At 50.1% G+C, this 56,460-nt stretch carries 57 protein-coding genes (2 of these 57 running past the window's edge); 36 read left to right on the forward strand and 21 right to left on the reverse strand.

The window, feature by feature from the left end; genetic code table 11:
- From HQ865_RS25520 to HQ865_RS25555, 8 genes are all read right to left on the reverse strand, one after another.
- Positions 1-1,732, reverse strand: the 5' portion of a protein-coding gene (locus tag HQ865_RS25520) for an adenosylcobalamin-dependent ribonucleoside-diphosphate reductase (RefSeq protein WP_173417613.1). Its footprint begins 803 nt before the window's first position; 1,732 of the gene's 2,535 nt are visible here — the first part of the coding sequence; the start codon lies at positions 1,730-1,732; its stop codon lies beyond the left edge, outside the window.
- A 109-nt stretch (positions 1,733-1,841) separates the two neighbouring features.
- Positions 1,842-2,609 (reverse strand): ABC transporter permease subunit, encoded by a 768-nt coding sequence (locus HQ865_RS25525; protein WP_173417614.1) that lies wholly within the window; start codon positions 2,607-2,609, stop codon positions 1,842-1,844.
- Positions 2,606-3,334 carry an ABC transporter ATP-binding protein gene (locus tag HQ865_RS25530; RefSeq protein WP_173417615.1) on the reverse strand — a complete coding sequence of 243 codons (729 nt, stop codon included), beginning with the start codon at positions 3,332-3,334 and terminating at the stop codon, positions 2,606-2,608. The genes HQ865_RS25525 and HQ865_RS25530 overlap by 4 nt, the downstream gene beginning before the upstream one ends.
- A complete protein-coding gene (gene nosD / locus HQ865_RS25535; RefSeq protein WP_173417616.1) occupies positions 3,331-4,569 on the reverse strand; it encodes a nitrous oxide reductase family maturation protein NosD in 1,239 nt (412 codons plus the stop codon). Before nosD ends, HQ865_RS25530 begins: the two co-directional genes overlap by 4 nt.
- Positions 4,569-4,994 carry a nitrous oxide reductase accessory protein NosL gene (locus HQ865_RS25540; protein WP_173417617.1) on the reverse strand — a complete coding sequence of 142 codons (426 nt, stop codon included), beginning with the start codon at positions 4,992-4,994 and terminating at the stop codon, positions 4,569-4,571. The genes nosD and HQ865_RS25540 overlap by 1 nt, the downstream gene beginning before the upstream one ends.
- On the reverse strand, positions 4,991-5,569 hold the full coding sequence (locus HQ865_RS25545) for a hypothetical protein (RefSeq protein ID WP_173417618.1): 579 nt from the start codon (positions 5,567-5,569) through the stop codon (positions 4,991-4,993). The genes HQ865_RS25540 and HQ865_RS25545 overlap by 4 nt, the downstream gene beginning before the upstream one ends.
- 59 nt (positions 5,570-5,628) lie before the next feature.
- Complete coding sequence (gene nosZ, locus HQ865_RS25550; protein ID WP_237073638.1) at positions 5,629-7,599, reverse strand: Sec-dependent nitrous-oxide reductase; 1,971 nt, start codon at positions 7,597-7,599, stop codon at positions 5,629-5,631.
- A 40-nt stretch (positions 7,600-7,639) separates the two neighbouring features.
- Positions 7,640-8,143 carry a c-type cytochrome gene (locus HQ865_RS25555; protein ID WP_237073640.1) on the reverse strand — a complete coding sequence of 168 codons (504 nt, stop codon included), beginning with the start codon at positions 8,141-8,143 and terminating at the stop codon, positions 7,640-7,642.
- Positions 8,144-8,410: 267 nt separating this feature from the next.
- Between HQ865_RS25555 and HQ865_RS25560 the strand changes: the two genes are divergently transcribed.
- The 5 genes from HQ865_RS25560 to HQ865_RS25580 all read left to right on the forward strand — a co-directional run bounded on the left by HQ865_RS25560 (position 8,411) and on the right by HQ865_RS25580 (position 12,751).
- On the forward strand, positions 8,411-8,875 hold the full coding sequence (locus tag HQ865_RS25560; protein WP_173417620.1) for a hypothetical protein: 465 nt from the start codon (positions 8,411-8,413) through the stop codon (positions 8,873-8,875).
- Between the two features lie 340 nt (positions 8,876-9,215).
- The gene (locus tag HQ865_RS25565; protein ID WP_237073642.1) at positions 9,216-9,566 is read left to right on the forward strand and encodes an OmpW family outer membrane protein; all 351 of its coding nucleotides are present in this window, start codon (positions 9,216-9,218) and stop codon (positions 9,564-9,566) included.
- A gap of 161 nt (positions 9,567-9,727) precedes the next feature.
- Complete coding sequence (locus HQ865_RS25570) at positions 9,728-10,807, forward strand: efflux RND transporter periplasmic adaptor subunit (protein WP_173417621.1); 1,080 nt, start codon at positions 9,728-9,730, stop codon at positions 10,805-10,807.
- Positions 10,804-12,063 (forward strand): ABC transporter permease, encoded by a 1,260-nt coding sequence (locus HQ865_RS25575; protein ID WP_173417622.1) that lies wholly within the window; start codon positions 10,804-10,806, stop codon positions 12,061-12,063. The genes HQ865_RS25570 and HQ865_RS25575 overlap by 4 nt, the downstream gene beginning before the upstream one ends.
- A 1-nt stretch (position 12,064) precedes the next feature.
- Positions 12,065-12,751 (forward strand): ABC transporter ATP-binding protein, encoded by a 687-nt coding sequence (locus HQ865_RS25580; protein WP_173417623.1) that lies wholly within the window; start codon positions 12,065-12,067, stop codon positions 12,749-12,751.
- Here HQ865_RS25580 and HQ865_RS25585 read toward each other — a convergent pair.
- Complete coding sequence (locus HQ865_RS25585; RefSeq protein ID WP_173417624.1) at positions 12,743-13,612, reverse strand: universal stress protein; 870 nt, start codon at positions 13,610-13,612, stop codon at positions 12,743-12,745. The two genes, HQ865_RS25580 and HQ865_RS25585, sit on opposite strands and share 9 nt — an antisense overlap.
- A 133-nt stretch (positions 13,613-13,745) precedes the next feature.
- Between HQ865_RS25585 and HQ865_RS25590 the strand changes: the two genes are divergently transcribed.
- Positions 13,746-15,041: an NRAMP family divalent metal transporter gene (locus HQ865_RS25590; protein ID WP_173417625.1), complete on the forward strand. Its 1,296-nt coding sequence runs from the start codon at positions 13,746-13,748 to the stop codon at positions 15,039-15,041.
- 6 nt (positions 15,042-15,047) lie between these two features.
- Here HQ865_RS25590 and HQ865_RS25595 read toward each other — a convergent pair whose 3' ends face one another.
- A complete protein-coding gene (locus tag HQ865_RS25595) occupies positions 15,048-15,392 on the reverse strand; it encodes an RNA recognition motif domain-containing protein (RefSeq protein ID WP_173417626.1) in 345 nt (114 codons plus the stop codon).
- A gap of 147 nt (positions 15,393-15,539) precedes the next feature.
- Here HQ865_RS25595 and HQ865_RS26010 point away from each other — a divergent pair, with 147 nt between their 5' ends.
- Positions 15,540-15,704, forward strand: a complete 165-nt coding sequence (locus tag HQ865_RS26010) for a hypothetical protein (RefSeq protein WP_237073643.1) — start codon at positions 15,540-15,542, stop codon at positions 15,702-15,704.
- Positions 15,705-15,798: 94 nt separating this feature from the next.
- Complete coding sequence (locus tag HQ865_RS25600; RefSeq protein ID WP_237073645.1) at positions 15,799-16,413, forward strand: universal stress protein; 615 nt, start codon at positions 15,799-15,801, stop codon at positions 16,411-16,413.
- Positions 16,414-16,478: 65 nt separating this feature from the next.
- Here the strand turns inward: HQ865_RS25600 and HQ865_RS25605 are convergent, their stop codons facing one another.
- Entirely contained in the window at positions 16,479-17,363 is an 885-nt protein-coding gene (locus HQ865_RS25605) for a universal stress protein (protein ID WP_173417628.1), read from the reverse strand.
- 78 nt (positions 17,364-17,441) lie between these two features.
- Between HQ865_RS25605 and HQ865_RS25610 the strand changes: the two genes are divergently transcribed.
- Positions 17,442-17,978, forward strand: a complete 537-nt coding sequence (locus HQ865_RS25610) for a pyridoxamine 5'-phosphate oxidase family protein (protein WP_237073647.1) — start codon at positions 17,442-17,444, stop codon at positions 17,976-17,978.
- Between the two features lie 41 nt (positions 17,979-18,019).
- Positions 18,020-19,081 (forward strand): COX15/CtaA family protein, encoded by a 1,062-nt coding sequence (locus tag HQ865_RS25615; RefSeq protein ID WP_173417629.1) that lies wholly within the window; start codon positions 18,020-18,022, stop codon positions 19,079-19,081.
- On the opposite strand, the gene HQ865_RS26090 is transcribed toward HQ865_RS25615, so the two are convergent.
- Complete coding sequence (locus tag HQ865_RS26090) at positions 19,078-19,872, reverse strand: DUF6544 family protein (protein WP_317170042.1); 795 nt, start codon at positions 19,870-19,872, stop codon at positions 19,078-19,080. The two genes, HQ865_RS25615 and HQ865_RS26090, sit on opposite strands and share 4 nt — an antisense overlap.
- Positions 19,869-20,231: a 6-carboxytetrahydropterin synthase QueD gene (queD, locus tag HQ865_RS25625; protein WP_173417631.1), complete on the reverse strand. Its 363-nt coding sequence runs from the start codon at positions 20,229-20,231 to the stop codon at positions 19,869-19,871. The genes HQ865_RS26090 and queD overlap by 4 nt, the downstream gene beginning before the upstream one ends.
- Before the next feature lie 233 nt (positions 20,232-20,464).
- Here queD and HQ865_RS25630 point away from each other — a divergent pair, with 233 nt between their 5' ends.
- Genes HQ865_RS25630 through HQ865_RS25640 form a run of 3 tightly spaced genes read left to right on the forward strand, consistent with a single transcriptional unit; the run spans position 20,465 to position 22,629 of the window.
- Complete coding sequence (locus HQ865_RS25630) at positions 20,465-21,328, forward strand: universal stress protein (protein ID WP_173417632.1); 864 nt, start codon at positions 20,465-20,467, stop codon at positions 21,326-21,328.
- A gap of 19 nt (positions 21,329-21,347) precedes the next feature.
- Entirely contained in the window at positions 21,348-21,773 is a 426-nt protein-coding gene (locus HQ865_RS25635; RefSeq protein WP_173417633.1) for a hypothetical protein, read from the forward strand.
- 4 nt (positions 21,774-21,777) lie between these two features.
- Positions 21,778-22,629, forward strand: a complete 852-nt coding sequence (locus HQ865_RS25640; RefSeq protein ID WP_173417634.1) for a universal stress protein — start codon at positions 21,778-21,780, stop codon at positions 22,627-22,629.
- A 70-nt stretch (positions 22,630-22,699) separates the two neighbouring features.
- Here the strand turns inward: HQ865_RS25640 and HQ865_RS25645 are convergent, their stop codons facing one another.
- Positions 22,700-24,481, reverse strand: coding sequence for a hypothetical protein (locus tag HQ865_RS25645; protein ID WP_173417635.1), 1,782 nt, complete (start codon positions 24,479-24,481; stop codon positions 22,700-22,702).
- 25 nt (positions 24,482-24,506) lie between these two features.
- Positions 24,507-25,487, reverse strand: coding sequence for a DUF542 domain-containing protein (locus tag HQ865_RS25650; RefSeq protein WP_173417636.1), 981 nt, complete (start codon positions 25,485-25,487; stop codon positions 24,507-24,509).
- A 361-nt stretch (positions 25,488-25,848) separates the two neighbouring features.
- Between HQ865_RS25650 and HQ865_RS25655 the strand changes: the two genes are divergently transcribed.
- From HQ865_RS25655 to hemH, 12 genes are all read left to right on the forward strand, one after another.
- A complete protein-coding gene (locus HQ865_RS25655; RefSeq protein ID WP_173417637.1) occupies positions 25,849-28,239 on the forward strand; it encodes a heavy metal translocating P-type ATPase in 2,391 nt (796 codons plus the stop codon).
- On the forward strand, positions 28,236-28,412 hold the full coding sequence (gene ccoS / locus HQ865_RS25660; RefSeq protein ID WP_173417638.1) for a cbb3-type cytochrome oxidase assembly protein CcoS: 177 nt from the start codon (positions 28,236-28,238) through the stop codon (positions 28,410-28,412). Before HQ865_RS25655 ends, ccoS begins: the two co-directional genes overlap by 4 nt.
- A 69-nt stretch (positions 28,413-28,481) precedes the next feature.
- Positions 28,482-30,611, forward strand: a complete 2,130-nt coding sequence (gene ccoN, locus HQ865_RS25665; RefSeq protein ID WP_173417639.1) for a cytochrome-c oxidase, cbb3-type subunit I — start codon at positions 28,482-28,484, stop codon at positions 30,609-30,611.
- A 4-nt stretch (positions 30,612-30,615) separates the two neighbouring features.
- Positions 30,616-30,807 carry a hypothetical protein gene (locus HQ865_RS25670; protein ID WP_173417640.1) on the forward strand — a complete coding sequence of 64 codons (192 nt, stop codon included), beginning with the start codon at positions 30,616-30,618 and terminating at the stop codon, positions 30,805-30,807.
- Positions 30,804-31,715, forward strand: a complete 912-nt coding sequence (locus tag HQ865_RS25675) for a cbb3-type cytochrome c oxidase N-terminal domain-containing protein (protein WP_173417641.1) — start codon at positions 30,804-30,806, stop codon at positions 31,713-31,715. Before HQ865_RS25670 ends, HQ865_RS25675 begins: the two co-directional genes overlap by 4 nt.
- A 7-nt stretch (positions 31,716-31,722) precedes the next feature.
- Positions 31,723-33,093, forward strand: coding sequence for a cytochrome c oxidase accessory protein CcoG (gene ccoG / locus HQ865_RS25680; RefSeq protein WP_173417642.1), 1,371 nt, complete (start codon positions 31,723-31,725; stop codon positions 33,091-33,093).
- Positions 33,094-33,096: 3 nt separating this feature from the next.
- Complete coding sequence (locus tag HQ865_RS25685; RefSeq protein ID WP_173417643.1) at positions 33,097-33,519, forward strand: FixH family protein; 423 nt, start codon at positions 33,097-33,099, stop codon at positions 33,517-33,519.
- The gene (locus HQ865_RS25690) at positions 33,516-34,205 is read left to right on the forward strand and encodes a sulfite exporter TauE/SafE family protein (RefSeq protein ID WP_173417644.1); all 690 of its coding nucleotides are present in this window, start codon (positions 33,516-33,518) and stop codon (positions 34,203-34,205) included. Before HQ865_RS25685 ends, HQ865_RS25690 begins: the two co-directional genes overlap by 4 nt.
- A gap of 20 nt (positions 34,206-34,225) precedes the next feature.
- A complete protein-coding gene (locus HQ865_RS25695; protein ID WP_173417645.1) occupies positions 34,226-34,939 on the forward strand; it encodes a YoaK family protein in 714 nt (237 codons plus the stop codon).
- 81 nt (positions 34,940-35,020) lie between these two features.
- A complete protein-coding gene (locus HQ865_RS25700) occupies positions 35,021-35,365 on the forward strand; it encodes a hypothetical protein (RefSeq protein WP_173417646.1) in 345 nt (114 codons plus the stop codon).
- A 12-nt stretch (positions 35,366-35,377) separates the two neighbouring features.
- Positions 35,378-36,412: an alcohol dehydrogenase AdhP gene (gene adhP, locus HQ865_RS25705; RefSeq protein ID WP_173417647.1), complete on the forward strand. Its 1,035-nt coding sequence runs from the start codon at positions 35,378-35,380 to the stop codon at positions 36,410-36,412.
- Positions 36,413-36,423: 11 nt separating this feature from the next.
- Positions 36,424-37,467, forward strand: a complete 1,044-nt coding sequence (gene hemH / locus HQ865_RS25710) for a ferrochelatase (RefSeq protein WP_173417648.1) — start codon at positions 36,424-36,426, stop codon at positions 37,465-37,467.
- Between the two features lie 2 nt (positions 37,468-37,469).
- Here hemH and hemN read toward each other — a convergent pair whose 3' ends face one another.
- From hemN to HQ865_RS25730, 4 genes are all read right to left on the reverse strand, one after another.
- Positions 37,470-38,837, reverse strand: a complete 1,368-nt coding sequence (gene hemN / locus HQ865_RS25715) for an oxygen-independent coproporphyrinogen III oxidase (protein WP_173417649.1) — start codon at positions 38,835-38,837, stop codon at positions 37,470-37,472.
- A gap of 2 nt (positions 38,838-38,839) precedes the next feature.
- Complete coding sequence (locus HQ865_RS25720) at positions 38,840-39,880, reverse strand: 2-hydroxyacid dehydrogenase (protein ID WP_173417650.1); 1,041 nt, start codon at positions 39,878-39,880, stop codon at positions 38,840-38,842.
- Positions 39,881-39,959: 79 nt separating this feature from the next.
- Positions 39,960-41,012 (reverse strand): response regulator, encoded by a 1,053-nt coding sequence (locus HQ865_RS25725; protein WP_173417651.1) that lies wholly within the window; start codon positions 41,010-41,012, stop codon positions 39,960-39,962.
- Positions 41,009-42,196, reverse strand: coding sequence for a PAS domain-containing sensor histidine kinase (locus tag HQ865_RS25730; RefSeq protein ID WP_173417652.1), 1,188 nt, complete (start codon positions 42,194-42,196; stop codon positions 41,009-41,011). Before HQ865_RS25730 ends, HQ865_RS25725 begins: the two co-directional genes overlap by 4 nt.
- Before the next feature lie 226 nt (positions 42,197-42,422).
- Between HQ865_RS25730 and HQ865_RS25735 the strand changes: the two genes are divergently transcribed.
- The 8 genes from HQ865_RS25735 to HQ865_RS25770 all read left to right on the forward strand — a co-directional run bounded on the left by HQ865_RS25735 (position 42,423) and on the right by HQ865_RS25770 (position 51,466).
- Entirely contained in the window at positions 42,423-43,250 is an 828-nt protein-coding gene (locus tag HQ865_RS25735; protein ID WP_173417653.1) for a hypothetical protein, read from the forward strand.
- Positions 43,250-43,981 carry an LOG family protein gene (locus HQ865_RS25740; RefSeq protein ID WP_173417654.1) on the forward strand — a complete coding sequence of 244 codons (732 nt, stop codon included), beginning with the start codon at positions 43,250-43,252 and terminating at the stop codon, positions 43,979-43,981. Before HQ865_RS25735 ends, HQ865_RS25740 begins: the two co-directional genes overlap by 1 nt.
- A 95-nt stretch (positions 43,982-44,076) precedes the next feature.
- The gene (locus tag HQ865_RS25745; RefSeq protein WP_173417655.1) at positions 44,077-45,360 is read left to right on the forward strand and encodes an acetyl-CoA hydrolase/transferase family protein; all 1,284 of its coding nucleotides are present in this window, start codon (positions 44,077-44,079) and stop codon (positions 45,358-45,360) included.
- A gap of 24 nt (positions 45,361-45,384) precedes the next feature.
- Entirely contained in the window at positions 45,385-46,488 is a 1,104-nt protein-coding gene (locus HQ865_RS25750; RefSeq protein ID WP_173417656.1) for a sensor histidine kinase, read from the forward strand.
- 132 nt (positions 46,489-46,620) lie between these two features.
- A complete protein-coding gene (locus HQ865_RS25755) occupies positions 46,621-47,037 on the forward strand; it encodes a hypothetical protein (protein WP_173417657.1) in 417 nt (138 codons plus the stop codon).
- Positions 47,038-47,194: 157 nt separating this feature from the next.
- Positions 47,195-48,634: a L,D-transpeptidase family protein gene (locus HQ865_RS25760; protein WP_173417658.1), complete on the forward strand. Its 1,440-nt coding sequence runs from the start codon at positions 47,195-47,197 to the stop codon at positions 48,632-48,634.
- A gap of 187 nt (positions 48,635-48,821) precedes the next feature.
- Complete coding sequence (locus tag HQ865_RS26015) at positions 48,822-49,040, forward strand: hypothetical protein (RefSeq protein ID WP_237073654.1); 219 nt, start codon at positions 48,822-48,824, stop codon at positions 49,038-49,040.
- A gap of 92 nt (positions 49,041-49,132) precedes the next feature.
- Positions 49,133-51,466, forward strand: a complete 2,334-nt coding sequence (locus HQ865_RS25770) for a TonB-dependent receptor (RefSeq protein WP_173417660.1) — start codon at positions 49,133-49,135, stop codon at positions 51,464-51,466.
- A gap of 403 nt (positions 51,467-51,869) precedes the next feature.
- Here the strand turns inward: HQ865_RS25770 and HQ865_RS25775 are convergent, their stop codons facing one another.
- Entirely contained in the window at positions 51,870-52,427 is a 558-nt protein-coding gene (locus tag HQ865_RS25775) for a universal stress protein (RefSeq protein WP_173417661.1), read from the reverse strand.
- Positions 52,428-52,677: 250 nt separating this feature from the next.
- Here HQ865_RS25775 and HQ865_RS25780 point away from each other — a divergent pair, with 250 nt between their 5' ends.
- Positions 52,678-53,103 (forward strand): pyridoxamine 5'-phosphate oxidase family protein, encoded by a 426-nt coding sequence (locus tag HQ865_RS25780; protein WP_237073656.1) that lies wholly within the window; start codon positions 52,678-52,680, stop codon positions 53,101-53,103.
- A gap of 74 nt (positions 53,104-53,177) precedes the next feature.
- Here HQ865_RS25780 and HQ865_RS25785 read toward each other — a convergent pair whose 3' ends face one another.
- Positions 53,178-54,521: a L,D-transpeptidase scaffold domain-containing protein gene (locus HQ865_RS25785; RefSeq protein ID WP_173417663.1), complete on the reverse strand. Its 1,344-nt coding sequence runs from the start codon at positions 54,519-54,521 to the stop codon at positions 53,178-53,180.
- 170 nt (positions 54,522-54,691) lie between these two features.
- Between HQ865_RS25785 and HQ865_RS25790 the strand changes: the two genes are divergently transcribed.
- The gene (locus HQ865_RS25790; RefSeq protein WP_173417664.1) at positions 54,692-55,072 is read left to right on the forward strand and encodes a hypothetical protein; all 381 of its coding nucleotides are present in this window, start codon (positions 54,692-54,694) and stop codon (positions 55,070-55,072) included.
- A 16-nt stretch (positions 55,073-55,088) separates the two neighbouring features.
- Positions 55,089-56,460: the 5' portion of an MBL fold metallo-hydrolase RNA specificity domain-containing protein gene (locus HQ865_RS25795; protein WP_173417665.1), read on the forward strand. 38 nt of this gene lie beyond the right edge of the window; 1,372 of the gene's 1,410 nt are visible here — the first part of the coding sequence; the start codon lies at positions 55,089-55,091; its stop codon lies beyond the right edge, outside the window.

A 56,460-nucleotide genomic window follows, 5' to 3' on the forward strand; every position in this document is an offset into this window, starting at 1 on the left:
GCGACAGGGCTACCAAGCTATCCAGCTCCTGCTGGGAATAATGCTTATCCGTATCATAGCCGTTAACTGTCATCCATTGCCGGAAGCGGTGATGAAAGACTACGTATTCTTCCCAGGAATCGCCAATAGCGTCGACAAAATCCACGCGGGCATCCAAATCGCCCGGATTGACCTTCCGCCGCCGTTTGTAAACCGCCATGAACACCGGTTCGATACCGGAGCTGGTTTGAGACATCAGGCTGGTCGTGCCCGTAGGAGCGATGGTCAGCAAAGCGATATTCCGGCGGCCATGCTCCAGCATTTCGAAATAAAGCTCCGGGTCAGCATCTTTCAGGCGCAGGATAAATGGATTTTCCTTCTCCCGCCCGCTATCGAAAATAGGGAACGCCCCCCTGCACTTGGCCATAACGACGGAAGCCCGGTAAGCTTCAAGCGCCACGGTCCTGTGTACTTCGACAGCAAAAGCCGTTCCTTCCTCACTGCCGTAACGCAATCCCAAAGCGGCCAGCATATCACCTTCGGCTGTAATGCCTATACCTGTACGACGGCCTTCCGTCGCTTTTTTCCGGATATTCAGCCATAGGTTCTTTTCGGTGCGCTTTAGTTCAGCATCCTCCGGATCATGAGCGATCTTTTGCAGAATAGCGTCGACTTTTTCCAGTTCCAGGTCAATGATGTCATCCATTAACCGCTGGGCGGCTTGGATATGTTTGCGGAAAAGTTCCCAGTCAAAACGCGCAACCGGAGTAAAAGGACGGTCAACATAGCTGAACAGATTGATCGCCAGCAGGCGGCAGGAGTCATAAGGACAAAGCGGGATCTCGCCGCAGGGATTGGTCGATACCGTTCCGAAACCCAGGTCTGCATAGCAATCGGGCACGGATTCACGAATGATCGTATCCCAGAACAAAACGCCCGGTTCGGCGGACTGCCAGGCATTGTGGATGATCTTTTCCCAAAGCTGCACCGGGTCAATAGCCTGTTGGTATAGCGGCTGGCCGCTGTCGACCGGGTATTGCTGACGGTAGGGCAGCCCCACTTTAATGGCCTGCATAAAATCATTATCGATACGGACGGAAATATTGGCTCCGGTAACCTTGCCCTGGTCCAGTTTCGCATCGATAAAATCCCCGGCGTCCGGGTGTCGGATAGCGATGGATAACATCAGCGCGCCGCGCCGCCCATCCTGAGCAACCTCCCGGGTGGAGTTGGAGAAGCGTTCCATAAATGGCACGATTCCGGTCGAAGTCAGGGCGGAATTCTTCACCGGAGAGCCCTTTGGCCTGATATTAGACAGGTCATGGCCGACTCCGCCACGTCTTTTCATTAACTGCACCTGCTCCTGGTCGGTTTTCATAATCCCACCGTAAGAATCGGCATCACCGCTGTGACCAATCACGAAGCAATTGGAAAGGGAAGCGATCTGATATGGGTTGCCGATACCCGTCATCGGGCTTCCCTGAGGAATGAGGTACCTGAAATCCCGGATTAACTCATAGATTTCACCGGCGGTCAGCGGTGCGGGATAGTTTTGTTCGATCCGTGCGATCTCGCCGGCGATACGGCGGTGCATGTCATCGGGCGAACTTTCAAAGAGATTACCGAACGAATCTTTGAGGGCATATTTACTTACCCATACCCTGGCCGCCAGCTCATCTCCGTTAAAATAGGCGAGCGATCTTTCGTAAGCTTCTTCGGCAGAATAGGTTTGCGTTTGTTCAGCAGTTTCCATGGTCAGTTGAAATTAGGTATATCAGTTTTTTAGCTTTGGTATCAAGCAGAAAAAGCCGCCCGGTTCGGGCGGCCGTTTTTGTTTATCAGCACCAGCGGGTCATTTATAATTAAAGGTCTTTTTTGTTAAATCTCCGGATGGCATACATTAAGGGTAAAATCACCCACAGGCTCAAACAGGCAATGCTATATAGGCTGCCCACCACAGAACCCATGAATTCTTTAAACAGTGCCCCTGAATAACCCATCATCACTGCTACGTCCAGCTGGAGCAGCACCAGGATACGACCCAAATCGACCGGATTCAGGGAGATTATGCCCAGCAATGGTTTATCGATCGGATAATCGCTGAACGAATAAATAAAGGATAACAGCAATCCGTCAAATAAAAGGGTGAAGAACAAAGCCGTAATGATGGCCGCACCAATCCCTTTGGTCTTGTCTTTAAAGACCACGAAGATCAGCAGGGCCAGGGCCGTAAAAATAAGGGTAAGGAATAAGCCGCTCAGCAGTAACGTGAGTGATGCCAGACTATAATTTAAAAAGATGACCGGTAAGCCGACCCCCAGCAGATAGGCCAGCGATAAGGATAAAGCAACTCCTGTGAACTCGGCAACCAGCATAACACGCCGTTTGATCGGATGCGCCAGCAGCAATTCGGTAAATTCCACAGAATTGAACAGGTAGATCGTTGCGAACAAAACGCTGATAATCGGCACGAACAGCAAAGTGATATTGAGCAAACTCAACAGACCTTTAGATGAATTGCCGCTCATGCTCAACACGCTCACTGACAGAACAGCCAGGATCAGCGTATAAACTAGGATCGTTTTGTTACGAAGCAGGTCAAGCAGTACATATTTAATGATCGTTTTCATACGCCGAAGTGTTGGTTGATAAAATCTTTTTGCATGAGGGTTGCGATCACTTTATTCAGCTTTTGCTCCCCGGTGGCCACCTTGAGTTCCTCCACATCCTTGTAAAAGACGAGCTTGCCGTCCTGCAGGTAAACAACATGGCTGGTAATCTCGTCCAGGTCACTTAATACGTGCGAAGTGATCAGGATCAGTTTGCCTTTATTCCGCTCCTTGACGATCTTATCCTTCAGCAGTTCACTCGCCAAAGGGTCAAGCCCCGCGGTTGGTTCATCCAGGATCAGGATATCCGGCCTGAATAAAAAAGCGAGACAGGCGCTTACCTTCTGACGCGTACCGCCGGAAAGGCTGCGCATCGTTTTATGCTGTATCGCTGGCAAGCCGAAGCTTTCCATTAATTCTTCATCATGATCGCGATGGTCGCTGCGGATTTCCTTCAGCATATTGATCACCTGTTTGATGGTCATATTTTCCGGGTAGCGCCCGATCTGTGGCATATAGCCGATGCGGGACCGGTAGGCAAAATCGGTTTTTACCTGTGCGTCATTAATGGCAATCGACCCGCTTTCCGGTATAACCAGACCGAGGATGGATTTGATCAGCGTCGTTTTACCGGATCCATTCGGCCCCAGGAGCGATACAGTATTGCCGCGCTCCAATTGCAGGCTGAGATTATCCAGCGCTTTGAACCGGCCAAATGATTTACTGAGGTTAGTTATCGTGATCATAATTTTATTTTTTTCATAAGCGGCTCCTCGTCCTTTAGTTTATCGGGAATGACCGTTGGCATCACTTTTTCCACCTGATCCATGATATCGCTCAGCAGGCTGTGATAAAGGATCATCGCAGATGGGATTTTCTCCGTGATTACGGAATATACACTTACCGGATAATAAGGCACATCGCCCACATTGTTGCGGTTCAGGTCATAGCCATCATATTTATCCCAGTAGTTCCGGTTAAAAGTATTGAGCATCATGGTGCCGTTGGTGGCTACATCGAAGGAGTTACCGATAAAATTATTACCGGTAAAATCACCGCCGCTGCAACTGGCCTGTACACGCGCTGCCCAGCCGTTATCCTGAAAAAGGTTGCGTTTTACTTCAATGCGGGTCGTGCTTTCCATATGCAAGCCGACCGTGTTTTTGACGAAACGATTGTGTTCGATATAGCTGTCGGTGATCTCTTTCAATAGCAAACCGTAGGAGGAATCTCCCCAGTTATGGAGAAACAGGTTATCCCGCATGACCACCCCTTTGGAATACATGACGGCTACGCCGGCACCATTATCCTGAAATATGTTTTGGGTATAGGTATCGCGGTGAGAGAACATAAAATGCAGCCCGTACCTTGAATTGCCGAAAGAGCGGTTTTGGCTAATATGGGAATCCGTCACAAACTCAAAATAGATTCCGTCACGTTGCCCATATACCGTGTTTTTCTCGATGGTCAGGTGGTCAGACTTCCAGGCATGGATGCCATTGCCGCCGTTTACCTCGTCGCTGACATCACAGTGGATCAGGTTATTGATAACCCGGCATTGGGAAGCATTCTGAAGGTAAACGCCAAAAGTATTATTTAATAGCCGGTTATTGAAAATGGCAATATTTTTTGCGCCTACGATCTTGATCCCCGCCATATCTGTCATGCTGGCTTTGCCGACATGCTGCAGCTGCAGGCCGCTGATCGACACACCGTCAGCCTTTACCAGGAGTAACTGGTATTTATTTTCTCCGTCAATCTGAGGGTAGCCTGTGCCGATCAGGGCCAGTTTTTTATCAATAATAAGCTCATGTTCCCGGTAAAGCCCGGCTTGAATTATTAAGGTGTCTCCTGGCACAGCCTTTGAAATGGCCCGGTGAAGGCTGTTTGCTCCCGGCACTACGCGAATCTCCGTACAATTGCCTTCCCCAGCGGAAAGCAGCAGTATCCATATCCAAAATATACCGGCAGCGTATTTCATTATTCAAGGTTTGACAAGGTGAGCAATTTGGTTTCCGTTCCAGCATTAGCAGCAGCGGTCTTATTCATATAAGCGGCGAGATTTCCATTCATCGGCGAGTGCAGTTTCTCATTACGGATAAAGACCGCCTGGCGGGCATCTAAAAATTGTCCGCCGGGATGATCAAAATCAGCCACGTAGATTTTCATGCCGGGATCGTTGACATGTTCCTCCTTTAGGTAATTCAGCAGGCAGCCAAAATCATCAAATTTATAGGCACGGCCCTTACTGGTCAACAGTTCTGCGGTGAATCTTTTATCCACAATGGTCATGCGGCAATGCGTGCAGTTGTCATGTCCGTAATTTACCGGCTCAAAGCCGGGCTTGCAGCCTGGCAGCAATAAAACCATCATGGCGGCCCTGCATAGATTTAATAGCTTTTTCATGGGGTTACACTTTTTTTCCATTCGTAAATAGTAGCTGCTACCAAGATAACACCTGCGCAGATGTAACACCAGCCGGCAATGTCAGGCTGCGACAGCACCTCGAAATTCAACAGCTTTTTATAGCCGAACAGTGGGGGTTGATAAGACATCCCCGGAACCTTGATCGGCGCCGCCGGGTCCAGATTGTGGCCGTAATTGTATTCCCATTTATAAAAATCATAAAAGGAAAAGATGGCGATAAAGGTGAATGCCCCGGCCCACAAATAGTAACCAACTTTTTTATTCAGGAAAAGGACCACCATGCCTAACATCATGAAGATCAGCAGCGTAGTCGGCAGAAACACAAACTCCGGAAAATCCCGTTTGTGAATCGTGCTCATACCGATATAATGATTCAAGCCGTTGATAATATCGACATCACCTTTTACGTCATTGATCCAGATCTTCATGGATAAACCGCCTGGGTATTGTGGGGCGCGCAGATCGATTTGCCACATCGGAAATAACCACAGCGACACTAACAGTACGATCACGGCAATGATGCTTATTTTTCCGGATTTAGTTAACTTTTTCATTTTCTGGCCTATAAAAAAGGCAATGCCGCAATGCAGCATTGCTTTCTATCTGTGTTAAATTATTTTGCAGCAGTTTCCGGTGCGATAACGCCTGAACCAAATTTCAGCGGTACGTTGGCACCTTTAGGCGATACCCTTAAATAACCGGACATTTCCTGATGCAGTGCAGAGCAGAAGTCGGTACAATAGAAAGGATAAATACCTTGTTTAACCGGGCTGAATTTGATGCTTTGTGTTTCACCCGGCATGATCAGTAAGTCTACCGAAGGAGAATTCTTGATCGCAAAGCCGTGCGGGATATCCCAATCCTGCTCCAGGTTGGTTACATGGAAATAAACCTCATCACCTACAAATACGCCCTCGATATTATCCGGTGTTAAGTGTGACCGAATGGCGGTCATGTAAACATCTACCCGGTTCCCAGTGCGGACTACCTTGGTCTTTTTCTCACCCATCGATACGAACTCGTTATGGTTTTTATTGATGTCAAAATATTTGACCTGTTTATCCTTAATCATGCTCGCAGGCAAACCCTGGCCATAATGCGGCTCGCCGGTAGTAGGAAAATCCAGTAACAGTTGCATTTTATCTCCCGTAATGTCATATAACTGGGCAGACTGGCACAGCTCCGGACCTGTCGGCAGATAACGGTCTTTGGTGATCTTATCATAAGCCACCAGGTACTTGCCGGATGGCTCGCGGGTGTCACCACCAGGAATCATGATGTGACCCACAGAATAATAGGTCGGTGCACGGTCCAGTACCTGCAGGTCGCTGAGCCGCCATTTTACTACCTCTGAGGAAAGGAACATTGAAGTATAGGCATTGCCTTTACCGTCAAATTCAGTATGCAGCGGGCCTAAACCTGGTTTTTTGACTTCGCCATGCAACGCAGCTTCGTATTTGATCACCGGTATTCCGTAAAAGTCGCCTTCAAAACTTTTGTTTTTAATCGCAGTCTGGATCTTATCAAACGAGAACACCGGGATCAGGGCAGCCAGTTTACCACTGCCAACAATATACTCACCGGTAGGATCAACATCTGCGCCATGCGGAGATTTAGGACAAGGGATCATATAGATCATGTCCGGGCAATCCTTAGGATCTAATGTCAGCACATCTTTTTCCATGACGGTCGAGGCTTTCTGGGTATTTTCATCAAAAGTATTATGGGCGTAAGAAGCCGGCACGATGTGGCCTTTACCACTCTTCGCATATTCTTCGGCTTTTTTCCAGTTCACCGCTACAATAAAGTCTTTATCTTTTTGGGAAGCATTCACTTCCAGCATGGTATAGGCTTGCTCTGTATTGTAGCACGAAAAGAAGAACCAATCATGTGAAGGTCCTTTACCCGCGTGGCTCAGATCCAGGTTCATACCCGGAAGAACGATCTGAAAAGCGATCTTCATATGGCCGCTGTTCTTATCTACACTGATAAAGGAAGCTGTACTTTTAAAGTTCTTTTTAAAGGAACTGATCGGCACATCGGCGTCCCCCAATGGTACGGAGAAACGGGTACCGGCGACAACGTATTCAGTATTTTCAGTAGTGAACGGTGAGGAATGGTTACCGGCACTGTTCGGAATCTGGAGGATTTCCTGGGTACGGAAATTGGTCAGGTCGATCCTGGCTACCCTCGGCGTATTATTTGCATTGGCAAATAACCAGCGACCATCCTGCTTACCGTTAGTCTGCGATAATTCCAGGTGGTGCTGGTCATCCCAGTCCACCTTGCCATTGGTCGTGTTCAGCATAGCTTTGGTTTCCTCGCTGTAACCATAACCGTTCTCAGGAAATACCGAAAATACGGGAATAGTCTTAATTAACCTGCCGGAAGGCAGACCGTAAACGGTCACATTCCCGCTAAAACCACCGGAAACAAAATTATAGAACTCGTCATATTTGCCGGGTGCCACGTAGACTCTGGAAGCCGCATCGCCCGACACTACAGAATCGGCTGTTTTCATTTTACAGCTTTGCAGGGATGCCACCGCGGCAACCGCACAAAGCGTTATCAAGGCTCTTTTCATGATATGCATTGTATTGTTAAATTATTAGGTGAAAGGGTTGCTATTTTTTTCCATCGTTGTTACGCATGAACTCCAGGATATGACGGGCATCGTCATCCGTCAAATGCTGGTTCGGCATGCGGACCATACATTTTTCCAGCAGGGCTTGTGCATTTGGGTCCTTGTCGATCATCTCGTCTGTATTAGTCACGAAATTCATGATCCATTCTGGCTTGCGCCTGTCGGTTACCCCTTTCCAGCCTGGTCCAACCAATTTTTCATCAGTCAGTTTGTGGCAGCTGCTGCACTTTACATCGAATATGGACTTGCCCTGGCTCACCATGTTCTGATCGAGCGGAGACGTCAGTTTAACATCCGTGAATTTTCCCAGGCCTTTTTCATTGGCCGTGGATGCCGCAGCCGGCTTGTCGGCTGCCGGTGCCGCCGGGGCGCCGCTGCCGGTTTCATCAGCTGATGCCCCGTTTCCCGGTCCGCAGCTGAACATGAATAGCGATGTGATCACCGCTATTACTACTGTTGTCAAAGTGAGCTTTCTGTTCATCATTGTCGTTTTATGAATTGTTATTGGTAAAGGCTTCACCTTTTAAGCGGTATCACGCAGCTCATTGCAGAACACGGCGCCTAGCGATCAAGACCCATAAATTATTTAAGACAAAAGTGTCCGTAATTGATCGGTGGGGACATGACGCAACTCAGTTTTAAACATGATCCTTGTCACTTTCCGGGAAAAATGTTTGGAATAATTTTGTGGCAGTTCGGAAACTGTATCAACAAATAGGTGGCGGCCTTCTCCGCATTAGAATGGTAGCATATGAAAAGATTATTATTCACATTAGCATTTGGTAGCTTGCTGACCGGCTGTGGGGATCATCACCAAACGGCGCAAAAGATCATCGACAGCCCGGTGATCGGTACGAAAGAAAAAATGGGTGAGAATCAACCATTAGCCCTGGATTACGGGCAAAAATGGAAGATTGACCAGGCTACGCAAAATAATCTGGTCAACCTGCAAAATACGGTCAGGGCCTTTGATGCTTCGGAAGGTAAGACCATCGAAGATTACCAGGAGGTCCGGCTCGACCTTGCGGACGGTATTACCAAGATGGTGACGGAATGCCGGATGACCGGCCCGGCCCATGAGGCCCTGCACCATTGGCTAAAAACGTTTATGAATGACGTGGCGGCACTAAAGCAGGCGAAAACGCTCACTGAAGCGTCGGACCGGTATAAGACCGCAAAGGATCAGCTGGCACTGCATACTTCCTATTTTGAATAGCAAATGTTATACAAACCTGTCAATAATTGGAAACGACCCCGCCGGATGTTCGTAGCGGTTCCGTTCATTTCCTGCAATTCTTTTTTTTCAACCGCTTCTGGATTTGCAGCAGAAAAGCTTCGCGCATCTCATCGATATAAACCGTCGGATTTGGTCGTCCATAAATCCGGTCATAAGTGTCGCAAAAGATCTCCAGAAAAATGTTAAAACATTTCTCCATAGTTTTTAAAGTACTTCTTTAATTCTTCCTGCCAAAAGCTAGTTGCTTGCCAGCTATAGACAAGTTCGACAACGCACATTGGGCTTGCTTACATTCTGAATCCATTGTACGACCACTTTTTTGCTAACCGGTCATTTGCGTAGTCTCTTTCAAAGGCCCCTGGATCAATTAGATGCCAGCGCCAATTATACGATCTTTTACAGCCCGGATAAGGGAACGACCGTTCAGCGAATCAAATACCAGGATAAATTCGCTTTCGTAGCACAAGTCGATGCTGATATCGATATCAGCAAAAAAGTGTTTCTCAATATTGACCTGAAAAAGATTTTCCTGAATACGACAGCGACCGCGGATGCACCGAACCTTACCCCAGCCAGCGACCCGGAATTAGCCCCTGTCCTACAAAATATTAATGCTGATGTAAAGATCAGGCTCTGGCTGATCGGTATTGATATCGACAGACATTTTTAGTGTGTTGATGTGATGAAAACCCGCCCATTGGCAGCTTTTTTATGAACCGGCAACGACAAATGTGATCAGTGTCACCTTTTTTGCTGACCGGCGTCGTTCCCCAGTGTAAGCGCAATCCAGACCTTTACCGCTGATAGGAAGATGTCCTTATATACTCAATTATGCGCAGAATGTTCCCGTATCTACTTTTACTAAGCCTATTTGCCTGCAAGGACCGGCAGGAAAGGATCCATCCGGTCCTTTCTTCCATCTCCGAATCCGTTTATGCTTCCGGTATTTTAAAAAGTGGAGAACAATACCAGGCTTTTGCTACGGTCAGCGGCGTGATCCGGAAACGGTTCCTGGAAGTCGGCGATACGGTCAGTAAAGGTGCAGCGATACTATTAATCAGCCGGGAAACACAACAGTTAAATAAGGAAAATGCAAAATTGAACGCTGTCTATAACTCGGCAGCAGCAAATCAGGGAAAATTGGAATCCGCCGGTCAGGAAATGGAAACGGCGCACAACAAAATGCTGAACGATTCTGTCCTGCTGGTTCGTCAGCGATTGCTGTGGCAGCAGGATATTGGCACCAAAGTGCAGCTGGAGGATCGGGAATTGGCGGCCAAACAAAGCCGGACAGCATGGTATGCAGCAACTGTCAATGTGAAAGATCTTAAACGACAGATCAATTTCACTGCCGCCCAAAGCAGGAATAACCTGAAGCTGACCCAACAGGTAGAAAAGGAGTTTATCCTGCGGAGCGGTGTTGATGGAAAGGTCTACGCGCTTTACAAGGAGAACGGCGAATCGGTCAATCCCCAAACGCCACTGGCCTTGCTTGGACATGATGCCGGGTTCCTTTTGGAAATGCAGGTTGACGAATATGATATCGCCCGTGTTGCCTTTGGGCAACGGGTCCTGGTGACAATGGATAGCTACAAGGGGATGGTATTTGAGGCCCGGGTGATGAAAATTTACCCGGCCATGAACGACCGCAGTAAGACATTTTTAGTAGAGGCAGCCTTCATCAGGCCACCCGCAAAATTGTTCCCCAATGCGACGCTCGAAGCGAATATTATTATCCGCACCAAAAAGAATGCGCTGCTTATTCCCCGGACCTGTTTGGTCAACGATTCTACTGTTTTGATGGCCGATGATAAAACCCGAATCATCAAAACAGGCTTGAGTGATTACAATCAGGTGGAGGTATTATCCGGACTGGATCAGCATGATGAGCTCAAAAAACCATTGCCGTGAGCCTGAAACTGATCACCGAGATCGCCCGCTCCTTATTGCTGGCACGCTGGCGGCAGACCCTGGTTGCGGCCATCGGCGTGACCTTTAGCATTACCATGTTTATCGCCCTGCTCAGTTTTATGGGTGGACTCAATAAATTGCTGGACGGATTGGTCGTAAACCGGACACCGCACATCCGCTTATATAATGATGTGGAGGCGGCAAAACATCAGCCGGTGGAGTTGTCGCCGGAATTCCGGGGTTATCATCATTTTATCAGTTCAGTCAAACCGGTATCCAAACCGCTGGCAATCCATAACGCACTGCCTGTCATGCATGTATTGGAAAGTGATCCCGGGGTATTAGGCGTTTCGCCCCAGGTGAGCACTCAGGTGTTTTATAATGTCGGGGCCACTCAGTTGAACGGCCTGGTCAGCGGGATCGATGTACTGCAGGAGAACCGCCTGTTCTCTTTCGGTGATTATGTGACCGAAGGCCGGTTTATTGACTTGAAAAATACACCTAACAGCATTTTGCTGGGTAAAGGGGTCGCGATCAAAATGCTGGCGCACATCGGTGATGTCATCCACATCACCACGGTTACCGGTGAGCAGTTCCCGCTAAAGGTCGCCGGCATATACCAGACCGGCCTGCAGCAGGTCGATGATGAACAAAGCTATGTGTCCGTGGCAACAGCCCAAAAGATCATGGGGGAATCCAATAATTATATTACGGATATCGAAGTTAAGCTCAAAGACATCAACCAGGCACCCGGGTTGGCAGCGGCCTACCGGCAGCGCTTTGAAGTGGACGCCATTGATATTCAGACCGCCAATTCCGAATTCGAGACCGGAAACTTTATCCGGACCCTGATCTCTTATTCCGTTGGGGTCACCTTGCTGATCGTTGCCGGTTTTGGGATCTATAACATTTTAAATATGATGATCTATGAAAAGCTGGACACAATTGCCATCCTAAAAGCTGTCGGATTTTCGAGCAGGGATGTGAACCGCATTTTCAATGTCATTGCCTTAAGCATCGGATTATTCGGCGGGGTATTTGGTTTATTGCTGGGCTATGGCCTTTCAGCGATTATCGCCCATATTCCTTTTAATACGACCGCGCTGCCGACGATCAAAACCTATCCGATCGACTTCAACCCAAGGTTTTATCTGATCGGCGGGGTCTTCTCCATGGTTACCACTTACCTGGCCGGTTATTTCCCATCACGCAAAGCCAGCAGGGTCGATCCGGTCATTATCATCAGGGGGAAATAAAATGAACAATACACTTTTACAGGCCAGCGCTATTTCTAAATCCTTTCACGATCCGCAAACCATACAGATCCTGAAGGAGGTCAGTTTTTCACTGGACCGTGGGGAGTTCGTCTCCATTATCGGAAAATCCGGCTGCGGAAAATCAACACTGCTTTATATTCTTTCGACCATGGATACGGATTACGAAGGCGGGTTAAAGATCGAAGGCCGTGAAATGAAAGGACGCGACGAACAGGAACTGGCGGAAGTCCGTAATGAAAAGATTGGCTTCGTATTCCAGTTCCATTACCTGCTGAATGAATTTACTGTACTGCGAAACGTCATGCTGCCGGGGCTTAAACTGGGTAAATTATCCCCCCAGGAGGTGGAACACCGTGCTATAGAAAAACTGAAGATATTAGGTATCGCAGAAGAAGCCTTAAAAAGCCCTAACCAGCTTTCCGGCGGTCAAAAGCAAAGGGTGGCCATCGCCCGGGCACTCATTAACGACCCGGTGATCATCATGGGGGATGAGCCGACCGGGAACCTGGATAAAAAAAATACAGAGATTGTTTTTGATATTTTCCGGGAACTGGCCGAAAGCTATCATCAGACTTTGCTGGTGGTTACTCATGATAACGCCTTTGCTGAGCGTACGCACCGCATCATTACAATGGAAGACGGCATGATCCTTTCGCCCTTAGGCTAAGCAGGCAGGGATGACCAGCAGCGGGATGCCGCTGGTACCGGCTACTTTCTTTGTAGTACTGCCTTTAAATAACCTTTTGATCATTCCCAGGTTATGATGCACCATGGTCAGCAGATCCGCTTTTTCTTCAGTACAAAACCGTAATAGGACATTATCCACGTGATCCCCTTTAATTACCTTGCATTTGACATCGATGTTCCCGGCCATATGACTCAGATCGGACATCATTTGCTGCTCCTCTTTTGCCCAGGCACTGCCATGATCATCTTCATTAAGCACCGTTGTTACCAACAGTTCTGCCCCGGTTTTTACAGTAAGTTTTTTCAGTACCCGCAGGGCGGCAATATCCTGCTCCGGGAATTCCATGTCAGTGGCAAAAACTAGTTTTTTTAAATGCGGCATCGGGCTTTCCAGCGGGACCAGTAACAAGGGGTGCCGGGCGGTATCGATCAACGTGCGCATCTTGTTGCCAAAAAACAATTCAACAAAACCGCTCTCACTATGTGTTCCGGCGACAACCAACGAGATAGCCCCGGTATTATCCAGGTCTGTTAGAACTGTGGCAACATCGCCTGCAGTACTTGCCGTACTTATCCTGGACTTATTGGCTGCGAGTAGCGCAGGCCATTCTTCCTCCAATTGTTGCCGTAATAGTTGTAAGGTTCCGGTGCTTTCCTGCTCCAGCAGATTAAATTCTTCCGTCGGCCAGCCGATCGAATAAGCGCCCGGAAAGGAGGCAGGCTCCAGATAAACATTACATAATAAAAGGGTAGCCCCGGTTTGTGCGGCCAGTGCAGCGGCATAATGACAGGCGTGATTGCCGTGCGGGGAAAAATCAGTTAGGGCGATGATCGTTTTCATATAAACTACATTGATTTACAGGATAAAGGTTGCCAAATTAGCTTTGCCGGAGAATGACCACGATCATGTATTTTCCTGATCCCCATCCTGAATCCGGCTTAAAACCTGCCTTATTTTAGTGCCTGAAAAAATAATGATGAACAGTTTCCTGAAAACCAAAAACAGTTTGAAGGGATACCTGCGTATCCTGGGACCGGGTCTAATCACTGGCGCCGCTGACGATGACCCTTCAGGAATAGCGACCTATTCCCAGACCGGGGCACAGTTCGGCTATCGCCAGTTATGGACCGCCTTATATATGCTGCCATTTATGATCGCCGTCCAGGAGGCCTGTGCACGCATCGGCCTGGTAACCGGGAAAGGACTGGCCGCTGTAGTCCGGGATAATTACAGTAAAAAAATGTTGACGGCCGTTCTGCTGCTGGTGCTGACGGCTAATATTATCAATATAGGCGCCGACATTGGCGCCATGGCAGAAGCCGCACGGCTGATCATCCCGGTTCCCTTTTCTGCTCTAGCGGTCACCTTCGCTGTTATCACCTTGATCTTAGAGGTATTAACCACTTACCATACCTATGCCCGGTTCCTGAAATGGCTGGCTATATCCCTGCTGGCCTACCCGCTGACCTTATTTATTATCCATCAGCCTTGGCAGCAGATTTTAAAGGCTACGGTAACTCCCCACCTGGAATTCAGCTTTGCTTTTCTGTTTATTATTACCGGCGTGATCGGAACGACCATTTCACCTTATATGTTCTTTTGGGAAGCTTCACAGGAAGTGGAGGAAACCAGAGCGCGGTCAATAAAAGATAACTTAAAACCAACAGAAAGTAAACGCATTATTACGAGGATGCGGCTTGATAATGCCTCGGGAATGGTCATTTCTGAATTCGCGACCTGGAGCATCATCGTCGTGGCAGCGACAGTTCTGCACCAAAGCGGGGTTACCAATCTTCGTTCCGCGGCTGACGCGGCCCGGGCGCTTGAACCGCTTGTGCATAGTTTTCCCCATGCCGGTATTTTGGCGCGGTTGATTTTCGCCTTCGGTATTATTGGGCTGGGGCTGTTAGCGGTACCGGTACTTTCCGGCTCCGCGGCTTACGCAGTTTGCGAAGCTTTCCGGTGGACCTCAGGGCTCGATATGAAATGGTACCGGGCGAAAGCTTTCTATACTGTGATCTGCTTTGCTACCCTGATCGGACTCGGCATTAATTTCGTGGGGATCGACCCGGTAAAAGCCCTGGTATTCGCGGCGGTAATGAACGGGATCTCGGCGGTGCCCTTGCTGCTGCTGATCATCCGGATCGGTAGCAATGCCCGCATAATGGGAGATTTTAAAAATGGCCGGCTTTCCAATGCCCTGCTCTGGCTGACCTTTCTGGCGATGGGCGGCGCGGCCATTGCGCTGATCTATACTTTGCTTAAATAATGGGGATCAACGGGAAATACGTGGCCGCTTCTGTTTGATATCGACGGTAGCGGATCGCTTGTTTTTATTGCGCTGATCGACGGTTTTTACACAAGGCTGTGGTGGTGTTTTTTCAGTGGCATAATTGACCGTCAGTTCCCGGTCTCCCCAGACAGTCCCATTTAGTTCCCTGATTGCCGCTTGTGCGGATAGACTATCTTCTACTTCCAGAAAGGCAAAACCCTTACATTTCCTGGTTATCTTGTCAATAACGATCTTGATCGTAACTACCTTGCCGAATGGGTCGAAAAGCTGTACGATCTCCAGTTCCGAAGCCTCGGCAGGAAAACCGCTAACAAAGAGTTTGACCATGGTTAATAATTTAAGAATTCATGGAGCAAAATTATAAAAATTGCCGGTTTAAAACCTGACCAGCATCAAACGGCGTCATGACCGCCATCATGTTTTGAATTAAGGATTTGCCTTTATTTTACTTCCCGAAAATCAATTTAAAAAACCATGAAAAAGATCCTTGTCCTGACCGATCTCGGGCCGACAGCGGCCCATGCCGCCTCCGCTGCGTTGCCACTATGTTGTGCTTTGCATACCAACCTGCTCCTGCTGCATACCTGGACCCCGCAGCCTGTGCTGGAAGAATATCCCAATAACTTCCTGGGGAATTGATAACCTTATTTATGGTGAGCAATCTAAAGGGCAGCTGGAAGGTTTAAAAGAAAACCTGCAGGAAGAACTGGCGACTCTGCCAACACAGGAAAGGTTGCCTTCCGTAGAATGGCGCCATGAAGACGGATCGCTTGCAGATTGCGTGCGCTTGCAACTGCACCACAAAGACATAGAACTGGTGGTGATGGGAAGCCGTACAGGGAGCAAACTCGACCGCCTTCTTTTGGGCAGCGATACCCGGGCGGTGATCAATCACAGCAACCGCCCAGTATTGGTCTTTCCTGAACGTACTAAGATAAGCCCTTTAAAAAAGGTCACATTTGCCAGCGACCTGAATGATGGCGACCTGCGGGCGGTCCACTACCTCACCAGGATCGGGCGGCTGATCGGTTTTGAACTGGAAATCATCCACGTCGTTCTTTACGGTTCGCAGGAAGACGATGCAGCTTCTCGCCAGGAGGAATTTAAAAAGCAGGTTGACAAATTTCGATACCCAAACATCAATTACCATAATATTTATGGCCGGGATATTACTGAAAGGTTAAGCCGTCATTGCCAGGAGAATAACTCGGACCTGCTGGCGCTTTGCCATGATCAGCACAGTTTCTGGAACCGGCTTTTCAAAGGCAGCCAGAGTGTTAAACTCCTAAAAAAACAGGAGCTCCCCGTCCTGGTCATCCCGGCAAACCTTGAAACCGGCGGACTTTAAAAGAGTCGTAAAAAAAGCCGGCGACGAACAACTGGCTGCTTTGGATTGATGGCTGCCCCTAAAATTTACAGTGTAGCACCATATCCAGGAGGGAAAACCAGCAGCGGCAGGTCGATATGTTTGGCCAGCTGCTGCGTATGGCTTCCGGCAAATAGTCGGTGAAGCACGCCGTAATGCTGATGAACCATAGCCACCAGGTCCGTCTGACTATGTTCATAGATCCAGTCAAGTCCATGATCCACATCCATACTTTTAATATGGTGATAATGAATATCCGCGCAGCTTACACGGGCGCAGAGTTCCGACATAAATACATCGGCCCTGAATTTATCTTCCCCCTCTTCGAATTTCTCATCGGAAACATGGCAGATATCGATCTCTGCCTGAAAGACCTTAGCCAGGCCGGCTAATGAATGCAGTACGGGGATATCGCCTTTGTCCAAGCTGGTAGCGAACGCGATCCGCCGGATGGGACGGAAAATAAAATCCTGGGGAACCAGCAAGACCGGGTAAGTGGCCTTATTCACGACATCTTTGGTATGGCTGCCGATAAAAAAACGTTCCAGGTTACCGGCACCGGATAAACCCATAACGACCATGGCTACCGGCTGGCCCTCCATGATTTTTTCCAAAACTTCGGGCAATTCCCCGGCTTCGGATATACAGGTCAGCGGCGGACTGAATAGTTCCGGGAAGATCTGCCCGAGTTCATGCCGTTTTTCTGCCAGCTTTTCGGCTTCGGCCTTTAGCTGATCAGCTACTTCACGTTTTATAGTACCATCGTCGACAATTCGCCATGCCAATTGTGCGGCGCCGGTGGCATGCATGGGGCTTAGCCAGGAATGGCACAAGATAAGGCCATGATTTAGTTCTTGCGCTAAATGCAATGCGTACCGGCCGGCATTATGAGCGGCCGGGGAAAAGTCAGTGGGTATCAGGAGCTTTTTCATATGATTCCTCTTGATTTATTAGACGTAAATTTCGGGACCTTTCAAACCTTAAGCAATGATGACAGATAGCGAACAGACATGATGAAACTCACATTTCGTTCCGCTTCCGGTCATTTTTTTTGGGTACCCCGCAGCTTATGTTTGCCATTCAAATTCGAAACTATGCTGGGGGAACTCGATCAAACACAAATAGAGCAATTGCTCAGGGAACAGGTGACCGGCAGGATCGCCTGCCATGCCGAAGGCAGTACCTATATCGTACCGGTGAATTATGTTTTCGGCGGCTCCTACCTTTATGGACAATCTGCCGAAGGTCAGAAGATTCGGATGATGCGCAACAACCCGTCTGTCTGCTTCGAAGTAGATGAGATCCGTACGATCTTTGATTGGAAAAGCGTCATCATTCAGGGCCGCTTCGAAGAAATAATTGATGTCTCTGAAAAGGAACAGCTTCAGCAAGGTTTGATCCACCGGCTAATGCCCTTGTCCAGAAATCCAAGCGATCACCCGGCTCATGGGATTACTGAAAAGGATAGCGACGTAGGGACCAAAGTCCAGCTCATCGTCTACAAGGTCCATATTGAACAATTGTCCGGTCGTTTTGAACGACCGTGAGCATTATCGGCATTTTTACCTTATGCTGTGAACGAAAAAAAATGACCACTGAAATCACAAAAGCCAACCGTCAGGTCAGTCGCTGGCTGGCGCTGGGCATCGGGATGATTATTATCCAAATCTTATTAGGGGGCATAACGCGTCTTACGGGTTCAGGCCTATCCATTACCGAATGGCAACCTTTTTTAGGTGCTGTACCGCCACTCAGTCATGCCGAATGGGGAAAAAGTTTTGCTTTGTACCGCCAAATTGCCCAATTTAAGAAACTGAACGCTGACCTAACGCTGACCGGTTATCAACACTTGTATTTCTGGGAATGGCTGCACCGCGAATGGGCGCGCCTGATGGCCGTTGTATTTATCCTCCCCTTCGCTTGGCTGATTTACCGCAGAATGATTCGCAGGGAACTATTCTGGCCATTGGCGGGGTTATTCCTGATCGGGACGTTGCAGGCTTTCGCAGGCTGGCTAATGGTCAAAAGCGGTTTAAATGATACCGATATTCGGGTAAATCACATCCGGCTCGCAGTACATTTCCTGCTTGCGCTGACCTTACTGGCAGCCATGGTCTGGTTGTCCCTACGCCTGAGAATCAATTGCACCCAAACCTATAATTACGGTGGCTTGCAGGTGCTCACTATAATAATACTATTGCTGTTACTTAAACAAATGACTTACGGCGCTTTTATGGCAGGAACACACGCGGCCTTATTCGCACCCACCTGGCCAACGATAAACGGACATTTCTTTCCACCCGTCCAGCTCAGGCCCGGTCAGCTCATCATCCAATTCTGCAATGATCCATTGCTAATCCAGTTCGTTCACCGGCTTTATGCCTATCTCATCTTCTGCTGTATGATCTTTTGGTATGCGCTGGCAGGCAAATCGAGCCGGGACCATTTTTTAAATCGCTGGCGAAAATGGCCACTGCTGATTACTGTGGCTCAAATCATTTTGGGGATAGCCTCTTTGCTATCTAGCAGTTCGACGGAGCTGATCTGGTTTGCCTCGATCCACCAGTTGAATGCGATCTTACTGTTTATTTCCCTGCTCACTGCCTTGTATTTCAGCAGGCAGCGAAAGGGATTAGGTTATGCGGTCTAAAAAGTGTTAAACAGCAACCTGGTGAGCTCGCCCTTGAAATAAACATGCTCCCTGCCCGGCATCTTCCAGAGCGCCCGGAATACCGAAGGGAAACGGATATCGCCGCGAAACTTATATTTTTCAGCCGTAGCCACCCAGGGATAGTTCTGATAGGTGCCCCCCTCATTATAATACCGGTCAAGCGTTTCAAACCGCTCCACCAGGCCATCGGGATTAAAGTGAAATATACCTTTTGCCGTAACTCCCTGGAAACTGATGATCCCTTCCACGACCAGGGGAGCGATCTCCCGCCAGGTAATGTACCTGCAAAGCGCATAGGCAGGAATGATCATCATTTCAGCCAGCACGGTCACCAGTTCAGAACGGTCCATCAACGGCCCCGTTCTCTCCGTTAGGCGAAGTTTGTCCAGCAAGCGCACGAGCAGGCCGCCATGCCCATCCCGAAAAATATCGCGCGCCGTAAAAGGCAGAATGCCGAATAAGTGGGCTTCCATCAGAACCAACCTTGCCGGGGATGGTAGAAAATTGATCTGTCTGCAGCTTATTGGTCTCCAGCGACCACCGGGTCGCATTTTCAGTGCGGTTTCCTTCCAGATCATTTGGCAGCAAATCACCGTTTCTTTACCGACATAGCCGCTCTCCAAAACATAGCGCTGAAGGATGGGGGGGAGTTCGGTCAGTAGACGGTCCGCAGGACAGGATTTGCACAGGTTATATTTTTCGCATTCCTCTGCAAGTTCCTGCTCGTACTGTCGGCTAAGCGAATCCAGTAGGGCCGCTTTTATGATCATTTGTTCTCTCCTTCATAAATAACACCCGAGGTCGGCGTTTCCTTTAATTCGATCCGGCTTAATCCAGGTATCTCCGGCCGAATGGCCTGCCAGAACCAGCGTGCAACATTTTCCGCGGTCGGGTTTTTCAGCCCTTGGATCTCGTTGAGCATAACATGGTCCAGTTGTTCGACCAGCGGTTTAACAACGGCTTTCAATTCTTTGAAATCGATTACCCAGCCATCTTCTGTATTGACAGGTCCTGACACATAAATGGTCAAATGATAGGTATGGCCGTGAACCTGACGGCAGCGGTGCCCCTGCGGCACGTTGGGGAGAAAATGGGCGGCATCGAACGTGAATTGCTTAAATATGGTCATAGATTGTTTTTTATTGGTGTAGCCCATCGGCTTTTACCACCTCAAAGTTGCAGTGAAACTCCCTTCAGGGAAATGCGCAGGATCATAAAATTTCCTGATCTCTGCACTGGAATTTTTATAGGCAGGACCAGACGCCCGACCTGGCGCAGGATCACTGGAAAAGGTGACGCGCGTCACTTTTTCCTCCGCGGTCAATGCTCAACTTTACATCAACAAACCAAGCGTACAACAGCATGAAAACAATTGTGATCGCTACTGATTTTTCCGAAGGTTCAAAAGACGCCGCCCGCTACGGTTATCACCTGGCGCGGCAGGTGCGCTCAAATATTTTGCTCTGCCATGCCATTATCATCCCGGCGGAGATCCCGCAGGCCGGCATGGTCTTCTGGCAGGATGAAGAATATGAATTGCTGCTGGAGGACAGCGCATCGGCGCTTCACGAATTTAAAGAGATGCTGGATAGCTCACTGCCGGCAACAGGCTTTCGCCCGGTGATCAGCTGCAAAAGCCAGCCCGGGATCATGGCCGATGTTGTCAAGGCATTGGCGGCTACGCCAGACAATGAACTGATCGTCAGCGGCACTCATCAGGGCAGAGTATTTAATAACCTGCTGTTGGGTAACCATGCCTCCAATATGATTGACAATGCGGATAAGCCGGTGCTAATGGTATCCCCGGGAACAGAATTCCGCCCGATAAAAAAGATCGCTTATGCTACAGAATTCAAAGACCCCGAAAACGATCTTCAACATATTTACCAGCTAGTTTACTGGGCAAAGCAATTGAATGCGGAAGTGCTGCTCGTGCATATCTGCAACGAAAAAAAGGAAAGCCCGGTCTTAAAAGAAATGATAGCCGATTACCTGGTCGGGATCTCCAATAATGCTGACTACCCCAATATCTATTACCGCCTGATCCGCAACGACCGGGTAGATGAAGGTCTGGACTGGATCTGCGATCACGGACAGATCGACATGCTCGCCATGGTCCATCAACACCACAACCTTTTTGGCGAATTATTCGCCCACAGTCATACCAAACAAATGGCGGATCACCTGCAGCTGCCCCTGCTGGTATTTCCCGGGACCAAATCATAAACATTTAAAAAATACAGCCATGAGTAACTTACCACCTGATACCGAACTGGAAACTGAATTGCAGGAATTATATATCCTGGCCCGTCATTGGCAAGATGACATCTCCTTTTTAGCGGATGAAGCCCGTTTCTTCCGAAACATTCTGTTGAAATATGATGCCACAGCGGTGGAAAGTATCGAATCAGTAACGAACTTCCGCCAGAAGATCGAAGGACAGGAAAGCCAGTTGGTGACCCTGAGAAGCGCCGTGCCGGAATTCCTGGCTTTCCTGGAGCCTTATATTGGCGACAATAAAAAGGCCATGGACCTGACGTTCCTGGAACGCTATAATGACCTGCAGAACGGACTGACCGCTTTATTTGCCGGGATCAAAAAGACAAAAAAAGAACTTTTCGCCTATGCCGAAACGGTCATGGCGGGTAACCTAACTACCGTACAATCCTAATCCGATGAAGACAATAGCAGTATTGACTGACCAAAGCGCAGGCTCCCATACCGCCGCGCGTTATGCCCTGCACCTGGCCAAAAAGATGAAAGCTAATGTCCTGTTATTCAATCTTGCACCGGTACCGACAACGGTACTGCAGCTGCAAACCGTTGACGGAGAACCAGAAATGGAGGAGACTCCTGATAAAGGTTTGGCCGCTTACGTGCTTCAATTGGAGCAGGAACTGGTTGCAAGCTCCTTTGCAGGCAACAGGTTGCCGGAGATCAGCTTTGATGCCGGAAGGACCGAATTGGTAGATATCATGACCGCTATAGATTGCCATACTGATATCGCTATGGTGGTAACTGGTGTGCCCGACCAGGAGGAAATGGCCAATTACCTGATTGGCGAGAACTGCAGCCGGATCATTGACTGGGCGCGTATTCCGGTAATGGTCGTGCCCCGTGGTACCGTCCGGATGAATCCGGAAAAGATCACCTACGCTGCCACGCTGAAAGAGGAAGATATCCAGAGCATCGGGGAACTTGGGGAACTGATGGAAGCCTTCGCCGCGGAATTAATGGTCGCCCATTTATGCGGACTAAACCCCGACAAAGAGGTAAAAACTAAGGAAAAGGTATTGCAAACCGCCCTTTACCGTGACCTGAACTGCGGCGGTGTTTATTTCCGCAGCATCGATGACAGCCAGCTGGCCCGCGACTGGAAATGGCTGAAAGCGAACAAGCCTACCGATATTATGGCGCTGATGCTGCGGCCTAAAGAAGAAATGAACAAGTTCTTTAAGCGCGGCCAGAATGCCGAAGTAACTTATCACCTCACTATCCCGGTGATCGTGATGCCGAAACGTCCCTGATTGTTGAATTTGAATCAAAAAAGGCCGCCCCATTTCCGGAAGCGGCCTTTACCTTTTTATTTTATACACATCAAATCTCGATCTGGCTGAGTTCCAGTTCCGACAGCGACAATTCGCTGAACCAGTCCTGGATCAAAGCTGAAGTCTGATCGGCCTGTTTGCTGAACAAATCCCGGTAATAGCTGATGCCTTCCTGCAGCTGCGTTTTAAATTTCGACAGCTGCTTCTGCTTTTTGTCCGTTAGGCCCTTCAGTTGTGCCTGCAGGTCGGTTCGCAGGTAATCGATATACAAATTCAGTTCCTTGATAAACATATGCGGGCGATTGATCTTACCCAAAAGGTCCAGTTCACCGTAAATATGCCGCACCATTTCTTCAAGGGAATAAATGCGCGAAAAATAAGCCAGGTTCGGCCCTGGGCAGATCGCGACAGCTTTATTCTCGCGGGGTTTCAGCAGATCATATTTTAAATAGGCGGAAGCGCAAAGTCCTTCGCATAAACAGATCTTCTCGGTGATCGTCCGGTATTGCTGCTCATATTCCGGTTCGGTCAGTTCCAGCGTATCCAGCTGCTGCAGCTTCAGGTGCTGGTATTCCCGCGAAGCCGTACAAATAGGCTGGTCGGTGAACTCCGTATTGGTACACAGGTATTTTTTAGTACAGGGACTGCCCGGACGTTTATTTTCCAGACGTTTCAGGCGCTGTACCTCGGCAGTACTGTTTTTAAAATTGTTGAACAAGATGCCAAGGGGAGATGCACCACTCAGGTAAAACTCCTTTTCACCGGCATGCTCTAATTGCTGCAGCGTCGATTCGTCGACATTGGTCACTTCCGGTACCAGCAGGAACGGGCTGCCCCAGCCAGTCGCATCCAACTGGTAATGCTGTAGAAGGAAATGGTTCTCCCCCGCAGTGCCGATCCCACCCTGGACGCTCAGTCGTTGTGCAGGTGCAGTAGCAATAGTAATGCCTTTTTCCTGCAATGCGGCTTGATATCCGGTAAACAACTCGCTGACCATTTCCTGCCGCTTTTGTTTGAACTCTTCCAGGATGGGGCCCAGCAAAAATCCTTCGGTTGCAAAAGCATGACCGCCGCAGTTCAGGCCGGACTCGACCCTGAATTCTGAAACCCAGATGCCTTTTTTTGCCAGGAACTTGGCCTGGATAAAAGCGGAACGAAAGTCGCTGACTTTTAAGATCACCTTTTTAGGCAACCGGCCCTCTGCATCCGGCAGGAAGCAGGCAAAAGATTCCAGATAACTATACAAACGCGGGTTCATCCCGGCAGAGAGGATCACGGAAGATGCCAGCCGGCTTACCGCAAAGCCACGGAGCGCCGCCAGTGCATCAGTGAACTGATCGCCCAGTGCTTCGCCACCGGCAGCATAATTCATTTTGTCGACCTTCGACATGATATTGACATCGATGGCGCCGGGAGTCATCTCGCTTTTAAGCAGCTCCAGGAAATAGCGGCGCTGGTCCGGATCCTTAAATTCCTGCATCAATTCGTACCCCTGACGAAGGCGCGCGCCTTCCGGCAGCAGTTCAAAATAACGGCACAGGTCGTTTCCAGGCTCGTAAGGTAATTTCAGCAGCTCAGTGAATTGCCGTTCAACCTGCCGCGCCACCAGGTCAAGGTAGGCGGTGATCCGCCGGGCCCGGGCATCGGGTTCTTTTTTGCCGATTGGCTCGAAAGATTCACCACATTCGGCGGCATGGTAGATACGCATCCTTTCAATCAGCTCGTCGTCGACGATCGACATGACTGAAGAAATGCCATAACGCGCAACCTTTAGCGGGGTATCTATAGAATAGCCCAGTCCTAAGACTGGTATGTGAAATGTATGGCTCATAATCGATGAGATTTTGTGTTAAGATTTATAAAGGCGGTCCGTATTGCAGCTGCCGGAACCGGAGTTCATTTTCATTTTGGATGGCTGCCGGGAAGAGGATATTGTTTTCCAGGTGTAAATGCAGCTGCAGGTCATTTTCGAATTCCTGTAAGATCTTATAGAGGATACGGAAGCCATGCGTAACATAATTCGGTGGCTGGTAGCACTTGGTAAGCTGCCGGATCTTTAAGAAAGCATCATAAACGCGCTCATGGTTGGCTTCCATTAAATGAATGACCGCTGTTATTGAGCCCGTTGCAGGTGCTGCCAGCCTTGTTCCTGATTTCAGCGCATAGGCCATGTCGGTCAAATAAGGAAAAAGAAAGGTTTCTTCCTGTTCCATATTGGCCGTTAATCCTTCTGTAGCTTGCCTGACCAAGGTATTTACCTCTCGAAGTTCGGTATACTTCGTGCCATAGGACCGGGCTATTTTCGCACACATTTCCAGCAGGAATGGTAAGTTGGCCCGCACATAGCCATGGTGCAGGTTGATCAGGTATTTACAAAAAAAGCCGGTATCCCAATGCAGGAAATCCATTTCCGGATAGGCTATTGCCGGAAGCTCTCCCTTTAACTTTAAGTCGACCTTTTCCACATCAAGTTGCAAAAGTTCACAAGCCTCCGTAAGTGTGCGGGCACCTCCACAACTAAAGTCGATGCCCAATTCTTTAAACACGGCAACCTTGCGGGGATCGTTGATAATGATTTGGCCGATGCTGCCTTCCCGATCCTGATGGGTTCGTTTGCCGACCTTGACCCGCCAGACCTCCGGTCCGCTTTCCAGCGGTTTCCAGGTAAAATTCCGGCCCGAATGTTCGAGCAGCCGGAAATATAGGGGTCTGGGATCGCGGTCATGATTCAATACCAGATGCCCGCCCATTGGCAAGCCCCCGAATTTTTCCAGCAGCACATCACCCTTCAGGCTTTCTTCAACAACGGTTATATCTAATATCTCTGGTATGTCCATTCACAGGAGTTAATTGGCAAATTTACCCCGTGTGGATCCCTTAGAAAATGATGAACGTCATTTTTTGCCGCCATCTATATCATTTTTACTGCGCTGGTTTGATGTACATATTTGCAGCGACTGATCTTATAATAACCGGGGGAACAGGTCATTGGCCTGGCCCGGTATTATAGCGGTCGCTTTCCGCTTTTCCAGATCCACCTATTTATTTTTTTAATGCACGCGGGTTAAAGCTAACCGGCTGATTTCAGGCCTTTGGTCACTTTCTTCCTAAAAAGTGACACAGATCATTTTTTGCACCGACGGCGGTCATTCTCCCAGTTCCGGTGAACCTGCATTTTTGAGCCATTAAAATATGAAAATGACCGGAACCAAACCTGCGGTAAAAATCAACTGCTATCACTGTGGTGATATATGTGAAACAAACCTATATCTGGCGGACAACAAGCAGTTCTGCTGCCAGGGCTGTCAGAATGTTTATCAGATCCTCTCGGTTAGCGGCCTATGCAGCTATTACCAGTACAACGATCACCCGGGTGCGACCCGCGGCAAACTGGACAAACGTTTCGAATATCTGGAAGAACCGTCCATTGTCGACGAGCTGCTGGACTTTCATGATGACCGCATATCGATCATTACGTTATATATTCCACATATCCATTGCAGTTCCTGCCTCTGGCTGCTGGAACAGCTGAACCGTTTCGATCCCGGGGTGCATTATGCAAGGGTCGACTTTTTGAAAAAGCAGCTGGTGGTAAGATTCGACCACCAAAAAATTTCGCTTCGCGGCGTGGTCGAGCTGCTTTTTAACATTGGCTATGAACCGCTGATTAGCCTGCAGGATATTATTAAAAAACAGCAAAAGGCAGAAAAGGGGAACCTGGTGCAGCGCATCGCGGTCGCCGGTTTTTGCTTTGGAAATGTCATGCTGCTAAGTTTCCCGGAATACCTGGGCCTCTCGGTCTTTGAACAGACTTTCCGCCACTTCTTTGGCTATATCAATTTGGCTTTTACGCTGCCGGTCGTGTTTTTCAGCGGCCGGGAATATTTTACTTCCGCGTGGAACAATCTGCGTAAAAAAGTATTAAATATTGATTTTCCGCTGGCCCTGGGAATTGCCGTGCTGTTTATCAGGACAGCTGCAGAGGTGCTGACCCAAACCGGTGCCGGTTTTGCCGATACGCTCTGCGGGCTGGTATTCTTTCTCCTGGTGGGCAAATTCGTACAGCAAAAAACCTATCATCATATTTCCTTTGAAAGGGATTATCGTTCTTTCTTTCCTGTGGCAGTACAAACCCTGGAAAACGGCGTGGAAAAGCCGCTGCCCTTGTCGGAGCTGCGCCCGGGTCACCGTATCCTGATCCGCCACAACGAGATCATTCCCGCCGATGCGATCTTGTTAAAGGGTCAGGCGCTGATCGATTTCAGTTTCGTGACCGGTGAGTCCGTTCCGGTAGGTAAGACACTCGGGGAAATCATCTACGCCGGCGGCCGCCAGACCAGTGAATCTGTTGAGCTGGAGGTGATCAAGCCGGTATCCCAAAGCTACCTGACCCAGCTTTGGAACAACGAAGCCTTTACCCGCAAGCAGGATAACCGGATGCGCACCTTTAACGAGACTGTCAGCAAATATTTTACGGTCGTCCTGGTCGTGATCGCCCTGTCAGCCCTGCTGGCCTGGGTATTTACCGATCTGCGTCGCGGAATCGACGCTTTTACCGCCGTGCTCATCGTGGCTTGTCCCTGCGCGCTGGCGCTCAGCACACCTTTTACCATGTCCGCTGCACTCAGCATTTTCGACCGGAATCTTTTTTATTTGAAAAACACGGCTGTGGTCGAGGAGTTGGCCAAGATAGACACTATTGTGCTGGATAAGACCGGCACCATCACCACCGGGAACGGACGGAATGCCGAGCTGCAAAGCCAGCTTAGCGAAGAACAGGTCAGGCTGATCTACAGCGCCTGCGCCAACTCCATGCATCCGCTTTCCCGCATGATTTGCCGGTACTTCGGCGAACAGGAACGTCTGCCGGTGAATGATTATACGGAAGCGCCCGGGCAGGGTATTACCGCCCGGGTAAATGGCCGGGAACTGCGGATCGGGAGCGGCAAGCTGTTGTTCGGCAATTATCACGAAGCTGCCGATATGACCCGTGTTCAACTGATGATCGATGGCCAGTACCTGGGCTACTTTGGATTCAAACATGAATACCGCCAGGGTATGGATCAGGTCAGCGCACTTGAACCCGCTTACCAGCTTTTCCTGCTGTCGGGCGACCAGGACCAGGAAAGAAGCGAACTGCTTCGCTTTTTTCGGGACAGCAACCGCATGCTGTTCGGACAATCGCCCCAGCAAAAGCTTAACTTTATCGCCTCCGTGCAGCAGCTGGGCAAAAAAGTCATGATGCTGGGCGACGGATTGAACGATTCCGGTGCCCTTCGCCAAAGCGACCTGGGTGTGGCGGTCACAGATAACGTGAACAACTTTTCACCAGGCAGCGATGCGATATTAGATGGCCGTTCCTTTGACAAGCTGCCGACGTTCTTACGTTTTTCAAAGGATACGGTGGTCATCATCCATCTATCATTTCTGATCTCGCTGACCTATAATATCATTGGTCTGACCTATGCGGTCACCGGGAAACTTTCGCCACTGATCGCGGCGGTCCTCATGCCGCTGAGTACAGCGACCATTATATCATTTACTACACTGGCTACCCACTTTACGGCCAAAAGGAGAAAACTGTTATGAGCATTATTTACTTCCTGATCGGCTGCAGCGTTTTGCTGGCGTTGCTTTTTCTCGGGGCCTTTTTCTGGGCGCAGCGGACCGGGCAGAATGACGACCTCTATACACCCTCCATGCGGGTCCTGCTGGAAGATGAACAACCGGAAGAAAAAGAAAGTGACCGAAATCACTTTTAAAACCAACTGTCATCATTCTGTCACTCCAGACCCCTTAATAGTTTTACACCCATAAAAAGACAATACTTTATGCAGCCGGAAAAATTTTATTATGACAACAAGATCGTCCGAAATTTTGGTATCGCTACCGTAGTTTGGGGCATTATCGGTATGACCGTGGGGCTGATCGCAGCTATACAGTTATACCACCCAGCAGCCAATATGGGCAACCAGTATACGACTTTTGGGCGTATCAGGCCCCTGCACACCAACGCGGTTATCTTTGCCTTCGTCGGCAACGCGATATTTATGGGCGTTTATTATTCCCTTCAGCGTTTGCTGAAGGCCCGTATGTTCAGTGATGTACTGAGCCAGATTCATTTCTGGGGCTGGCAGCTGATCATTCTTTCCGCCGTAGCTACGCTGCCATTAGGGATCACCACCTCGCACGAATATGCTGAACTGGAATGGCCGATCGATATTGCCATTACAATTATCTGGGTGGTCTTCGGCTGGAATATGTTCGGCACCATTTTTAAACGTCGCGAACGGCACCTGTATGTAGCCATCTGGTTCTATATCGCCACTTTCGTCACCATCGCCGTATTACACATAGTGAACTCATTTGAGCTGCCGGTTAGCTGGTTTAAAAGCTATATGGTATATGCCGGAGTTCAAGACGCCCTGGTACAATGGTGGTATGGACACAATGCCGTGGCGTTCTTTTTGACAACCCCTTACCTGGGTATGATGTATTACTTCCTGCCCAAAATGGCTAACCGCCCGATCTATTCCTATAAACTGAGTATCCTGCACTTCTGGGCGCTGATCTTTATCTATATCTGGGCTGGACCTCACCATTTATTATATACTACTTTACCAGGCTGGGCACAGTCACTGGGTGTGGCCTTTTCCATCATGCTGCTCGCTCCAAGCTGGGGTGGTATGATCAACGGCCTGCTAACCCTGCGCGGAGCCTGGGACAAAGTACGTGACGATGTCGTGCTAAAATTCATGGTGGTAGGTCTGACCGCTTATGGTATGGCAACCTTCGAAGGTCCGATGCTTTCCCTGAAACAGGTAAACGCGATCGGCCACTTTACCGACTGGATCATTGCCCATGTACACGTTGGGGCTTTAGGCTGGAACGGCTTTTTAACATTCGCCATTCTGTACTGGCTGATCCCACGCATATACAAGACGGAACTGTTCTCCAAAAAGCTCGCTGCTTTCCATTTCTGGATCGGCACCCTGGGCATCATTTTCTATGCCGTACCCATGTACTGGGCCGGGTTTACCCAAGGGCTGATGCTTAAAGAATTCACCGCCGAAGGGATGTTAAAATATCCGAATTTTCTGGAAACCACTTTCCGAATTATTCCAATGCACATCATGCGTTCTATTGGCGGCACGCTATACCTAACCGGTGTGATCGCGATGGCTTACAATCTGGTCCGTACCGCATTATCTGGTAAACTGGTAGCCAATGAGGCCGCACAGGCCATGCCGCTGGAACCCATTCAAAAATCGGCGGCTGATCAGGAAACCTGGCACCGTGTGCTGGAACGCCGCCCGATCCAACTGATGATCGCCGCACTGCTGGTGATCCTGGTTGGTACGTTTGTCGAGCTGATGCCGACACTGACCATATCTGCGAACATCCCAACGATCGCCAGTGTCAAACCTTACACGCCTTTGGAACTTGAAGGACGTGATCTTTATATCCGCGAAGGTTGCTCCAACTGTCACTCGCAGACCATCCGTCCATTCCGTTCGGAGACGGAACGCTACGGGGAATACAGCAAGGCAGGTGAATTCGTTTATGACCACCCGTTCCTGTGGGGTTCCAAACGAACCGGTCCCGACCTTGCCCGTATCGGTGGAAAATACGGCAATGCCTGGCATTATAATCACCTGATGGACCCGCGCCTGATGTCACCGGGCAGCATCATGCCTAACTACGACTGGCTGATCTCGCAGAACCTGGATACCAGCCTGACGGCTGCTAAGATCCGCGCGATGCAGAAACTGGGCGTGCCCTACCCGGCAGATTACGATAAGCAGGCAAACAGTGACCTGGATAAACAAGCCAAAGAGATCGCCGAGAACCTGCATGCAGACCATATCAAAGTAAAAAGCACTAAAGAGATCGTCGCCATCATTGCCTACCTGCAGCGTTTGGGAACCGATATCAAAGCCAATAAAACCGCCAATAAGTAAGACTATGTTTAAGCAATTCACCGAACACCTGTCAGGAAACCAGATCTATTTGCTGGCCTCTCTATGGATTTTCCTGGTATTCTTTATCGTCGTAGCCGTTCTCCTGGTCCGTATCAGGAAAGCACACATCGATTATATGGGCGGTCTTCCGCTGGAAGACAACCTGATCAGCTCACCACAAAACAGCCAGCCATGAAAAAGATAAACACCCTGATTTTTATTCTTTGTGCACCCTTGTTGTCCTTAGCCGGTACGGCCACAGAAGGCAGCCTGCTTTCCGGAGAAACCAAAAACCAGGCCGCCTACTGGCTGATCGGTATTATGCTTTTCCTGTTCCTGATTGTGGTGCTGGTCCTGGTCCGCACCATCAAAGTGATGACACGCATTATCTTTAAATACCAGGGCACCAGCGAAGAGGAGATCATCGCCAAAGAGCGGGCTGCTAAGGCACCAAAAAAAGCGCCCAAGCCAAAGAACGAGGTACTGCTGAAACTGATGTCGCTGAAACCCATGTCGGAAGAAAAGTCGTTGCTGATCGAGCATGATTATGACGGCATCCAGGAACTGAATAACCCGACGCCGGCTTGGTTTATGTGGCTCTTTTACGGTACCATCGCCTTTGGCGTATGCTATATCCTGATCTACCATGTGTTCAACCTGGCGCCGCTGCAATACCAGGAATACCGCAACGAAATGGCCCAGGCCGATATTGCCAAGAAAGAGTACCTGAGTAAAGCGGCCAATCGTGTGGACGAGAATACGGTCAAGCTGGTTCATGACCCGGCCGTTATTGCCGCGGGCGGGGCTATTTTTAAAACAACCTGCGCCGCCTGTCATGGTGATCATGCGCAGGGGAACGTAGGGCCTAACCTGACCGACGATTACTGGCTGCATGGCGGAAAGATCAACGAGATTTTCAAGACCATCAAATATGGCGTTGCCGCTAAAGGTATGCCGACCTGGGAAAAACAGCTTTCGCCGAAACAGATCTCCGACGTAGCCAACTTTATCAAATCCATACACGGGACGAACCCGGCTAACCCGAAAGCGCCGCAGGGCGAGAAGGAAGCACCGGACGAACCTCAAAAAATAGCCTCTAAATAATATGATCATGGACGTATCAGCGGATGTACAGGCGGGAAAGAGAAAGTGGATGTATCCGCTGATCCGCCAGGGTCGGTTCTATCGCTGGCGCAGTTACCTGAGCTATGTGTACCTGATCTTCTTTTTTACTGGACCATTTGTCAGGATCGGGGGACAGCCGCTGCTGCTGCTCAACTTTATGGATCGCCAATTCGTGATCTTAGGACAGGCCTTCTGGCCGCAGGACATTTTCCTGTTCGTGCTGGCTTCCCTCATTTTCCTGGTGTGCATCGTCCTGTTCACCATTGCCTTCGGCCGCATCTTTTGCGGCTGGATTTGCCCGCAGACCATTTTTATGGAAATGGTGTTCCGGCGGATCGAAGTCTGGATCGAGGGCGAACCGGCAGCCCGGAAAAAACTGGATGCTGGTCCCTGGACCAAAGAGAAGATCTGGAAGAAATCGCTGAAACATGTGATCTTCGTGTTCATTTCCTTTTTGATCGCCAATACCTTCCTGGCGTACCTGATTGGCAGCCCGGCTTTGTTGAGGATCATGACCGAACCGATAGCGCAGCACCTGACCGGATTTATCAGCATTTGGGTATTTACCTTTGTGTTTTACTTGATTTATAGCCAGGTACGCGAAATCGTCTGTACCATGATCTGTCCTTATGGCCGGCTGCAAAGCGTCCTGATCGACGAACATACGCTGGTTGTGGCCTACGATGAAGTTCGCGGTGAACCCCGTGGAAAGCTACAGAAGAATGCGGACGTACTGAACCTGCACGGTGATTGCGTCGACTGCGGACTTTGCGTCGCAGTTTGCCCGACAGGCATCGATATCCGAAAAGGAACTCAGCTGGAATGTATCAATTGTACCGCTTGTATCGACGCCTGTGATCAGGTGATGGACAAGATCCATAAACCACGCAACCTGATCGGCTATTTTTCCGAGAACATGATCCATGCCAAGGAAAAGCCGTCCTTTACGACCCGTATGAAGGCTTATGCGGCGGTGATCACCGTCCTGTTCTGTGTGCTGGGCTATTTCGTTTTTAGCCGAAGCGATATGGATATGACCGTTTTACGCGGCGCCGGCATGCTTTACCAGGAGCAGCCGGGTGGAATGATCAGCAACATTTATAATGCAGAGATCATTAATAAGACCAATAATGACCGGAAAATCCGAATTGTCGCCGATAACCCGGACATCCGGATCAAGTATATCCAGGCGCCATCGACCGTGGCCAAAGGGGGAATGGTCAAAGCCATGTTCTTTGTAATGATCCCGGCAAGGGATATACATACCGCCAAAACCGATATCCAACTGCAACTGATTTTTAATAACCAGGTCATTCAAACAGTGAAAACTGCTTTTGTGGGACCTCCAAATAATTAAGCTATGAACTGGGGAAAAGGACTGATCGCCGGAATGATCATATTTATACTTTTTATAACGGCCATGGGCGTAAAGATGTTCATGCTACCGGGTGACGATTACGATCATCAGTATTATGAGAAAGGCCTGACCTTTAACCGGGATTATGACCGGGAAAAGCAAGTTACGACCGACCAGGCCGCTCCCGTGATCGAACAAGTTGGTCAAAACCTGGTACTAACCTTTAAAACCCCGCTGACCGGTACGATCCGTTTTGAGCGGCCATCGGATCAGCTTCAGGACCGCTCGTTTCCTCTGCAGCCGGATGCGGATAATAGCGTATTGCTTCCAATAAATAAGCTGGCAACTGGTAAATGGCAGCTGACGCTGAACTGGCAGCATCAGAGCAAGGACTATTTATACCACCAGGAGATCACCATCCGATGAGTACTACAGAAATCGCCTTCTTTATCGGCCTGTTCGGCAGCGTTCATTGTATTGGCATGTGCGGGCCACTGGCTTTTTCCATACCTTCTTTTCATGTTCAGTGGTGGCGGGTGGTCTTGGATAAGGTGATCTACAATTGCGGACGCCTCCTGTCTTATACAGTGCTGGGCCTTTTGATCGGCCTGCTGGGCAGGCAGCTCTGGCTGCTCGGCTTGCAGCAGGGCGTCAGCATTCTGAGCGGACTGCTGATCATGGGTGCGGGATTTTCCCGTATCCTGAAGCTCCGTTTTACGCAAAGCCCCCGCCTGACCAAGGTGCTTCAACCCCTGAATAAATTAATCGCTTATGCTTTGCAGCACCAGGCCGGGCATCTTATCGTAGGTATCCTTAATGGTTTCCTGCCCTGCGGCTTTGTTTATATCGCGCTGGTGGGCGCAGTTAATACCGGAACACCCGGAGACTCTGCCGCCTATATGTTCTGGTTTGGCTTCGGCACTTTTCCGCTGATGCTGGCCGCTACGATCAGTTCCGGATTGGTAGGCCCGGTACTTCGCCGTCGAATCAATAAAGGCATACCGTATTTAATGGTCTGCCTGGGGATCTGGTTCACTCTTAGGGGACTGGCGCTGGACATCCCGTACTTCAGTCCCGCCAAACAGGCAAGCGGCGTGGCGGTCTGCCATTAACCACTCTAATTCAATAGCATATGCTAAGGCATCTAGGCAAAAGGCGCTCCTTCCGGCATAATTTCAAATTAGCGGTCCTGCTCAGCCTGACCGCTGGATTTATCAATGCGGCCGGGTTCATTGCTTTCGGTGTTTTGACGACCAACGTAACCGGGCACGCCGCCCTGTTCGCCGAACAGGCCGCTACCCTGCAGTGGGCCACCGCACAAATGATCGCCCTCTGGATGCTGCTTTTTTTACTTGACGCTTATAGCTTCTCCCTGATCATCTCGGCTATTGGCCGCGACCGCCGGTTCGCTTATGTTGTACCTGTCTTACTGGAAATCACAGTGTTGTCCACCGAAAAGGTATCCGCAGGAATACTGCGTGATAGTTGCGCCGGCAGACTTTTATTCATTATGATGGGCATGCAAAATGCCATGGTTTCACTCGTTTCCGATTCCGTAGTCAGGACCACGCATTTGACCGGCACTTTTACCGATCTTGGGATCGAACTCGCGGACTGGTGCAAAGGTGGTGATCTGCAGAGAATGGCTATTTCGGGGATCAAACTCCGGCTAAGTATTATTTTGTGCTTTCTGACCGGTGCGATCTTTTTCAGAAGGTTCCATTTCCCGGCATTTTATATCCCTGTTTTGTTACTGGCCGGTATGCTTGCCTATGATATTTTAAGTATCCCGGTCCGCCGGAAGCTGCTTCGCTTCAACGAACGGCAGGCCGGCACCGGAAAGTGATTTCAATCATTTTTGATAAGGGATTGGGTCATGGTTCGCCTGGCCGCTACCAGGGATATTTGTTTTATAAAATATCAGATCATGGAACAAACGATAAGCGCCAGCCGCTGGCCGACCCAAAGCGGACAAAAGATTAACCTGCAAAACCTGCACCAAAAATTCAACGCTTTCTGCGACAGCCAGGCCGGTAACCGTACCGCATGGTTCCTGTTTGCACTGGTCTTCCAGGGCGTATTTTTTCTACCGTTACCGGCGGTGCTGATCTATTACTTTGATGCTCCGGTTGCCGTACTGGCCATAACACTCGGGCTGTTCTTTGCCAATATCATCGCCGGAATGGGCGGTGCGGGTATCCGTACCCTGCTCGGCTTTTTTGCCGCCAGCCTGGTGACCAACCTATTAATGTTCATCTTATTTCTCCTCTAAAAACTTATAGTAATGATCCCTAAAACCATGAAAGCTGCAGTGATCCGGGAATTCGGACAACCGCTGCATATTGAAGAAGTACCCGTAAAGATGCCTTCAGACGACCAGATCCTGGTACGTGTTGTGGCCTGTGGTGTTTGCCATACCGACCTGCATGCCTGCAACGGCGACTGGCCGGTAAAACCCCATCTGCCGTTGGTCCCCGGCCATGAAGCCATCGGCTATGTAGAGGCGACCGGCGCGCGTGTGACCAGTGTTAAACAGGGAGATATTGTCGGCGTTCCCTGGCTTTATAGCGCGTGCGGCTGCTGTGAATTTTGCATCACCGGTTGGGAAACCCTTTGCGGGACCCAACAGAACGGTGGTTATAGCGTTGACGGTGGATTTGCGGAATATGTGCTGGCTGACCCGCGTTATGTAGCGCATTTTCCGGCAGGCATTGATTTCGCTGAAATGGCCCCCATTATTTGTGCCGGCGTGACTGTTTATAAAGGCTTAAAAGAAACCGAGGTAAAGCCCGGCGAATGGGTGGCGATTTCCGGCATCGGCGGCTTAGGTCACCTGGCCGTGCAATATGCCAAAGCCATGGGCATGCATGTAGCGGCGATCGATGTATCAGATGATAAGCTGGCGCTGGCCCGCGAACTGGGTGCCGATCTGACCGTTAATGCCCTGAAGGAAGATCCTGGCGCTTACCTGCAAAAACAGGCGGGTGGCATGCACGGGGTACTCGTGACCGCAGTATCACCGATCGCTTTTGAACAGGGCATTTCCGCCCTCCGCCGCAAAGGCACCATAGCCCTCAACGGCCTGCCGAAGGGTAGCTTTGACCTGTCCATCTTCGATACCGTACTCAACCGCTATACAGTGCGCGGCTCGATCGTAGGCACCCGCAAGGATATGCAGGAAGCTGTGGCTTTTGCTGTGGAAGGTAAGGTAAAAGCAACCATTCACAAAGCAAAGCTCGAAGATATCAATGATGTTTTTGACCAGATGAAGGCAGGAAAGATCGATGGCCGGATCGTGCTGGAGATCGGTCAGCCCTGAATTTAATAAATATGGCAAAAGGTATTTTGTTGGTCAACCTGGGGACGCCGGATAGTCCCTCGGTTCGCGATGTCAGGAAATACCTGGCCGAGTTTTTAATGGATCCCCGGGTGATCGACATTGCGCCGCTAGCGCGCCTGTTGCTTGTCCGGGGCATCATTGTGCCCTTTCGCGGTCCGCGGTCCGCTAAACTTTACCGCGATATCTGGGACCAGGACCATGGCTCACCTTTGTTGCACTGGAGCCGCCTGCAGCAAAAGCAGCTGGCGGAGAACCTGGGCTCGGAATACGTGGTCGAGCTGGCCATGCGCTACCAAAATCCCTCACTGGAAAATGCCTTGGAGAACCTCCGCCGGAAAGGCGTGGATTCCATCCGTGTGATACCGATGTTCCCGCAATATGCCTCAGCCACCACCGGTTCCGTCATCGCCCGTGTAATGGAGCTCATACGCCGCTGGCCGGTCATCCTGCCCGTTACGTTTACAGGCGCTTTTTATGATCATCCGTTGTTGGTAAAGGCATTTGCAGCCAAAGCCAGGGCTTATCGTCAGGAGGACCACGATCACGTGCTTTTCAGTTTCCATGGATTACCTCTCCGCCAGCTGCAACAGGCGGACCCTCAAGGTCACCACTGCGGGCAAAAGCCAGGTTGCTGTAATTCCATTGGTCCGGAAAATAAACACTGCTATGCCGCACAATGCCACCGTACGGCTGCACTTGTTGCGGCCGAATTAGGTATTCCCGCTTCAAAATATACGGTTTGCTTTCAGTCCCGCCTGGGTAAAGCCGAATGGATACGCCCTTATGCAACGACGGTGATCAGCGGTTTGGCCGCTGCCCGTACCGAACGCCTGCTGGTGTTTAGCCCGTCTTTTGTAACGGATTGCCTGGAAACGATTGAAGAGATCGGTAAAGAATATTTGGAATACTTCCGCAAGGAAGGCGGAAAGGAATTACAGCTGGTCGAAGGACTAAATGACAGCGCGCTTTTTGCTGACCTACTGACCTTGCTGGCAATAGATCAAGCGGAATTCAGCATGGCGATCTGGGCCTGAGCTCAGATCGCCATGCTGAATAGTTGGGTTGCCGGCTTATCCGCCCAAAGTCGGGCATCAAAGCATAAACAGATATTTCTTAAAAAACGCTTGCCGGTTTCGGTGACCTGCAGGCCACGGTCTGACACGATCACCAGCCCATCGGCTTCCAGCGGCTCCAGCCGCTTTAACGCTTCAGGCAATCCGCCGGCGATTAATTCAGCCTCCCAGCCCGTGTGCTGTTTGCACATGATGTTCAGGATATGCCGGCGGATCTGAAGGTCTTCCTCGCTCAAAGTATGTCCTTTGAAGACTGGTAATTTTCCTTCATTGGTCAGCGTTAAATATTCCTCCAAAGTTTTGACATTCTGAGCAAAGGCGTACCAGCTGTCGCTGATGGACGAAACACCTAAGCCGACTAATAATTGGGTATGCTGTTCGGTATAACCCATAAAATTGCGGTGCAAACGTCCATCCCTTTCGGCGGTGAAAAGTTCATCGGCGGGTAGTGCAAAATGGTCCATGCCGACCTCCTGGTAACCATAGCTGAGTAAAAGGCTGCGCCCAATCTCCTGTAGCTTGCCCTTTTGTTCCGGATTGGGCAGGTCAGCTTCTGAAAACCGACGCTGTCCCGGCTTGATCCAGGGCACATGGGCATAACTGTAAAAGGCAATGCGGTCCGGTTTTAATCCGGCCACAATCTTCATTGTATTGATCAGACCTTCCAAATTCTGGTGCGGCAAGCCGTAGATCAGGTCGTAATTGATGGAGGTATAGCCAATGCTGCGTGCCTGCGTGGTCACCGTCCGTACCTGCTCCACACTTTGGTGCCGATTGATAATGAACTGTACCCGCGGGTCGAAGTCCTGAATGCCGAGGCTCAGCCTGCGGAAGCCCAGATCAAACAACACTTGCAGGTGGTCCGCGGTCGTATTGGCCGGATGGGCCTCAAAGCTGAATTCTGCCTTGCGGTGGATAATCGCATCTTTCAGGATGCCGCTGATCATCAGTCGTAGGTTCTCCGGGCTGAAAAAGGTTGGTGTACCACCTCCCAGATGCAATTCCCGGATGATCGGCGTACCGCCGAAGATTTGAAGATACAGCCCCCATTCTTTCAGAACCGCGGCGATATAAGGCTCTTCTACACCGTGATTTTTAGTGATACGGGTGTTACAGCCACAATAGGTACACAGGCTCTCACAGAAAGGCAGGTGGATATACAGGCTGATGCCCGATCCCTCATTGCTTTCCGAAAAGGAAAGACGCACGGAATCTTCCCATCCCTGGTGAGCAAATGTGCCCAGGTCCCAATAGGGCATGGTCGGGTAACTGGTGTAGCGGGGCACGGGTACATTATATTTATCAGCCAGTGCTTTATAGTTTTGTTCCATGATCAATTTTTTAGTTCGGCTACAGTATTGGACTCATCAGGTGTGGTTTTACAAGTCTGGCCGCAGGCGCAAGCTTTACCCACACATTTATTTTGCTGCCAGAGGTCAAGACTGCGGATCGTCTGGTCAGCGATTTGCTGTAATGCCTCCTTCGTCAGGTAAGCCTGGTGCGGGGTAACCAGCACGTTGGGGTGTTCCAGCAATTTCAACAATAGTGGATCTTTGACCGGATCGTTCCCATGATTTTCAAAGAAAAGGCCTTTTTCAAATTCATATACATCCAGGCCAAGATAACCGACCTTTCTTTCTTCCAGCGCCGCCAGTACGTCTTCGGTATGCAGCAATTGGCCGCGGGAAGTATTGATCAGCATGACGCCAGGCTTCATCTGCCGGAGCGACTCGCTGTTGACCATATACCGGGTTTCTTCCGTCAGCGGGACGTGGATAGAAATGATTTCCGATTGGCGGTATAGCTGTTCCAGGGAAACCGGCTTGACATAACGGAAATTACGCGGAAACTTTTCATCATAAGCGACCAACTGGCAGCCCAGGCCGTGATAGATGGACGCCGCTGCCTGACCCGTACTGCCCATGCCAATGATACCGACGGTCTTGCCGGCAAAATTAAAACCGACGAGGTCGTCATTGCGGAAATCGAAATCATGGGCGTGGTGGTCAGCCTTGACGATCTGGCGGTTCAAGGCAAAGGCCAGGGCCACCGAATGTTCGGCGATCGCCTGTGGCGAATAGGACGGCACGCTGGCCAGCTTGATGCCATAAATCGCAGCCGCCGCCTTGTCAATATGATCGGTACCGGCTGAACGGGTAACGATATAACGTACACCCAGACCGGCGAGCTTCTCCACCACTGGTGCAGAAACGTCATCATTGGTAAACACGATCACGGCATCCTTTCCACTGGCATACAATGCAGTTTCAATGGAAAGGGCGTTGGATATCAGCGTAATATCATGTTTCTTCTGGTTAGCCTTGGCCAGGTATTCTTTTTCAAATGGCTTAATACTGAATGCGACTGCTTTCATCGATTTGTTTATTTCAACAAAACTACCGGAAAGCCGTGCGCCTGGGAATGAGCGGGGTCAACTCAAAATATGATGTGTATCAATTTTTCATTTTTGCCAGTTTTTCCGGTTCCAGGATGGTGATCAGGCTGCCTTTCTTCTCGATCAAACCTTCATCCTTGAAGTCGGACAATGTGCGGCTAACTGTTTCGGTCGCCATACCCGCCATCGCCGCGAGGTCCTCACGGGTGATTTTAAAGCCGTCCCTTTCTCCGGATGGCTGACGATAAAGCCGCAGCATCGCTTCGGCCATCCGCTTGCGCACGGAATGATAGGCCAGCTGCATCAGTTGTTCCTCCTTTTCACGGATATTGTCCGCCAGCAGCTTAATGAATTCGCGCCCCACTTCGGGTGAAGCATGCAGCAATTGCTCCAGTTGGTCGCGCGGGATCATGCATAGGGCGCAGTCTTCCAGCGCGGTAGCGGTATCTGTATATGGCTCGTTGGTCAACATGGCATGAATACCGAGGTATTCATCATTGCTGTAAATGCCCGTCATCAGTTCGCGTCCGTCTTCTGCCAGCCGGATCGTTTTTACCTTGCCGCTCAGTACCAGGTACAAACCCGCGCCTTTATCGCCATCATAATAAATCACCTGGTTTTTTTTGAAAAACCGGCCTTTGCGTTCCTGGATGATCTTTTTCAGCTCCGCTAATCCGTCATTCCTGGAGATCAGATTGCCCAGCGAATCCAAAGAACGGCTGTAGAAATGCTGATGTACTTCTTTTTTCTTCAAACGGCTTTCGATCGCGTTCAGCAGGTCAAGGTCATCAAAGGGTTTGGTCAGGTAATCGTCCGCGCCCATCTCCATACCCTTACGCAGGTCGACGCGTTCGGCTTTGGCGGTCAGAAAAATAAAAGGGATCGCTGCTGTTTCCGGGTTCTTATGCAGGATGTGCAGCACGCCATAGCCGTCCAGCTCCGGCATCATGATGTCGCACAAGATGATATCCGGCAAATGAGTGTTCGCCAGGTCAACACCGGCTTTGCCGTTAGCGGCCTCGTACACTTCGTATCCGGCCAGGCCAAGAATCTCCACGACATTCTCGCGGATATCGTTATTATCTTCAATGATCAGTACTTTCTTTTTCATAACAATGGAATGGTGATCTTAAATAAAGTGCCCTGGTTGACGTCGCTCTTAAAAGCGATCTCGCCATTCATCAGGCGGGTATAGCGGGACACAATATTCAGGCCCAGTCCCGTTCCCGGGATATTGCCGGTATTGTGTGCCCGGAAAAATGCTTCAAACAAATGTTTCTGGTCGGCTTCCGGAATGCCGATCCCATTATCCCGGATGGTGATGACACAGGCTTTGTCGGTGACCTCGGTATTAAATTCTATAAAGGTATTCTCTCCGGAATACTTGATGGCGTTACCGATCAGGTTGATCACGCAGTTCTTGATCAGGTTGGGGTCCAGGTTCACCATGCTAAGCGTCCCGGTGTGCTGGTAAATGATGTTCTGGTTTTGCTTGGCGACCAGCTGTAGCTCCTCGGTCATTTCCTCGGACATTTTGACCAGGTCAAAATCCTGGTTAGTGGCCTCCACCTTCCCCGCTTCCAGTTTCTCAAGAGAGAGAAAGTCATTGAGGATATTGGTCAGGTTGCCGACCGAATTCTTGATCTTAGCGACATGCTTGCTGATATTGGCATTGTCGAATGGCTGTGCGTATTTCTCAATGAGTGATGAGGAAAGCTGGATGGCGCTGAGCGGCGTCCGGAACTCATGCGAGGCCATGGATACAAAGCGGCTTTTTAATTGTCCAAGTTCTTTTTCTTTTTCCAGTGAAGAACTTACTTCTTCTTTGGCTAACTGCAATTCCGAGATCGCATTCTTTAAGTTCTCGGTCCGGTTCTCCACCAGCTCTTCCAGGTGCGCAGCATATTCTTTTAATTGCTCTTCGGCTTCCTTTTCGCGCGACAGATCATGGATAAAACCGGTATATATCTTTCGTCCCGGAAAAGGGACTTCGCTAACGCCGAGGCGAAAAGGAAATACGGAGCCATCTTTGCGCAGGCCCTTTACCTCCCGCCCGATACCGATGATATGTGGTTCCCGTGTGCGCTGAAACCGCTCCAAATAGCCATCGTGCTGTTCACGGTCAGGCGACGGCATCAATACGGAAACATTTTTACCGATAACATCCTCCGGGTTATATTGGAATAGTTTACAGGCTGCCGGATTGATCGATTCGATATGCCCGCGCCCGTCGATGGTAATGATCCCATCGATCGCATTTTCGATGATTGCTTTTAAGAGTGCGGCGCTTTCCATGTAGTGATACGAGCTTAATAATGATATTTACCACAAATATTGGGAATAAGGATCACAAAAAATATAATATAATTCAGTTAAAAATGTGACTTGCATCATTTTTTGAAAGCTTGCCCGGGTTCCCGTCTTTAAAGCTGACCAGCAGCAGGTTTATTACTGACCGTCATCATGTTACATCGCCGATTAAACACCAAGCTTTGTTTTAATTATTCCAGAACCAGCAAGCATGAAAACAATCTTTCTTATCGCAGACCATACGGCAGCCACGGAGAACGCGGCCCGCCAGGCGCTGAACATCGCCCGGCACCTGCATTTAAATATCATCGTCGGGCAAACCCAACCCGTCGGCATAAAGACCAGGGAACTGGCTGTTGTGGATGAAGTTGAAGCTGCGCCCCGGCCAGTGAACGGGATGCCCGAAGTACTGTTCATCGCCTTACAACAGGATATAGGAGCGGACCAGGTCAAGGTCGAGGTGATGGATATTGCTGATTATGATGAGCGCAGGCTGGCAGCAATGATCAACCAGGGGGAGATTTGGCTGGTCGTTAAAGGGATGGCCAATAGCTTTACCGCCGATCCTTCTCCGGGCAAATTCACGGTAGAGCATATTCTTAACCGTACGCGCGTGCCGGTAATGTTCATCCCGGAACAGGCTGTAGTCTGTGATTTCGAGCGGTTGGTCTACATGGCCGATCTGCGGTACTGCCGCTGTCATATCCTCCGCTTTCTCACTGACCTTGCAAAGCCCTACCAGGCGGGCGTTTCGGTGGCCCATATCTCCGCCGAAGGCCTGATGAACATGGCCGATGAATACGCCGAACAGGTATTTAAGGAGGAGGTTTGCCGGCAGGTACATTATGATAAATTATACCTGAACAATATCCATGAAAAAGACTTGGCCCGGGCGCTGGACGTACTGATCAATGGTATGCACAATGACCTGTTGGCACTCATCAATCATCGCTATCATTTTGAACAGATCCTGGGCGGGCATATCGGTGAATTACTGCCGCCTGCGATTACCATTCCCATCATCATATTCCCTTACTAATGGACCAGACTGCAATCAACACCGAGATCAAATTCCTGGCCGGGCCACAGTCGCGCCTGAAGGAATTAAAATTTACTTTCGAAACGATGCTGGACCTGATCCGCGGTTTCCGGGGACTCCATTTTTTAGGGCCCTGCATCACCGTTTTCGGTTCGGCGCGCTATAAAGAAGATCATCCTTATTATGAACTGACCCGTAAAGCGGCCGGCGAATTCGCCAGGCTGGGTTTCACCATCCTCACCGGTGGCGGCCCGGGCCTGATGGAGGCGGCCAACCGAGGGGCCAAAGATGTCGGCGGCAGGTCTGTAGGCTGCAATATCCAACTGCCAGTGGAACAGGCACCCAATCCATACTTGGACAAATGGGTTTATATGAAGCATTTCTTTCTCCGCAAGGTGCTGCTGGTCAAATATTCCTTTGCCTTTATCGTCATGCCCGGCGGCTACGGAACCCTGGATGAGTATTTTGAGGCGCTCACGCTCATTCAGACGCGGAAGATCAAAAACTTTCCGGTCATCATTTTTGGCAAAGCCTATCACGAAGAGTTACTGCAGCATATCCGGGTCATGCAAAAGGATGCTACCATCAGCGATGCGGACACCCGCTTGTTCCTGGTGACCGACGATATCGCGGAGGCCGTCGCCTATATCCGCGAGAAAAGTGTGAAGGAATTCGGCCTCCAACCGGAAGAACGACGTAAACCGCTGCGCTGGCTGTTCGAAACGGACTGACGGCGGAAATGACCAAAATCATATTCCAGGCTGTTTCGCATCAGTAATTGTGAACGGTCCGCATGCTAATTTTGACCTGCACTAATATCCATCAAATGAACGAAATACAATATATCCCCGCAGCTGAGGCCCTAAAATGTGTAACACCCGGTAACCGGGTATTTATTCACGGCAGTGCTGCCACACCGGTTTGTCTGGTGGAGGCGCTGCAGGCCCGTCACCACGAACTCTATAACGTAGAGCTGGTCAGCATTACGACACTGGGAGATGTCAATTTCGACCGCCCCGAACACCGCAAATCCTTTTTCTTTAACTCCCTGTTTGTTTCGGCCGCTACCCGTAAGGTGGTGAACAGCGATGACGGTGATTATGTACCCGTCTTTTTAAGCCAGATCCCGCAGCTGTTCCGCGAAAATATCCTGCCGATCGATGTGGCGCTGATCCAGGTATCACCGCCGGACGCCCACGGTTATTGTTCGTTGGGGACTTCGGTGGATATTGCCCGGGCTGCCGTGGACATGGCGACCTATGTCGTGGCGCAGGTGAACCCTTTAATGCCCCGTACCCACGGTGAAAGCTTTCTGCATATCAGCAAGATCAACGCGATGGTTTGGCAGTCGGCAGAACTCCCCGAGATCAACTATGAAGCGGAAACCAACGCCGTCACCGAAAAGATCGGTTACCACGTGGCCTCGCTGGTAGAAAATGGCGCTACCTTGCAGCTGGGGATCGGCAGTATCCCTGACCAGGTATTAAAGAACCTGACTACGCACCAGCATTTGGGCATCCATACCGAAATGTTCTCGGATGGTATCATACCGCTCATCCAGCGCGGCATTATAGACAACAGTTGTAAAAAAGTCAATGTCGGACGCTCGGTAACTGCCTTTATAACCGGTACACGTAAATTGTACGACTATGTCAACGACAACCCCGGCATCCGCGTCATGGACATCAGCTATGTCAACGACACCAGCGTGATCCGCCAGAACCCGAAAGTTACGGCCATCAATAGCGCCATTGAAATCGACCTCACCGGGCAGGTGTGTTCCGACTCTATTGGTACCTTCCAGTTTTCCGGGATTGGCGGCCAGATGGATTTCATCCGCGGCGCCTCCCTCTCTACCGGCGGAAAGCCGATCATAGCCCTGCCATCACAGACGAACAAAGGTATCAGTAGGATCGTCCCTTTCCTGAAGGAAGGGGCCGGTGTGGTAACAACCCGCGGCCATGTGCATTGGGTAGTAACCGAATACGGCATCATCAATCTCTTTGGAAAGAACCTGAAGCAACGGGCGCAGGCGCTGATCGGGCTGGCGCATCCCGACCATCGCGAAAACCTGGAACGTGCCTATTTTAACCGTTTTGAACATGCCTGAACAGCAACTTCAGGCTGAAAAAGCATGAAAGAACTCAACCTACTCGTCGCGCTGATAAAAACCTTACCGGATCCTGTATTGTTGCTGGATGGCCATGGGCAGATCTTGGCAGCCAATACCCCCGGGGAGGTATTGCTCGGCTATCCGGAACTAGCACTTAAAGGCGTTAAATTGGATGAGCTGGTCATATCAAAAAACGGGCCGCAGCCTGATGTCAATGGCCGGACCGCCTGGCTGAACGGGCAGACAAATGACCTGCAACTTGCTAAAAAGGATGGGTCCCTGTTTTCAGTCAGCATGGCCATTGCCCGGTTGCCCCTGGCCCCGCGTGAATATTATAGCTGTGTTTTGCACGACAACTCCAAACTGGAAAGCTTGGTAGCCGCGCGTACAAAAGGACTGGAGGCTATCGTCAGCGAATTGCAGGAAACCAGCCGGCAAAAAAGCCGCCTCGTTTCCGTGGCCTCCCATGAGTTCCGTACGCCTTTAAGCAATATCCAGCTATCGTCCTCGCTGGTAGCCCATTACTTCGACAGGCTGGATAAAAACAAAATCCTCCACCACCTGCAGAAAATCGATCAGGCGGTCGCCGAAATGACGGGCACACTCAATGATCTGCTGTCCCTGGAAAAAATCGAATCCGGGAAAACGGAAGTACAGCGGGTAAACCTGAACCTGGCAGATTATTGCAAAGTGATTGCCGAGGGATTTAAAGACCAGCTGCAGCCGGGTCAGCAGCTACAGTCTCATTTCAGGGGGCGGTTCAAAAAAGTATATACCGATGAACACCTTCTTCGACACTGCCTGAGTAACCTCCTCAGTAATGCCATCAAATATTCGCCCGAAGGCGGCACGATCCGGTTGGAATCCGGTGCGGGACCCGGTCAATACTGGGTCACTGTAGACGATCAAGGTATCGGGATACCGGAAGCCGACCTGGAACAATTGCTCCAGCCTTTTTTCCGTGCTGGTAATGTGGGTGGGATTCCCGGTACAGGGCTTGGTCTGAGCATTGTCCGGAAATGCGCAGCACTATTAAGCGGGAGCGTAAAGCTCGATAATAAGCCCGGCAAGGGCTGCCAGTTTACTCTTATCTTACCGGTTTCCAAAACTGATGCCACAACCTAAAACTTCCGCTGTAGGTGTCCCGATCAACGAGCCATGTTCCTAAATGACAAGCATCATGAAATAATATGATTTTCGTCATTCGGCGATGGGCGACGTTATCCGAGCTTTAGGGCAGCTAACTCCGCAAAAACTATGGAACAAACTGACAGCATATCCGCAAGGTCCCTGCAATATTTCGTCATCGCCAAACGCTGGCGCGCCGATCTCGATTTTTTTAAGATAGAAAGCAGCTTTCTGCGCCAGCTCCTGGACCGCTATATCAGCCGTTTGCAGGATAGTGATCATATCCGGCAGCTGAACGCCTCCGGTAAACTGTTGGATAAACTGGAATCCCTGGAGGTGGATGACCTGCTGGCCGGTCAGCTGAACCAACTGGAACTGATGGCCGAGGATATCATACCCGAAGATTCAGAATCGCTGGCCGCAACACAGGTAAAACTGGAACATTTTATGAGCAGCCTGGTCAAAGAGTTTCGTGCAGCTAAAGAACAGATTTACCGCCTCGTACTCTCGGTCAGTGCACCGCTGTCGCAGGAAGCTTCGGCTTAAAGAATTTATCCCTAATTAATACCCTAAAAACGCCGGCCCCGTCCGGCGTTTTTGCTTAGGTTGCCGCTGATTCTGTGTTCACCGTCAGCTTATTTCCTGCGCTGCATCATTTTTTTGGCCAGTTATTCACCGGAATTTTACTAAAAATTAAACGGTCATGAAAAATGTGATGCGAACCACCTTCTTTCTTATTGCCTGTCTGCTGATCCTTCATCCGCTGAACAGCAAGGCCGCAGGTTTGCCTGCCGACAGCAGCCTGTCTGCAGAGATCAAAAGCCAGCTGCAAATCGACGCCGTATTGCAAAATCTTTATTATCCGAAGTCAGTAGCGCGCCTTTATGCCGCCAATGCCTTCCGTGCCAGCTGGATCAAACCCCAACCGGGGGATGGCCCGGCCTGGCAGGCGCTGCTGATGATCGACTGCGTGCTGCAATTTGGCCTTTCCCATGCCGATTATCACCCTGATGAACTGACCTATACGAAAATGCATGATATGCTGGATACTCCTGGCAAGGTGAGCCCGGCTTTAGAGGCCCGCTACGACATTTTGCTGACCGATGCGATCCTGAACCTGATGAATAACCTCCATTACGGCAAGCTTAACCCGAACTTTCCGGCCAGCCGAATTGACGCGCAATTGGGTGCTAAGTTTCAGGCAGAGGAAGTGTTGGCAGCGGGACTCGGCCAGAAAGACCTGCTGTCGGTGATCGCTGCAGCACAACCCACTGATAAATTATACCGTTCCATGCAAAGGCGCATGCATATGCTGGAAGGCCAGCTGCAGGGGGATTGTTATGAGATCCCCGAAGCTGAGGTTCGCAAATTGGCCATTAATATGGAACGCCTGCGCTGGGTCAACACCGGTGATAGTGTTTACCTGCAGATCAATATCCCGTCTTATACGCTAATCTATCGTACGCAGGATTCAGCCTACCGCTTTAAGGTTGTAGTGGGTAAGCCCGAAACGCCGACCCCGACCCTGGTCAGTGCCTTAAAATATATGACCACTGCACCGGAATGGAAGGTGCCCGCAAAGATATTTGCCAAAGAATTATTACCGAAAGCCAGAAAAGATACGGCTTACCTGGAGAATAACCATTTTGCGATCTATGACCGCAAGGGGAATTTTGTACAGCCCACTCCCGCCAATCTGGCGCTTGTCAGCAAAACGCCGGCGGTCTATTTTGCCCGACAATCTGCTGGCTGCGACAATGCCCTGGGATTGTTGGTGTTCCGGTTTGCTAACGCCTATGATATCTACCTGCATGACACGCCGGAACAGGGACTGTTCAAACGTAAAGAACGCGCGTTCAGCCATGGCTGCATCCGGGTGGAGCAGGCAGAAAAGCTGGGCAGCTTGCTGCTCAGGCGCGATAACAACGCCGCGCGTATAGGATTACTGCACCGGGACATCACCACCTATACCCGCCAGGACTTCGTTCTGAAAAAACCGGTGACTATCAAGATCACTTACCTGACCTGCATGATGAAGGATGGCGAGTTGCTGGATTTCGGCGATCCCTATCAACTGGACCACAATTTGGAAATGGCCATGTATGGTGTTGACCTACCGCTGACCACCGGCCTGAAAAAATAATAGTATTGAACCGAAACCCATGTTACGCCGACTGACCGCTATAGTCCTCCTGCTTGCGCTGATCAACTGTAGTTTTTCACGCTTCGTGGTATGCACCGGCTTTGGGCTGAACCGTGCTTATATCAGCCAAAAACTCTGCGTCAATAGAACCAGACCCTGGCTTCATTGCAACGGCAAATGCTACCTGATGAAAAAACTTAGGCAGGCAAAAGAAAATGAAAGGAAACAAACAGAAAAGGATAACCTGAGCCGCCTGGAGATCAATTTTTTCCAGGAAGCCCTGGTCTTATCTTTCCTGCAACCAGTAATTCCCAACCAGCAGAAAGCTAAATTTCCAGCCTACAGTTATGGCTATAGCAGCCGCTATACAGAAACCCTCTTCCGCCCACCTAAAACGCTGGCCTAAGCTGCAACTCCCGCAGCGGAGCATCCCCCCTTTAGACATTCTTTTATTCACCGCAGCCGGGCAGGTTCCCTGTTGCTCCGTACCCTTATTTTATGAAAAAGCTATTTTATATATGTAATCTATTAATACTGATATCCGGCCAGTTAATGGCCGCCAAAGCCCTGACCATCCGCGGAAAAATATATGACGCGGTGACCCGGGAACCCATACCTGCTGCCACGCTATCCGACAGCCTTGGACGTGCCGTTGCCTCATCGCCCGACGGCAGTTTCAGTATCATGACCGCCGCCAAACGTCTTAAGGTTACCTCTATCGGCTACCAAACCCGCTGGGTGGAGATCAGCAGTGAAATGCTGACCATTGCCATGCAACCGGCGACCAGCCAACTGGCCCAGGTGGTCGTTAGCGCCAACCGAACCGCTGAAAAAAGAAGCGAAGCGCCTATTGCGATCGCCAGTATATCCAAGCAAGCTATCGAAGATACCAAGGCCCAGCGCATGGACCTGCTGCTCAATAAGATCAGCGGGGTGAATATGGTCAACCTCGGTAACGAACAACATGAAATGAGTATCCGCCAGCCCATGAACACGAATAACCTGTTCCTCTATTTAGAGGATGGTATCCCGATCCGGACCTCGGCAGTATTCAACCACAATGCCTTGCTGGAAATGAATTTGGCCGCAGCCAAAAAGATCGAGCTCATCAAAGGTCCCTCATCGGCCTTATATGGTGCGGAAGCCATCGGCGGGGTAGTGAACCTGATCACCCAGGCCCCACCGGCGATTACCTCCGGCATGATCAGCGCGCAAGTCAATAACCAGGGTTACCAGCGGACCGATGCGCAATTCGGGTCGACCAGCGGCAAGACCGGTTATATCATCAGCGGCTACTATGCGCACCAGGCAAACGGCCCTATAGCGTATAGCGACTTTCATAAGACCGCCGTAACCGGGCGGATGGATTACAAGATCGACGCGAATACCCTGTGGACCAACAGCGTTTCCTATATCAACTATTTCAGCGATATGTACGGCAGTCTGGACAGCACGCACTTCGCCCGCAAAAACTATGCGGCACAGGCCTTTTTTACCTATCGCAAAGTGACCGCGCTGCGCGCACGGTCGACCATCAGTCATAACTGGAGCGAGAGCGGCAGTACCAATGCAACCTTCCTATACCGCGACAATTCGGTCATTCAAAACCCGTCTTATTCCATCGCTACTTACCGTACCGCTGGAAAAAGTACCAACCCCGTATCGCCGGACACTGCGACAGGGAATATTAATAACAATTCTTTTCGCTCTTACGGGATTTATCTGCAGCATGTCCAAAAATTCAAATGGCTGGAAAGCAAGCTAATTATCGGCACCAGCGCGGAACTTGATCCGCAATCCTTTTACCAGCAATTCATTTGGGTGAATAAAAAGATGCAGAACGGCGTAGTCAATTACCCCAGCTATAGCGGCCCAAGCCCGGATTCGGTCATGGCCAATTACCGGACCGTGATCAGCAACTTCGGCTCGTACGCGGATTATGATTTTACCGTGGCACCCGGCCTGCGCATTTCTGCCGCCCTGCGCTATGATGCCTTTCAGTATGCTTTTGTCAATGCTTTACCCGGCTCGAAAGTAACCGGCGGGCCATCGACCATTACCAATTACGGCAAACTGGCCCCCAAGATCGGTTTTACCTACAACGATCATGGTACCGGTTTTTATGGCACTTATAGTGAAGGCTATGTACCGCCGCAGATCACCCAGGTGTTTGGCAAAACGACCAACAATGCATATCTGTTGCCGCAGACCTTTAAAAATTACGAACTCGGCGGCTGGATATCGCTACTGGAAAATAAACTGTACCTCGATTATAGTGCCTACCTGATGAACGGCAGCAACGAGATCATTAACGTCCGTCTACCGGATAATACCGCCCAACCGCAGAATGCCGGCGCGACACGGCACAAAGGGATCGAGTACGGCATCAGCTACCGCCCTTCCGCGGAATGGTACCTGCGTCTCAGTGGCAGCAATGCGCTGCACACGTTTGTGGATTATGTGGCTTCAGGTGTCGATTATAACGGCATGGAAATGGCCGGTGCACCACATTTTACCGGCAACGCCGAAGTACAGTACAAACCGGCATTCTTAAAAGGTTTCCGTATTGGGTTGGAGGAACAGCAGGTAGGCCGTTATTATATGGACAACCTGCAGCAATTACCTTACGCCGGCTTTAAAGTCACCAACCTGCGCGTGGGTTATGAATGGGGCCAGGCCGAAATCTGGGTCAATGCGCTGAATGTGTTCAACAGCTATTACGCGACGCTGGCTTCCGCTACCATCAGCAACAAGGTAGCTTCTTATAGTTATAACCTGGGCGATCCCCGTGCGTTTACGCTTGGTTTGGGCTGGCATTTTGGGAAGAAATGAGTTTTCCCAAAATGCGACTTGTCTGGAGACCTACGTTGAAACTAATCATGGTTAACAGGAACAACTTGGACACCAGATAAAAAATAAGGAGCCGGCGGCTTTCAGGACATTTCAGGGATCAATAGTAATGGCATTGCATGTCCGGAAAGCAGTTGCGCAGTGGTACTGCCATGCAGCCAGTGCCGGCATCTGGAATGCTTTTTATAAACCACTGCCAGGATCGCCGCATGCCTCGATTTACTGAATCTGATAATCGCCGGTGTAGTGTGGTTCGGATAATAATTCTGATACATATAAAACGGTATGCCCAGTTTTTCATCCCCTTCATGAAGGTCGCGGCTGCAAATTCTTCCTAGGCGGGCATGTTAAAGGTGCGTTTGGAAACATGCCCGGCAAACAACGGTCAACCCAGTGCGTCTGCCAGCGGCCTCAAACAGGCAAGCACCCTCGGGTCCTTCCAGGCCAGGTCAATCGCGAAAGCGATATGGGTGAAAGCAGGGTCAGGCGTATAACTGGCGGGGATGACCAGCAACGGACAACTTAACAGATCCTCCGTTTTCGCCAGATGATCCGGCCGACCTATAAAATCGAGGTCCGGCTGATGATCCCTGGCAACGGCCAGCAGGATCTTATTGTTCATAGTTGCCCGCTTTAAACCGCTTTTAAAATTACCCGGGTAGCTGATCGTTTCGATGCTGACCGGCGCCAGGTCGCCTTCGCGCATTTCCAGTTGCTGCAAACGCACTACTTCCTGTTTTAACTGATAATCAGGATTATGCGCCTGCCGGCATTGCCTCTCCAGCGGGAAGGGGGACACATCTTTCACTTTAACGCGGATCGGCTCCTGCCAGACCTGTAGCAGGGTCAGGCGAACCCGTAGCCGGGAAGCTAAATATAAGGCCATCTCTGCCCCGTTACGGGTGGCAGCCGAAAAGTCAGTCAGAACAAGGATTGTACGCATCACAGCAGTTTGATTTGTTCATTAAAGGTCTATTGAAATCCTAATTCAGGCAATGATGGACGTCATGGAGGCACTTGATAGCCGGCAATATTTTAAGTTTATAAATCCTTCCGGGTATAGCAACCCTGTCACCATAGGTGATCACCATCATTTTTAACGGTATTCAACGGTCATTTTTCCTGGCCTGAGCTTGCGTAATTTTGGAGTATAAATCATTAAAGCAATGCTCGGAAAACTTGATCAAACCCAAATGGAAACCCTGCTGCAGCAGCAGGTGACCGGCCACATCGGCTGTCATGCCGACGGCGTAACCTATATTGTACCTGTCAATTATGTCTACAGCGCACCCTACGTTTATTGCCACTCGGCAAAAGGAAAAAAGATAGAGATGATGCGCCGCAATCCGAACGTCTGTTTCCAAGTAGATGAGATCAGATCGATTTTTAACTGGCAAAGCGTGGTGGCCTGGGGCATCTTTGAAGAAGTGACGGATGTAGAAGAATCGGAACGTTTGATGCAGGGACTGATCCACCGCATAATGCCCTTAGCAAATGACCCGGGTGATCACCCCTCTCACGGGATCACCGAGAATGACTACGACATTGGCAATGGGGTGGACCTCATCATCTATAAGATCCATTTAGAAAAAATGACCGGCAGATTTGAACACCACTAAGTTCCTTGCCGTTCAGCAGCTTAATATTATAGTAAAGCCGCTGCCGTGAACCGGTAGCGGCTTTTATTTTTGACTCATGGGATATTCACCTTTTTGGCAATGATCTCCGGCAGATCCTGATAGAGCTTCTGTTCCAGTTGCGCATCCAATTGGTAAACATCGTCAAAAGTGACCAGTCGACCATCCCTGATCAAACAGGTGAGGTAAGTAATCTTGAAGGGAATGGCCCTTTTCAGCTTAATGCTCATTTCCTGTCCCGCATTGACACCCTTACGCAATGCCGGCAGCTGGCTATTACCGGGTTGCAATCGCAGCAATTCTGCGGCGAGATCAGCACCATTCGCGATCCCGATATTGCCTTTGGTTACGGCCCGTTTAGCTTTGCTGTACCATTCCGGGGCATTGAATTCCGCCATACTTACCGGGTATTTGCTCACAAAGACAAATTCTAATTGTGAACGGAGATTAGGTTTCAAATTTAATTGAACCAAAGGCAATTCCTCAGCAACCCGCAGCGCGCGGATAAGCGTTGCCGCCGGATAAGCGTGGATGCCGGTCAGGGTTCCGGCCAGCAGCGGTGTCGGGTGTTTCTTGTTGCCTACGATGACCGGGTAGCGGTAGTTCGTATCTTTCAGGAAAACGCTGAGGGTAAAAGTGGGAATATTGACCTGGATATAGGGACCGTCAGCAATGCCTGCCCAGCGCAGCCGTTCCATGTTGATCGCTACCTTGCGGATCTGCTCTTCAGGTACTTCATAACAGTCGCCGGTATACAGTCCTTTCCATTTATGCATCCAATACTGCAATTGCTGATAAGCTTTAGATTTGGGCTGTACGGCCTCCATCGCCAGTACGATATCCGGTTGTTTCAATACTGCGGTCAGCACCGTATCCAACCGCAGGTCACCCCGCCCGGCATCCACTGCCGCAGCAGTCAGTTCCGGGTTAAGTTTCCCGTAATGCAGGTGGTCAAGCAGGGTGAACATAGCATCGGTCAGCAGGATATCAAAAGCTGCCTTTTTCTCAGGGCGGACTGAAGCTGGCCTTTCCATAATGGGCCGCAGTTCATCATAGGTCAGCTCTGCCGGGTGGTAATCGCTGTGGGACAGTCCATATTGCAGCACGCAATCCAATAGCATCATGGCCTGCCAGGCATGACCGGCTTCCCCGCGCTCCGGCATCAGCCAAACCTGCCGGTAATCCCGGCTCCGGTAAAAACGCTTGACAGTCATCGGAAAATATAAAGACTTATGATTTGGGGCGTTATGCAGCTGGTGGCTGATCGGCCCGGTCAGTTCTTCTTTTTGAACTTGTGCGAACGTAGCCTTGCCTGGTAAACAAAAGAAGCAGGCCAGCGCCAGTATATACCCGGTGCGGCTAAAGCTGGCAGCGATCCGGTTATAACTTAAGTGTTTCATCGTTTTGGTTTTTGATCAAAATTGACCACTTAAACCAGGTTGCGGAATGATGCCGGTCAGGGCCGGCCGTGACCTTATCCCGCTTTACTGTTACAGGGAAGTGCGGGGCGTCACATTCTCCGGTGCCGGCCATCATTTTCCACCGGGCCGTAGCTGATTAATCTTGTCCTATGAAAAATGTAAGTATTAAACACGTCACCTTTGCCCATCAGGCCATCCATCGGGGCTTGGAATTTTATGCGATCGAACTGGTGTTTTTACAGCGCCGGCTCGAAGAAATTGCAGCTGACAACACCGGGCGCAAGGTTTTGGAAAAGGTAGAAACCTTCCAAAACCAGTTTGTCATTCACCGTGACCAGATTGCACAACTGCAGCATCGCGTTTCGGAGAATTATGAGCTTTTACAACACAGCCTCGATCCATCAGGAAATTATGTGAACGAAAAAGTCGTACAGGACAGCGAGAAGATCAGTGATGACTACGCCACCGAGGAACAATTGTTTAAAGACATGCGCCAGGAATTCAACCGCTTTGCAGCAGCCTGGTTGTAGAACAATATTAAAGGGTATGGAAGATCAACAGCAAAATCAGCCGGAAGAGAGCGTTTTTCTACGTTCACTCGGCGCAGCCGGGACCGTTACAGGTTCCAAACATCTACTGATTACTCCGGAAATGACACTAATGGTCGATTGCGGCCTTTTTCAGGGCATCAAGGAACTGCGGGAAAAGAACTGGGAACGCTTACCGGTTGATGCCGCTTCGACCGGCTGCGTGATCCTTACCCATGCCCATTTGGACCATTGCGGCTATCTACCGCTTTTGGTCAGGCAGGGTTTTAATAAAACCATTTATATGACCGGTCCGACCCGCGACCTGACAGAGATCATCCTGCGGGACTGTGCCAAATTGCAGGAAGAAGATGCCGACCGGGCCAATCGTCATGGCTATTCCAAACACCGGCCCGCAGAACCGCTGTACACCACGGCAGATGTAGAAGCCGTCCTGCCCTTATTCAGGGTCTGCGAGATTGGGGTAGCGATCGAAGTACACCCGCGGATTTCCTTTCGGTTTTATCCGTCTGCGCATATTCCGGGAGCATGTTCGGCGGCCATCAGTTGTTATGGCAGGACTTTAGTATTTTCCGGGGATATCGGCCGCCTGAATTCTGAATTATTGCCGGCACCAGCCCCATTACCGCAGGCCGATTTTGTGATCATGGAGTCTACCTACGGCGACCGTCTCCACCAGGGTGGGGACACCGCCGCCGAACTGGCGATGGTCATTAATGATACGGTTTTTGAAAAAGGAAACATGCTGCTCCCGTGCTTTGCCGTGGGCCGGGCGCAGGAGGTCATGCACATGATCTATCGCCTGAAACAAAAAAACCTGATACCCGACCAAATACCGGTTTACCTGGATAGTCCCATGGCGGCCTCAGCCGGCAAAGTATTACTCCACTTCCCGGAATGGTTCACCAGCAGTAAGAAAGAAGTTGCCCGGATGTTCAGCGGCGTAACGATCAATGATGATTACCAGGGGACCGAGCAGATCATTAAACGTCATGGCAGTAAGATCATTTTGGCTGCCAGCGGTATGCTCACCGGCGGCCGCGTATTGACCTACCTGAAAAGTTACCTGCCGGATAAGCACAACACCATACTCCTGATCGGTTTTCAAGCGGAAGGAACCCGCGGACGGGCATTACTGAACCATGCCCACGAACTGAAGGTGCATGGTAAATATTACCCGGTAATAGCGGAAGTGCGCGAGATCGAAGGACTATCGGCACATGCCGACCAGGCGGAACTGCTGCAATGGCTCAGACCGTTTAAAGAGAATCAACCTTTGGTTTTCCTGGTACATGGCGAACCCGGCGCACAGGAAACCCTGCGTGTAAAGATCAAGGATGAACTGGGTTTGAAGGTGCACATCATGAAAC

It is taken from the genome of Mucilaginibacter mali (genome assembly GCF_013283875.1).
GTDB lineage: Bacteria > Bacteroidota > Bacteroidia > Sphingobacteriales > Sphingobacteriaceae > Mucilaginibacter > Mucilaginibacter mali.

What these genes read in the sequence shown, in the direction of transcription:
- HQ865_RS25630 (WP_173417632.1), top strand. Translation starts at nt 20,465, where the DNA reads ATGAAAACAATTGTGATCGCTACTGATTTTTCCGAAGGTTCAAAAGAC.
- HQ865_RS25755 (WP_173417657.1), top strand. Translation starts at nt 46,621, where the DNA reads ATGGAACAAACTGACAGCATATCCGCAAGGTCCCTGCAATATTTCGTC.
- HQ865_RS25750 (WP_173417656.1), top strand. Translation starts at nt 45,385, where the DNA reads ATGAAAGAACTCAACCTACTCGTCGCGCTGATAAAAACCTTACCGGAT.
- HQ865_RS25685 (WP_173417643.1), top strand. Translation starts at nt 33,097, where the DNA reads ATGAACTGGGGAAAAGGACTGATCGCCGGAATGATCATATTTATACTT.
- HQ865_RS25730 (WP_173417652.1), bottom strand. Translation starts at nt 42,196, where the DNA reads ATGGAAAGCGCCGCACTCTTAAAAGCAATCATCGAAAATGCGATCGAT.
- queD (WP_173417631.1), bottom strand. Translation starts at nt 20,231, where the DNA reads ATGACCATATTTAAGCAATTCACGTTCGATGCCGCCCATTTTCTCCCC.
- HQ865_RS25610 (WP_237073647.1), top strand. Translation starts at nt 17,442, where the DNA reads ATGATGAAACTCACATTTCGTTCCGCTTCCGGTCATTTTTTTTGGGTA.
- HQ865_RS25555 (WP_237073640.1), bottom strand. Translation starts at nt 8,143, where the DNA reads ATGATGAACAGAAAGCTCACTTTGACAACAGTAGTAATAGCGGTGATC.
- HQ865_RS25615 (WP_173417629.1), top strand. Translation starts at nt 18,020, where the DNA reads ATGACCACTGAAATCACAAAAGCCAACCGTCAGGTCAGTCGCTGGCTG.
- HQ865_RS25640 (WP_173417634.1), top strand. Translation starts at nt 21,778, where the DNA reads ATGAAGACAATAGCAGTATTGACTGACCAAAGCGCAGGCTCCCATACC.
- HQ865_RS25530 (WP_173417615.1), bottom strand. Translation starts at nt 3,334, where the DNA reads ATGATCACGATAACTAACCTCAGTAAATCATTTGGCCGGTTCAAAGCG.
- HQ865_RS25790 (WP_173417664.1), top strand. Translation starts at nt 54,692, where the DNA reads ATGAAAAATGTAAGTATTAAACACGTCACCTTTGCCCATCAGGCCATC.
- HQ865_RS25585 (WP_173417624.1), bottom strand. Translation starts at nt 13,612, where the DNA reads ATGAAAACGATCATCGCCCTAACTGATTTTTCCCCGCACGGCAATCAC.
- HQ865_RS25725 (WP_173417651.1), bottom strand. Translation starts at nt 41,012, where the DNA reads ATGAAAAAGAAAGTACTGATCATTGAAGATAATAACGATATCCGCGAG.
- HQ865_RS25695 (WP_173417645.1), top strand. Translation starts at nt 34,226, where the DNA reads ATGCTAAGGCATCTAGGCAAAAGGCGCTCCTTCCGGCATAATTTCAAA.
- HQ865_RS25545 (WP_173417618.1), bottom strand. Translation starts at nt 5,569, where the DNA reads ATGAAAAAGTTAACTAAATCCGGAAAAATAAGCATCATTGCCGTGATC.
- HQ865_RS25700 (WP_173417646.1), top strand. Translation starts at nt 35,021, where the DNA reads ATGGAACAAACGATAAGCGCCAGCCGCTGGCCGACCCAAAGCGGACAA.
- HQ865_RS25595 (WP_173417626.1), bottom strand. Translation starts at nt 15,392, where the DNA reads ATGGTCAAACTCTTTGTTAGCGGTTTTCCTGCCGAGGCTTCGGAACTG.
- HQ865_RS25780 (WP_237073656.1), top strand. Translation starts at nt 52,678, where the DNA reads ATGGAAACCCTGCTGCAGCAGCAGGTGACCGGCCACATCGGCTGTCAT.
- ccoG (WP_173417642.1), top strand. Translation starts at nt 31,723, where the DNA reads ATGGACGTATCAGCGGATGTACAGGCGGGAAAGAGAAAGTGGATGTAT.
- HQ865_RS25590 (WP_173417625.1), top strand. Translation starts at nt 13,746, where the DNA reads ATGATGAACAGTTTCCTGAAAACCAAAAACAGTTTGAAGGGATACCTG.
- ccoS (WP_173417638.1), top strand. Translation starts at nt 28,236, where the DNA reads ATGAGCATTATTTACTTCCTGATCGGCTGCAGCGTTTTGCTGGCGTTG.
- HQ865_RS25760 (WP_173417658.1), top strand. Translation starts at nt 47,195, where the DNA reads ATGAAAAATGTGATGCGAACCACCTTCTTTCTTATTGCCTGTCTGCTG.
- HQ865_RS25650 (WP_173417636.1), bottom strand. Translation starts at nt 25,487, where the DNA reads ATGGACATACCAGAGATATTAGATATAACCGTTGTTGAAGAAAGCCTG.
- HQ865_RS26010 (WP_237073643.1), top strand. Translation starts at nt 15,540, where the DNA reads ATGAAAAAGATCCTTGTCCTGACCGATCTCGGGCCGACAGCGGCCCAT.
- HQ865_RS25645 (WP_173417635.1), bottom strand. Translation starts at nt 24,481, where the DNA reads ATGAGCCATACATTTCACATACCAGTCTTAGGACTGGGCTATTCTATA.
- HQ865_RS25740 (WP_173417654.1), top strand. Translation starts at nt 43,250, where the DNA reads ATGGACCAGACTGCAATCAACACCGAGATCAAATTCCTGGCCGGGCCA.
- HQ865_RS25635 (WP_173417633.1), top strand. Translation starts at nt 21,348, where the DNA reads ATGAGTAACTTACCACCTGATACCGAACTGGAAACTGAATTGCAGGAA.
- HQ865_RS25690 (WP_173417644.1), top strand. Translation starts at nt 33,516, where the DNA reads ATGAGTACTACAGAAATCGCCTTCTTTATCGGCCTGTTCGGCAGCGTT.
- nosZ (WP_237073638.1), bottom strand. Translation starts at nt 7,599, where the DNA reads ATGAAAAGAGCCTTGATAACGCTTTGTGCGGTTGCCGCGGTGGCATCC.
- HQ865_RS25570 (WP_173417621.1), top strand. Translation starts at nt 9,728, where the DNA reads ATGCGCAGAATGTTCCCGTATCTACTTTTACTAAGCCTATTTGCCTGC.
- HQ865_RS25745 (WP_173417655.1), top strand. Translation starts at nt 44,077, where the DNA reads ATGAACGAAATACAATATATCCCCGCAGCTGAGGCCCTAAAATGTGTA.
- HQ865_RS26090 (WP_317170042.1), bottom strand. Translation starts at nt 19,872, where the DNA reads ATGATCATAAAAGCGGCCCTACTGGATTCGCTTAGCCGACAGTACGAG.
- HQ865_RS25540 (WP_173417617.1), bottom strand. Translation starts at nt 4,994, where the DNA reads ATGAAAAAGCTATTAAATCTATGCAGGGCCGCCATGATGGTTTTATTG.
- hemN (WP_173417649.1), bottom strand. Translation starts at nt 38,837, where the DNA reads ATGGAACAAAACTATAAAGCACTGGCTGATAAATATAATGTACCCGTG.
- HQ865_RS25605 (WP_173417628.1), bottom strand. Translation starts at nt 17,363, where the DNA reads ATGAAAAAGCTCCTGATACCCACTGACTTTTCCCCGGCCGCTCATAAT.
- HQ865_RS25655 (WP_173417637.1), top strand. Translation starts at nt 25,849, where the DNA reads ATGACCGGAACCAAACCTGCGGTAAAAATCAACTGCTATCACTGTGGT.
- HQ865_RS25670 (WP_173417640.1), top strand. Translation starts at nt 30,616, where the DNA reads ATGTTTAAGCAATTCACCGAACACCTGTCAGGAAACCAGATCTATTTG.
- HQ865_RS25720 (WP_173417650.1), bottom strand. Translation starts at nt 39,880, where the DNA reads ATGAAAGCAGTCGCATTCAGTATTAAGCCATTTGAAAAAGAATACCTG.
- nosD (WP_173417616.1), bottom strand. Translation starts at nt 4,569, where the DNA reads ATGAAATACGCTGCCGGTATATTTTGGATATGGATACTGCTGCTTTCC.
- HQ865_RS25775 (WP_173417661.1), bottom strand. Translation starts at nt 52,427, where the DNA reads ATGCGTACAATCCTTGTTCTGACTGACTTTTCGGCTGCCACCCGTAAC.
- HQ865_RS25785 (WP_173417663.1), bottom strand. Translation starts at nt 54,521, where the DNA reads ATGAAACACTTAAGTTATAACCGGATCGCTGCCAGCTTTAGCCGCACC.
- HQ865_RS25580 (WP_173417623.1), top strand. Translation starts at nt 12,065, where the DNA reads ATGAACAATACACTTTTACAGGCCAGCGCTATTTCTAAATCCTTTCAC.
- adhP (WP_173417647.1), top strand. Translation starts at nt 35,378, where the DNA reads ATGATCCCTAAAACCATGAAAGCTGCAGTGATCCGGGAATTCGGACAA.
- hemH (WP_173417648.1), top strand. Translation starts at nt 36,424, where the DNA reads ATGGCAAAAGGTATTTTGTTGGTCAACCTGGGGACGCCGGATAGTCCC.
- HQ865_RS25675 (WP_173417641.1), top strand. Translation starts at nt 30,804, where the DNA reads ATGAAAAAGATAAACACCCTGATTTTTATTCTTTGTGCACCCTTGTTG.
- HQ865_RS26015 (WP_237073654.1), top strand. Translation starts at nt 48,822, where the DNA reads ATGAAAAAACTTAGGCAGGCAAAAGAAAATGAAAGGAAACAAACAGAA.
- ccoN (WP_173417639.1), top strand. Translation starts at nt 28,482, where the DNA reads ATGCAGCCGGAAAAATTTTATTATGACAACAAGATCGTCCGAAATTTT.
- HQ865_RS25525 (WP_173417614.1), bottom strand. Translation starts at nt 2,609, where the DNA reads ATGAAAACGATCATTAAATATGTACTGCTTGACCTGCTTCGTAACAAA.
- HQ865_RS25560 (WP_173417620.1), top strand. Translation starts at nt 8,411, where the DNA reads ATGAAAAGATTATTATTCACATTAGCATTTGGTAGCTTGCTGACCGGC.
- HQ865_RS25735 (WP_173417653.1), top strand. Translation starts at nt 42,423, where the DNA reads ATGAAAACAATCTTTCTTATCGCAGACCATACGGCAGCCACGGAGAAC.
- HQ865_RS25770 (WP_173417660.1), top strand. Translation starts at nt 49,133, where the DNA reads ATGAAAAAGCTATTTTATATATGTAATCTATTAATACTGATATCCGGC.